The sequence below is a fragment of the Janthinobacterium sp. 1L-D-8-B-C4 genome (assembly GCF_057291295.1).
Map to the genome: position 1 here is coordinate 1 of NZ_JBXAVX010000022.1, position 57361 is coordinate 57361.

Consider the following 57361-nt stretch of genomic DNA (forward strand, 5'->3'; position numbering starts at 1 on the left):
ATATTTTAAGTTTTACAGCGATCCGAAGATCACTGCTGCACTTCATCAAATGCCCACACTTATCGACTGTTAATTGTTAAAGAACTGTATTCGGTGCTACTTTCGCGCTATCGACAAAGCGTTGTGTTTGTCAGCTGCGAAGAAGGAAGAGTATGAAGCTTTTTCAGCATTTCGTCAACCTTCTTTTCTACTCTCGCTTTACTGTGCAACACGCTGTTTTGTGTGCATCGTTTTGCGAGGAGGCGAATCATATCAAAGGCCGTCGAAGTTTGGCAAGCGCTTTTCCAAAAATGCGTGCATGCCTTCTTTCTGCGCCGGCGTGCCGAACGCTGCCTGGAACAGCCGGCGCTCATAGGCGACGCCATCGGTCAGGGTGGTTTCAAATGCGCGGTTGACGCAATCCTTGATCATCATGGCAACCGAAGTCGGCATGGCGGCGATGGTTTTGGCGGCCGCCAGGGTTTCTTCCAGCAATTTATCGGCCGGCACCACGCGCGACACCAGCCCGATGCGCTCGGCTTCCTGCGCATCAATGGTACGCGCCGTCAGCAACAAATCCATGGCCTTGGCCTTGCCGATGGCGCGCGGCAAGCGCTGCGTGCCACCCGCGCCTGGCGTGACGCCGACCTTGATTTCCGGCTGGCCGAATTTGGCGCTGTCGGCGGCAATCAGAAAGTCGCACATCATGGCCAGCTCGCAGCCGCCGCCCAGGGCGTAGCCTGCGACCGCACCGACCACCGGCTTGCGCACGCGCAGGATATGCTCCCAGTTGCGGCTGATATAGCCTTGCGTAAACGTGTCCGGATAGGTGTAGTCCGCCATGGCGGCAATATCGGCGCCGGCCGCAAACGCTTTTTCGCTGCCGGTCAGCACGATGCAGCCAATATTCTCGTCAGCATCGAACTTGAGCAATGCGTCGCCCAACTCGTTCATCATGCGTTCGTTCAAGGCATTCAGCGCCTTCGGACGGTTCAGGCGTATCAGCGCGACTTTGTCCTGGATGTCGATGATCAGGTCTTCGTATTGCATGGGTGTCTCCTCGGGTGAACGGTGCTGACGATTGTAGCGGCTAATGGCAGCGTTACCACAGCCGCGCTGCTATTATTGTCAACCTTCTCACCCACCTTCCAGCGTGCCGTATTTTCTCCACTTTCTTCCAGTCCGCCATCGGCCGCCTGCGCGGTGACGGTTCCGCCGCCACCGTCGATTTCCGCCGCCTATGGTTCAGCAACGGCCTCAATTGCTTTGGTGCTCAGATCACCTCGCTGGCCCTGCCCCTGTGCGCGGTATTGCTGCTGCATGCGACGCCGGAACAGATGGGCATCCTGGTGGCCTTGCAGGCGCTGCCGTTCGCCCTGTTCGGCTTGCCCGTCGGCGTGCTGCTGGACCGGCGCAGCAAGCATCCGATCATGTTACTGAGCGAAAGCATGTCGGGCCTGGCGCTGGCCAGCGTGGCGCTCGCCTGGTGGTGCGGCGTGCTGTCGATGCCTTGGCTCTATATAGTGGGTTTCATCATCGGTACCGGTTTCGTCGTCGGTGGCGGCGCCGAGCAGGTGTTCCTGACTTTCCTGGTCGGGCGCGACGGCCTGATCGATGCGCAATCAAAATTTGCCGCCACGGAATCGGCGTCGCGCCTGATCGGCCCGGGCATGGCGGGCGTGCTGGTGCAAACCCTGTCGGCACCGGTCGCCATCCTGTGCACTGCCTGCGGCTATGTGGTTTCCGTATTCAACCTGCGCGCCATGAGCGTGCGCGATCCAAGGCCAAAGCCGTCCCTCAACCACCCCTTGCGCGATATCGCCGACGGCTTGCTGTTTGTCTGGCGCGAACCGCTGCTGCGCGCGCTGGCCTGGGGCGCCGGTATCTGGCACTTTTTGTTTTATGCCAGCATGGCCCTGACGGTGCTGTTCGCTACACACAACCTGGGCATGAGTCCCGGCGTGCTGGGCATGGCGCAAATGCTGGGTGGCGCCGGCGTGCTGGTCAGCGCGATTGTGGTCAAGCCGCTGACGCGCCGTTATGGCGCCGGCAGGGTGATCCTGATCGGCCTGGCGTCGACCTCGCTGTGCTTCGTTCTGACGCCGGCGATACCGGCCAACCTGTTAGGCAGCGCCACCGCCAGCGCGGCGGCGTATGCCGTGCTGATGTTCTTTTTCGACTGCGGCGTGATGCTGTTCTTTATTCCCTACCTGGGCTTGCGGCAGAAAGTCACGCCTGACGCCATGCTGGGACGCATGACCTCGACCATGCGCTTTTTGACGGTGGCGACGGCGCCGCTGGGCGCGCTGGCCGCCGGCTGGGTGGCCGAGCACTTTGGCGTGCGCAGCGGCATGGCCTGCATCGCGGCAGGCAGCATCGCGCTCACCATTGCGATGGTCTGGGGCACGCCGCTACGCAAGGTGCGCGGCTGAAGCAGGAAATCGATATAGCGTGTATAAGATTGCTTTGCCGACACTATTTAACACGAAGCCGGCCAGACTTGATTTACATCAAGGATTTCCCCCGGGTAAATCCATAAGCTGCAACTATTTCCAAGGAGCACATTATGTTCAAGACGATACTCTTCCCTACCGATGGCTCGCCTCTGTCCGACCAGGCCGCCGCTACCGCCATCGCTTTTGCCCAACTGAACCAGGCCAAGCTGGTCGCCGTCAGCGTGGTGCAGCCGTTTCCGTTTTCGCCGATGGCCGACGGCGGCATCGTGCTTGACGCCAGCCTGTACGAGCAGCAGATGAATGAGTCGGCGCAGCGCGCCATTGACAAGATCAGCCTGGCTGCGCGCGCCGCCAACGTGGCGTTCGAAGGCGTGGTCGCGCTGTCGCCCAGTCCGCATGAGGAAATCGTCAATACGGCGCAAGCCTACCAGTGCGACATCATCCTGATGGCCTCGCATGGCCGCAAGGGTCTCAACAAACTGTTCGTGGGCAGCGAAACACAAAAAGTGCTGGCGCATACCCACTTGCCAGTGATGGTCTTGCGTTAATTCAGCGACCCGGCGCAGGGGCTGCCGCCAGCTTCGGCAACAACACCCATACCATGCCGGTCTGCTTCATGCGGCCGGCGTTCTCGGCCGCTTCCGCGCCAAAGCCAAAGAAATAATCGACCCGGATCGGCCCGCGGATGGCGCCGCCCGTATCCTGCGCCATCACCAGGCGCTGCATCGGGATATCGCTGTTCGCTTGCGTGGTCGACAGGAACACGGGCGCACCCAGCGGCACATAGCGCGAATCGATGGCCACCGAGCGCTGCGGCGTCAGTGGCACGCCCAGCGCCCCTTTCGGCCCGACTTTCGGATCCGGCAGGCGCTCTTCCTTGAAGAAAACATAGCTGGGGTTGGCGTTGAACAGCTCATCCTTGCGGGTCGGGTGGCCGGCGATCCAGGCCTTGATGCCCTGCGCCGACGCCTGGCTCATGGTCAGCTCGCCCTTGTCGACCAGGTAGCGCCCGATCGACTGGTAAGGGTGGCCATTTTGATCCGCATAGGCCACGCGCACGGCTTCCTGGGTATCCGTCAGCTGCACCCTGCCGCTGCCCTGCACTTGCAGGAAAAACGCTTCGACCTCGTCGTCGACCCACATCAGCTCCTTGCCGGCAACCGAGGTAGCGCGCTCGATCTCGGCGCGCGTGGCGTAAGGCACCACTTTCTTGCCCACCAGCTTGCCGCGCAGACGCATGTTTTTCAGTTCCGGATACACGCTGGACAAATCGACCGTGACCAGGTCATCGGGCACCTTGTACAGCGGCGTCTGGTACGGCCCACCGCGTTTGCGCGCGCCATGCAGCAGCGGTTCGTAATAGCCTGTCACCAGGCCGGAACTGGCGCCGTCAGCGGCGACTATCTGGTTCGGCACGAAAAACGCTTCGAAGAACTGGCGGATTGCCTTGTCGCTGTCGGCATTGACCTGGCGCGCAATCGTGCAAGGCTCTTTCCAGTCGGGCCGCTTGACCAGCACGCCGCACGAGGCCATGAAGGCGGGCCAGGCCGCGCGCACGTCGTCGCGGCCCCAGCCGGGCAAGGCGGCAAAGCCGACCGGCACAAATGTGGGCGCCTGCGCGTCCTTGGCGTCAGGCGCGGCCGGCTTGGCCGGCACGGGATTGACCACCGATGGCGTAATGGCCGGCGGCTTGGCCGGCGCGGGCGTCGGCGGCGCCGTGGCGGTACAGGCGGATAAAGCCAGCGCGACGGCGGCGCTTGAAACGAGTAGACTGAAGCGTAAAGACATGGGAGCGTGTATGTGGATCTTGGTAATGGAAGCGATGGTGGCGTTTTTCCTGCTGGCGTTTATCGTCTGGTGGACCATGTACTCGGGCAGGAAGCCCGCGCCGCCGGCGCAGAAACAGGTAGGCGTCGACAAGGACGCCACCGAAAAACTGAAGTAACGCAGTTTAGTGCAGCGTGCGCGGCAGCGACAACACGAACTCGGGAATCTTTGCTTCAAACTGATGGCCGTCCTCGGCCACGCAGAAGTATTCACCGAGCATCGAGCCTTGCGGCGTTGCCAGCACGGTGCCGCTGGTGTATTCGAACTGCTCGCCCGGCTGCAGCAGCGGCTGGTGGCCGACAGCGCCCAGGCCGCGCACTTCTTCGACCTTGTTGTTGGCGTCGGTGATCACCCAGTGGCGCGAGATCAGCTGCGCGCCGGCCGTGCCCGTATTGACCACGCGGATGGTGTAACTGAACACATGGCGGCCCTGTTCGGGCGCCGACTGCTCGGGCAAATACTGTGTCTTGACCGTTACCGTAAATTCATAAGTCGCCATCGTCGTCCTTGTCTGGTTCATGAGGTGTCGCGCCACAGCCTCGCCGGCTGCCGCGCAAGAGGGTATTCTGTGTTTCAAAAGGCATGGCAGCGGCGTCGGGCGTAAAATAGCGCAACTTTGCATCTTCTACCCTCTGGCCCTACTACCATGACTACATTTCGCATCGCTCCCAGCATCCTGTCCGCCGACTTCGCCCGCCTGGGCGAGGAAGTGCGCAACGTCGTCACCGCCGGCGCCGACATCATTCACTTCGACGTGATGGATAACCATTATGTGCCGAACCTGACGATCGGGCCATTGGTGTGCGAAGCCATCCGCCCGCATGTGCAAGTGCCCATCGACGTGCACCTGATGGTCAAGCCTGTCGATCGCATTATCCCGGATTTCGCCAAAGCCGGTGCGAACATCATCACCTTCCACCCGGAAGCGTCGGAACACCTGGACCGCTCGCTGCAGCTGATCCGCGACAACGGCTGCAAGGCCGGCCTGGTATTCAACCCCGGCACGCCCCTGCACTACCTGGAACACGTGATGGACAAGATCGACATCATCCTGATCATGTCGGTCAATCCCGGCTTCGGCGGCCAGTCCTTCATTCCACAAGCGCTGAAGAAAATCGCCGAAGCGCGCCGCATGATCGATGAATCGGGCCGCGACATCATGCTCGAAGTCGACGGCGGCATCAAGATCGACAATATCGCCGCAGCCGCAGCCGCCGGCGCCGACACCTTTGTGGCCGGCTCGGCCATCTTCGGCAAGCCTGACTATAAAGCAGTGATCGACGCCATGCGCGTGGAATTGGCCAAGACCGTGGGCAACTGATGGTGACGCATCCAGTGCTGGCCGGCGTGCGCGCCGCGATTATCGACCTCGATGGCACGATGCTCGACACCGTGCCCGATTTCCATGTCGCCATCAACGGCATGCGCGCCGAATTCAAGCTGCCACCCATCCGCGCCGAGGCGATCTCGCTGATGATCGGCAAGGGCTCGGAAAACCTGATCCGCACGGTGCTGGCGCTCGACTTCGATGCGGCCGGCGTGCAACAGCGTTTCGAGCAAGCGATGGACGGCTACCAGCGCCACTATCTGGCCATCAATGGCCAGTACAGCACCCTGTATCCGGATGTGGAAGCAGGTCTGGCGGCGATGAAGGCGGCCGGCCTGCGCCTGGCCTGCGTCACCAACAAGCCGATCGCGTTTGCCCTGCCGCTGCTGAAACTGAAAAACCTCGATGGTTATTTCGAGATCGTCTATGGCGGCGACTCGCTGGCAAGGAAAAAACCGGACCCGCTGCCCTTGCTGCAGGTGTGTGCGGATTTCGACCTGGCGCCGGCCAAAGTGGTGGCCATCGGCGACTCGTCGAATGACGCGCAAGCGGCTCGCGCTGCGGGTTGCCCGGTGCTGACGGTACCCTATGGCTACAACCACGGACACTCTATACACGAGACCGACTCCGATGGTATAGTAAATACGCTACTCGACGCGGCGCAGCTGATACGCGCGCAAAACTGACCCTACACCACACTTATCGTGAACACGTTTCTCATCAAAAAACACAACGTCACCGAAACCGGCTCGATTGAGGCCTGGCTCTGGCGACGCTGGCAATCCTGGCAGGCCTGAGGCCAAGCCGTCACTGATTGCTGCCGCATGCACCACGCATGCGGCAGGTTTTTTGATAACTCACCGCAAGCTACGGTGTGCTCAACGCACACTGCACACTGTTATGCTGGCGGCATGGAGAGAAACATGACCGAACTCGAATTTAAATCGCTGGCCCAGCAAGGCTACAACCGCATCCCCCTGATCGCCGAAGCATTCGCCGACCTGGAAACCCCGCTCACCTTGTACCTGAAACTGGCGCAAACCCAGCAGGGCGGCAAGAACACCTTTCTGCTTGAATCGGTGGTTGGCGGCGAACGCTTTGGCCGCTTTTCGTTTATCGGCCTGCCCGCCACCACCGTGCTGCGCACCTTTGGCAGCCGCACCGAAATCGTCAAGAACGGCACAGTGATCGAAGAGCACGAAGGCAATCCGCTCGACTTCATCGAACAGTACCAGTCGCGTTTCAAGGTCGCGCTGCGCCCGGGCATGCCGCGTTTCTGCGGCGGCCTGGCCGGCTACTTCGGCTACGACACGGTGCGCCATATCGAGAAAAAACTCGCTGGCGGCGCGCCCAGGGATGATCTGGGCCTGCCCGATATCCAGCTGATGGTGACCGAAGAACTGGCCGTGATCGACAACCTGTCCGGCAAACTGTACTTGATCGTGTATGCCGACACCACCGCGCCCGAGTCGTTTTCCAAGGCGCGCCAGCGCCTGAAAGACCTGCGCATGATGCTGCGCCGCGGCATCGACGCACCGGTCACCAGCAGCTCGGTGCGCACCGAAACGATCCGCGATTTTTCCAAGGAAGACTACCTGAAGGCCGTCGCCAGGGCGCATGAATACGTGATGGCCGGCGACCTGATGCAGGTGCAGATCGGCCAGCGCATCCGCAAGCCCTATGTCGATTCGCCGTTGACCCTGTACCGCGCGCTGCGTTCGCTGAACCCGTCGCCGTATATGTACTTCTATAACTTCGGCGACATGCAGATCATCGGCGCCTCGCCCGAGATCCTGGTGCGCAATGAAAACACGCCGGACGGCGGCAAGAAAGTCACCCTGCGCCCGATCGCCGGCACCCGTCCGCGCGGCGCCACGCCGGAACGCGACGCGGAACTGTCCGCCGAACTGCTGGCCGACCCGAAAGAGATCGCCGAACACGTGATGCTGATCGACCTGGCGCGCAACGACATCGGCCGCATCGCCACCACCGGCAGCGTGCAGGTCACCGACCGCATGGTGATCGAAAAATACTCGCATGTGCAGCACATCGTCTCGAACGTCGAAGGCACTCTGAAAGATGGCTTGTCGAACCTCGACGTGCTGCGCGCCACCTTCCCGGCCGGCACCCTGACCGGCGCGCCGAAAGTGCGCGCCATGGAAGTGATCGACGAACTGGAAATCACCAAGCGCGGCATCTATGGCGGCGCCTGCGGCTACCTGTCGTTTGGCGGCGAAATGGACGTGGCGATCGCAATTCGCACCGGCGTGATCAAGGACGGCATGCTGTACGTGCAGGCGGCCGCCGGCATCGTGGCCGACTCGATTCCCGAAATGGAATGGCAGGAAACCGAAAACAAGGCACGCGCCGTATTGCGCGCCGCCGAACAGGTGCAAGATGGGCTGGACGGAGAATTCTGATTCCCGTCCCGGCCCCTGAAGCGGCCCGCACCGTGGCCACGCGCGCCTGAACCGACACCGACCAGGGGATAGCACGTGGCGTTGAGCGCAATGTTGAAACGCGACCTGCTGTGGTCATGGGCCGCCATCGCGGCCATGGTCGCGCTGCTGATCTGGCTGCTGCTGCAGCTGGGACGGCAAGGCGCCGACGCGCAGATCGTTGCGGCGCGCACCCGCGCTGCCGCCATCTGCCAGATCATGCGCGCCGGCAGCGGCAAGATGACACTCAATGACACCGGCGGCGCGATGGGCGAGGCGGTCGAACGCGCCGTGGTCGACATGGCCCTGCGCGAGGACGCCGGTTTTGAAGGCGGCCTGTGGACCATGGAACGCGGCGTGTTTGCCTATGCTTTCCCCACGTATGACGGCAGCGGCGTCAAGGACGATGCGCCGGCGGCCGAACTGCCGCGCATCGCCGCCGTGGCCAGGCGCACCCTGGCGGTGGGCGCCGGCGTCGACGAAGTGCGGCCAGGCCTGCGCGAAGCGGTGGTCTATACCGCCTGCCCACTATCGAAGAACCTGGCTGGGTGGACCATGACGCGCGTGGCCACCATTGCCGACAGCGCCCTCAATCACCTGATCCTGGCCGTCAGCCTGCTGCTCGGCTCACTGGTCATGGCCGGCGCCTGGTTTGCCTTTTTGCTGATGCGCTGGGGCCGCGAGGCGCAGCGCCTGTCCGAACTGCTGGTGGCCAGCGAACGCATGGCGGCCCTGGGCGGCCTGGCCGCCGGCCTGGCCCATGAAATCCGCAATCCCCTCGGCACCATCCGCATGAAGGCCGAAAACGCCCTGGCCGCGCCGCCGGCCAAGCGCCAGGAGCGCATGGAGGCCGCCTTGCAAACCACGCTGGGCCAGGTGCAGCGCCTGGAAACGCTGGTATCGAGCCTGCTGGCGCTGACGCAGTCGTTCCATCCCCGGCGCGAACCGGTGGCGCTGGCCGGCTGGCTGGAACAGTGCCGCCTGGCGCACGCCGAAGCGGCCGATGAAATGAAGGTGACGCTGACGCTCGATGTCGAAACAGGGCTTGACGAGGCCACGCGTGACATCGCCCTGTTCGACCCGGCACACATGCAGCGCGTGATCGACAACCTGCTGCTCAACGCGCTGGCGCATGCGCACGCCGGCGGCCATATCACACTGGGCGCGGCGCGTGGCGAGACCAGCCTGCGGCTGTCGGTCAGCGACGACGGCAGCGGCGTGCCGCCACCGCTGCGCGCCACGCTGTTCGATCCGCTCGTCACCGGCCGTGTCGGCGGCACGGGGCTGGGCCTGGCCGTGGTGCGCGAAGTGGTGCAGGCGCATGGCGGCAGCGTCGCGCTGGATCCAACCCACACTCAAGGAACCCGCATCGTGCTGGAGCTGCCATGGCCATGATACTGATCGTCGACGACGACACCGCTTTTCGCGACACCCTGGCCGAGGCGCTCTGCGACCTGGGCTACCAGGTCAGCCAGGCCGCCAGCTGCGAGGCCGGACTGCGGCGGCTTGAAGCGGGCGGCATCGACCTGGCGATTGTCGACCTGCGCCTGCCCGGCGACGACGGCCTGGCCTTCCTGCGCGCGGCGCCGGGCCTGGCGCCCGGCGTGCCGTGCATCATGCTGACCGCCTATGCGGTCGGCTCGAATACCATCGAGGCGATGCGCCTGGGCGCGTTCGACCATCTGACCAAACCGATCGGCCGCGAGACCCTGGCGCAGACCCTGGTGCGCGCGCTGCGCGCCAGCGAGAATGACAATGGCGAGACCGCTACCAAGGCCGATGCCAGCCAGGCCGGCGAACAGATGCTCAGCAACAGCGAAGTGATGCGCGCCATCTTCAAGCGCATCGGCCTGGTGGCCGACAGCGACAATTCGGTGTTGGTGCTGGGCGAAACCGGCACCGGCAAGGAACTGGTGGCGCAGGCGCTGCACGCCAACAGCGCCAGGCACGCCGGCCCTTTCGTCGCCGTCAACTGCGCGGCGATTCCGGCCGACCTGCTGGAAAGCGAATTGTTCGGCCATGTCAAAGGCGCGTTTTCCGGCGCCACGGCCGACCGCGCCGGGCGTTTTCGCGAAGCCGATGGCGGCACCCTGTTTCTCGATGAGATCGGCGACATGGCGTTGCCGACCCAGGCCAAGATCCTGCGCGTGCTGCAGGAACGGGAAGTGACCCCGCTCGGTGGACGCCATGCGCTGCCGGTCGACCTGCGCATCGTCGCCGCCACCCACCGCGACCTCGAGGCCGACGTAGCGGCCGGCGCATTTCGCGCCGATCTCTGGTACCGCCTGCAGGTGATCACCATCCATCTGCCGCCGCTGCGCGAACGCCCGGAAGATATCGACCTGCTGGCGGCGCACTTTTTGCAGCAGGGCGCCAGTGGTCGCGCCAAGCGCCTGTCTGGCGCCGCGCTGGCCGCGCTGCGGGCGCATGCATGGCCGGGCAATGTGCGCGAACTGCGCAACACCATGCAGCGCGCGATGGCGCTCAGCGAAGGCGAGCTGATCGAAGTGGGACACCTGGGCCTGAACGCCGCACGCACCCCACATCAGCAGACCGCCACCACCACCGCCAAAGCCAACGATATCGACTGGGACGGCCCGCTCGACGCCGCCGTGGCGCGCCTCGAAGTGGTGATGCTGTTGCGCGCGCTGGAAGCTTGCGCCGGTAACCGCAGCCAGGCCGCACGTCGGCTCGGCCTGTCGCGCCAGCAGCTGTACCGCAAGCTGGACCAGCACGGCCTGCAATAAGCTGCATGCCAGACGGACAGCTGTCCGCCACGGTGACAGCAGACTGTCACAAAGCCGGACACCACCCCTGTCAACAAGCACATCAGGCATGCAAAATAGCGGCCTGTGGCGCTGGCACACAATCTGCATAGTCATGGCTACCACCCTTTCAATCCGAACAAAGGAGTTAGCCATGACCGTACTCAAACCTTCCATGATGGTGCTTGCATTTGCCCTGTCGACCCTGTCCGCCAGCGCCTTCTCGGCGGCCGTGCCGGTGCGTCCCGTGACCCTGGCGCAAGCCGAGCCACCACCACCACCGGCAGACCGCGCGCTGCCGCCACCACCGGCGCCCGGTGCGGACATGCCTCCGCCGCCAAAACCGCCGGCGCGCAAGCCACGGGCACCACGCCCACCGGCACCGGGCACCGATACGCCACCACCACCGCCGCCAGCCCCACCGGCAGGTGAAGCACCACCGCCACCACCTCCGCCACCTGCCGGCAGCATCCAGCTGTAAGAGCGGGCTCGATGAAACTGCATGCAGCCATGCTGGCGGCGCTCCTTGCCTTGACGGGTGTCGCCTTCGCCCAGGCACCACCTGGCGCCGAGGGCGTGGTGGCGCGCTACCTGACCACGCCCTACGGCGAGGTCAATGGCCTGCGCCTGGACAATGGCACGCTGGCCCTGTTTGCGCCGCACCTGGCCCAGCGCTATTTCGAGTCGACCACGGTCGGCGACCAGGTGCAGCTAAGCGGGCATGGCGGCGCCGATGGCGTACTGCGCGCGACGAGCCTGGTCAATCTGACGACGCGCAAAACGGTGGCCGACATGCCGCCAGTGCCGCCATCACCACCCACCAACCGTCCACTGGCGGCGCTCGAACGCATCGAGGTAGTCGGCACCGTCGACCTGGTGCTGCGCGGACCGCGCGGCGAAGCCAATGCGGTGATCCTCGACCAGGGCGCGGTGGTGTATTTCCGCCCCGACCTGATCCGGATACCGCTGGCGCGCCAGCAGCCATTCGCGGCAATCGGCATCGGCACGCGCAGCAGCTGGGGCCCGGCGCTCGAAGCGGTGGCAGTAGGCGCCGACCTGGAACAGGCCCGCGCGGCGATACATGCACCACCACCCCTACCCTGAACCAACGCCCGGAGCGTACTACGCATGTCGACTGAAATTTTATTGTGGATGATTACCGGCCTGACCATGGCCGGCATCGTGCTGCGCCCGGGCGGCCTGCCGGAAGCCCTGTGGGCCAGCCTGGCGGTGGCGGCGCTGTTGCTGCTGCGCCTGATCGTGCCACACGATGTGCTGGTGGGCGCGGCGCGCGGCGTCGATGTGTATCTGTTTTTGGGCGGCATGATGCTGCTGGCCGAAATGGGCCGGCGCCATGGCGTCTTCGACTGGCTGGCGGCGCACGCCGCGCGCGCGGCCGGCGGCTCGGGCAGCCGTCTGTTCTTGCTGATTTACCTGGCCGGCACCCTGGTCACCGTGTTCCTGTCGAATGACGCCACCGCCGTGGTGCTCACGCCCGCCGTGTATGCGGTGGCGCGCGCGGTCGATGCGCCGCCGCTGCCCTACCTGCTGGTGTGCGCGTTTGTCGCCAATGCGGCCAGCTTCGTGCTGCCGGTATCGAATCCCGCCAACCTGGTGATGTTCGGCGCGCACATGCCCAGCCTGGGCAACTGGCTGATGCTGTTCTTGCTGCCGTCCTTGGGCGCCATCGTGGCCACTTACCTGGTGCTGCACCTGCGGCTGCGCGCCACCTTTGATGTTGCCATCCGTACCGACGTCGAGGTGCCGCGCCTGGCGCCGGCCGGGCGTTTGACCATCACCGCGCTGGCCGGCACGGCACTGCTGCTGGGCTGGACCTCGGCGCGCGGCATGGAGCTGGGCGCCGTCACGCTGGCCGCCGCCGCGCTGGCGATGCTGCTGACCTGCCTGGTCGCACGCAGCTCGCCGCTGGCGCTGCTGCGCGCCGTATCGTGGGATGTGCTGCTGATGGTGGCCGGCCTGTTCGTGCTGATCCAGGCGCTGCAGCAGCATGGCGTGGTGGCCATCCTGGCCAGCCAGCTGCACATGCTGCAGGCGCAGGCGCCGGCCATGGCCGACAGCGTGATCGGCGTGGTGCTGGCCTTCGCCTGCAATCTGTTCAACAACCTGCCGGCCGGCCTGCTTGGTGCCGCGACGCTGGACCATGTGGCGGCACCCGCCCCGCTGCGCGCGGCGGCCATGATCGGCATCGACCTGGGGCCGAACCTGTCGGTCAGCGGATCGCTGGCTACCCTGCTGTGGCTGACGACCCTCAAGCGCGAAGGCGTGCAGGTCGGCGCCTGGACCTTTTTGAAACTGGGTGCGCTGGTGATGCCGGCCAGCCTGCTGGCGGCCCTGCTGCTGCTGTGGGCGCAGTCATGAACGCGCCGGGCACGCTGGACCGGGCGGCATCCGTGCCCACGCCGCTGGGCGGCAAGCTGATGGCGCTGGCGGTGCTGAATTTCTTCCTGGCCGATTCGCGCGATGGCCTGGGGCCCTTCCTCGACGCCTATCTGACCACGCAGGGCTGGCGGCCGATGGACCTGGGCCTGCTGGCCACCATCGGCGGCGTGCTGGGACTGGCCGCCGGCATGCCGGCCGGCGCGCTGGCCGACCGCAGCCGCCACAAGCGATTGATGATCATCGCGCCCGTCACATTGATCACGGTAATGAGCATGCTGTGTATCGCCTTTCCCGGGCGCGCCGTGGTGTTCTCGACGCAGACCCTGGCCGCGCTGGCCGGCGTGCTGATCATGCCGGCATTGTCCGGCATCACCCTGGGCCTGGTGGGACCAAAGCGTTTCGGCGAACAGCTGGGCAGGAACGAAGCGTACAACCATGGCGGCAATATGGTGCTGCTGGGCGCCACCTGGGGCGCCAGCGCCTGGTTCGGCCTGCCAGGCGTGGCCGCGCTGATGGTCGCCACCACCATCGCCACGGTGGCGGCCACGCTGGCCATCGATCCCCACGCCATCGACCATGTAGCGGCGCGCGGCGGCGAGCGCGGTGAACATCTCCCGGCCTCGACCTGGCGCGTGCTGGTCCACAATCGCCCGCTGCTGCTATTGAGCGTGGCCTTGCTGCTGTTTCACTTCGGCAACGCCCCGCTGGCGCGTTTGATCTCGCAGCAGTTTGCCCTGCAAATGCAGCGTCCTTTCGAGACCACGGCGATCATCACCATGGTCTCGCAGACGGCGGCACTGGCGGCGGCCGTGGCCGCGCCCTTCATCATCCGCCGCGACCGGGTACGCATGGCGGCGGTGCTGGCCATGCTGACCCTGCCCCTGCGCGGCGTGATCGCCTGGGCGTTTTCAAGCTTCGGCATGATCTATCCGGTGCAGCTGCTCGATGGCCTGGGCGTGGGCCTGCTCGGTATTCTGACGCCGTTCCTGGTCGAGCGCCTGACGCGCGGCAGCGGTCACTTCAACCTGGCGCTGGCGGCGGTAATGGTGGTGCAAGGCGTGGGCGCGGCATCGAGCAATATGGTGGCCGGCTACCTGGTCACGCACTATGGCTACAGCGTCACCTACCTGCTGCACGGCGCGATGGCGCTGGTGGCGCTGGCCGCCCTGCTGCCGGCGCTGCGCCCGGCCCGGCCAGATGCGCCCCGATAAAAATCGCTTGCGCACCCGCACTGCATGGCCGGATATTGGTGTAATATTAGGCCATGCAACAATTCTCCATCCGCTTCCTGTCCTTCCCTTGCTGGTGCTGGCGTCAAGCCTGACCACAACTCCCCCTATCGCTCGTGCAAACTGCGCGGGCAGCAAAAACAAACTGTGTCACAACGCTGCCGAACTGGAAAGTTTGCGGCCGTGCGCGGAAAACCAGTCACCAATTCAACCAGGTTAGGCACCCAACATGCTGCTGATGATCGACAACTACGACTCCTTCACCTACAACATCGTGCAGTATTTCGGCGAACTCGGCGAGGATGTGCGCGTGTATCGCAACGACGAAATCACGATCGAACAGATCGAAGCGCTGAACCCGGACCGCATCTGCATTTCGCCCGGCCCGAAAGCGCCCGCGCAGGCAGGCATTTCGGTGGCGGTGCTGAAACACTTCGCCGGCAAGAAGCCGATCCTCGGCGTGTGCCTGGGCCACCAGGCCATCGGTGAAGCGTTCGGCGGCAAAGTGATTCGCGCCAAGCAGGTCATGCATGGCAAAACTTCTGTTATCGCCCATACCGGCGTGGGCGTGTTCAAGGATATCCCCAGCCCCTTCACCGTGATCCGCTACCACTCGCTGGCAATCGAACGCGCCTCGCTGCCGGCCTGCCTGGAAGTGACGTCGTGGACGGACGATGGTGAAATCATGGGCGTGCGCCACCGGCAATTCGATATCGAGGGCGTGCAGTTCCACCCCGAATCGATCCTGTCGGAGCACGGCCACGCCCTGCTGAAGAATTTTCTCGAGCGCTGATTTGTTCTCGCACGCGCCAGCGTGCCCTCAGTGTCCTCCTGCGCCATCATTGACGAAAGAAGCATCATGCCGATCACCCCACAAGAAGCCCTGCTGCGCTGTATCGAACACCGCGAAATCTTTCACGACGAAATGCTGTACCTGTTCCGCCAGATCATGTCCGGCGAAATGTCGCCGACCATGATCGCGGCCCTGACCATGGGCCTGCGCGTGAAAAAGGAAACCATCGGTGAAATCGCCGCCGCCGCGCAAGTGATGCGCGAGTTTTCCACCAAGGTGCCGATGGCCGACACCACCAACCTGCTCGACATCGTCGGCACCGGCGGCGACGGCGCGCACACCTTCAATATTTCCACCGCCTCGATGTTCGTGGCCGCCGCCGCCGGCGCGCGCGTGGCCAAGCATGGCGGGCGCAGTGTCTCATCGTCCTCGGGCAGCGCCGACGTGCTGGACTCGCTGGGCGTCAACATCAACCTGCAGCCCGAGCAGATCGCCCAGTCGATCGCGCAAACCGGCATCGGCTTCATGTACGCACCGAACCACCACGCCGCAATGAAGCATGCGGCGCCGGTGCGCCGTGAACTCGGCGTGCGCACGATTTTCAATATCCTCGGCCCGCTGACCAATCCGGCCGGCGCGCCAAACATTTTAATGGGCGTATTCCACGCCGACCTGGTCGGCATCCAGGTACGCGTGCTGCAGCGCCTTGGCGCGCAGCACGCCATCGTCGTCTATGGCCGCGACAATATGGATGAAGTGTCGCTCGGCGCCTCTACCCTTGTCGGTGAACTGGTCAACGGCGAAATCCGCGAATACGAAATCCACCCGGAAGACTTCGGCCTGCAGATGATCGCCAGCCGCAACCTGAAGGTGGCCGATTCGATCGAGTCGAAAGCGAAGATGATGGAAGCGCTGCGCGGCGAGCCGGGCGCCGCCTCCGACATCGTGGCCCTGAATGCGGGCACGGCGCTGTACGCGGCCGGCGTGGCCAGCTCGATCGAAGACGGACTGGCGCGTGCGCGCACGGCCGTCAGCTCGGGCGCAGCGCTGGCAAAGCTCGATCAATTCGTGCAAGTGACGCAGCAGCTGGGCCAGCCGGCCCAAGCGTAGTTCCCACCGCAACCTTTTATAAAGCAGCGACCACCATGTCCGATATTCTCAATAAAATCCTGGCCGTGAAAGCCGATGAAGTGGCCACGGCCAAGGCCCACCGCAGCCTGGCCAGCCTGCGCAACGACGTGGAGAACGACCATGACCTGCGTGCGGATTTGCGTGGCTTCGAAGCGAGCCTGCGCCAGCATATCGCCGATGGCAAGCCCGGCATCATCGCCGAAGTAAAAAAAGCCTCTCCGTCGAAAGGCGTGATCCGTGCCGACTTCCGCCCGTCCGATATCGCCGCCAGCTACGCGCAACACGGCGCGGCCTGCCTGTCGGTGCTGACCGACGTGCAATTCTTCCAGGGCTCGGTCGAGTACCTGCAGCAGGCGCGCGCATCCTGTGCCATTCCTGTGCTGCGCAAGGACTTCATGGTCGACATGTACCAGATCTATGAAGCGCGCGCGATGGGCGCCGACTGCATCCTGCTGATCGTCGCCGCGCTCGATCATGGCCTGATGGCCGAGATGGAAGCGTGCGCCCACGAACTGGGCATGGGTGTGCTGATCGAAAGCCACGACGGCGCAGAACTCGATGCGGCGCTGAAACTCAAGAGCGCGCTGATCGGCATCAACAACCGCAACCTGCGTACCTTTGAAACCTCGCTCGACACCACCATCGGCCTGCTGCCGCGCATTCCTCAGGAAAAACTGATCATCACCGAGTCCGGCATCCTTGGCACTGCCGATGTGCAGCGCATGCGCGCTGCCAATGTGCACAGCTTCCTGGTGGGCGAAGCGTTCATGCGCGCGCCGGACCCTGGCGTGGAACTGGCGCGTTTGTTCAGCTAGGACTCAGGACGCTGCGGCACCGGCGACGGCCTCGGACTTCACGGCGGTGAGCCCGCCGATATCGAATTCGATGCGGTCACGGCCATTTTCCTTGGCCAGGTACAGCGCCGCGTCTGCGCGCGACAGCAACTGCTCCAGTTCTTCGTGCTCCGACGCCTGGCAGGCCACGCCGATGCTCACGGTGCAAGACGGCAGCCCCTTGCCATTCGGTTCGCACAGCAGCATGCGGAGTCGTTCGGCCGCATTGAGCGCATGATGCGGCGCCATGTCGGGCATCAGCACGACAAATTCCTCGCCACCGAAACGCGCCACGCAGTCCGATTCACGCAGCGCGCCGCTGATCACCCCGGCCACATGGGCCAGCACCTGGTCGCCCACGGCATGGCCGTGGCGGTCGTTGATCGCCTTGAAAAAATCGAGGTCGATGCTGAGCAAGGTCAGCGGACGGCGGTGGCGCCGCAGACTCACCTTGGCGCGCGCATAGCAGTCGCCAAAGCCACGCCGGTTCAGTACCTGGGTCAGCGGATCGTGGGTCGAACGGCGTTCCAGGATGGTCTGCAGGCGGCGCGTGGCCACCGTCATGAAACCCACCGTCAGCAGCAGCGCCATGAAATTGGCGGCAGCCAGGTAGATACTGGCGCGCGTGCCGGCCGCCAGCAAATCCACATGGGCGCTACCATACAGCGCGGCCGACATGCCGCGCACCAGCACCACGCAGGCCTGCACGAACATCAGGCCACCAAAGAAAAAAGTCGAGAAATGCCGTTCGCCATGCAACCAGGCCAATTGCACCTGGCGCGCATAAAACAGAAACACGGTCAGCGAAAAAATCGCCACGCGGAAGGCAAAATTGACGTCGACCAGCAACCACCATGCCAGGCCAGCGGTCGCCAGGCAGCATGCCAGCAGGTACAGACGCAGGCTGGGCTCCCGGCCATAGAATTTTTCCGTGCCCAGCATCGACAGGCCGATGCCCAGCAGCAGGCTGGCGTTGGCGCCCAGCAGCGACACCGCATCGGGAAAGGTGCCGCGCGTGCCGAACAGGATCGATGCACACACCAGCAGCAGCAGGCCGGCCGACCAGTGGCCCAGCCCATGCACTTCGCTGCGAAAGCTGCGATACACGGAAAACATGACGATACTCATGGCTCCGCACATCAGGGTAGTCATCAGCATGATGGTGCGGGGGTCGAGTGTTTCCACAGTGCGGTGAAACCTAAAAATTAATTACAATGATTTTAGTTCACTTATAGCCAGTTTCAGGAAAATATCATGCTGCGCCCTTCATCGCGCAAGCCATGGCCGGCGCCAGTGCTGCGGCTGCGCTGGCGTCACCGGCAATTTCGACCCGGTCGCGGCCCAGTTGCTTGGCACGGTACAGCGCCTGGTCTGAGCGCAGCAGCAGGCTGTCGAGTTCTTCGACATGCACGCGCTGGCAGGCTATGCCGATGCTGAGCGTATAGGCCGGCAAGCCCGGCACCGCACGCGGCTGGCGCAGCGCATGCCGGATGCGCTGCGCCACCAGTTCGGCGCGCGCCTGCCGGGTATCGGATAGCAGCACCACGAATTCCTCGCCGCCAAACCGCGCCACCGCATCGCTGCTGCGCAGCACGCCGCTGATCACGCCTGCCACATCGATCAGCACCAGGTCGCCCACGGCATGGCCATGCACATCGTTGATGGCCTTGAAAAAATCGAGGTCGATGCTCATCACGGCGATCAGCGTGCCGCTGCGCCGCATGCGCGCTGTTTCCCTGGCATGGACTTCGGCAAAGCCGCGTCGGTTCAATACCGACGTGAGCGGATCGCGGTTCGAGCGCTGCTCGAGCATCATGTGCAGATGGCGCGTGGCCACCGTCATGAAGCCGATCGGCAGCAACAAGGTCATGAACGACAGGGTCGCCAGGTACAGGCTGTGATGGGGGCCGCCATGCATGATGTCGTAGCCGGCGCCGCCGGCCTGCAATAGCGCCGTTCCCCCGCGGTGCAGCAGGGCCAGCGTCGGCAGCAGGCTCAGGATGGCAAAGAACCATGTGCTCAGATGAGGCTCGCCATGCTGCACGATGACCAGCGTCTGCCTGAACAGCAGCGCCATCATCAAAAAGGAATACATGGCCACGCGCATCGGAAAATCGGGGCGCCAGTACAGCCAGATCAGCATCACCACCAGGCCCAGCAGCCATACCGCATGGAATAATCGCCAGGATGCCCGCTTGCCGTAAAATGCCTGCGTGCCGATCATCTGCATGCCGGCGCCCCACAGAAACACCGAGTTCGCCACGGGCAACAAGATCACATCCGGCACGATGCCGGTCAGGGCGAACAAGGCGCTGGCAAGGATCAGCCCCACCAGGCCAATCAGCCATTCCCGCAGGCCGCACACGGATTGAGGAAACGTCCGCTGTGCAGAAAACATGACCACGGCCATGGCAATCGCCATCACAGTGGACATTAAAATAATGGTGGCGGGGTCGAGTTTCACAAGAAAAGATACGGTGGCGGAGAGTCGCGCCGAGCATGCCGAAAAGCACGATAAATTTCGCGAGAGAAATTGTACCTTGAAATTCCGTATTAAAACTACTGACAGGGTGGAATCTTGCCGTCAGCATGACCCCACCCCTGCCATTGACAGGCTTTTACAACAGCTGAGCGCTTGGACGTTTCCAAGCTGATAATTTTTTCGATGTCGGCAAGACAACCAGGCTGACAGCCGGTACGCGGTCGCCTTGCAGGCTGGCCTGGAATGTCATCAGCTCGTCACGGCGGAACGCGTGGATCGTCACTTCCACACCAACCGCGTAGCGCGACAGCAGGGCTTCCAGATTGCCGGACGTCACGCGCAAGCCATCCAGCGCCACCAGCACATCGCCCGCCGACAGGCCGGCCTGGTGTGCGGCGCCGCCCTGGTGCACCTGCGCCAGCCTGGCGTCGCTGGCCAGATTGATATCCAGGCTCGGTTTTTCGGCCTTGCGCGCATCGCTGTACTTCACGCCGAACGGTGCCAGCAAACGCGCCAGCGGCACGTCGTCGGTGCCGCGGATATAGCGCTCGAAGAACGGTTTCATGCGCGTGCCGCTGATTTCATCGAACAGGGCTTCGACTTCGGCCGGCGTCACGCCGCGCGCTTTGCCCTGGTAGAAATCGCGGCCATAACGCTGCCACAGCGCCAGCATCACATCGTCCAGCGATTTCTCGCCGCCGGTCTTGCTGCGGATGGTCAGGTCCAGCGCCAGCGCAATCAGCGAACCCTTGGTGTAATAGCTGACGATCGCGTTCGGCGCGTTTTCATCCTGGCGATAGTATTTGCCCCAGGCGTCAAAACTGGAATCGGCCACGCTTTGCTTGTTGCGACCACTGCCGCGCAAGACGCTGTTGACGGTCTTGCCAAGCAGCTTGAAATAGGCCGCTTCGTCAATCAGGCCGGCGCGCACCAGCATCAGGTCATCGTAATAGCTGGTGAAGCCTTCGAACAGCCACAGCAGCGGCGTATAGCTTTCCGCCTGCAGCTGGTAGGGCGCGAATGCGGCCGGCTTGATGCGCTTGACGTTCCAGGTATGGAAATACTCGTGGCTGCACAGGCCCAGGAACTTCAGGTAGCCCTCGCCGATCTCGGTGCTGTTTGACGCCGTGGTCGGCAAATCGGCGCGCGCGCAGATCAGCGCGGTCGAGGCGCGGTGCTCCAGCCCGCCGTAGCCGTCGCCGACCGCCATGGTCATGAACACATAGCGCTGCATCGGCGCTTTTTTGCTTTTTGGCTCGAAAAACGCGATCTGGGTTTCGCAGATCGCTTTCAGGTCGCGGCACAAACGGTCCAGGTCCAGGTTCGGCACCTTGCCGGTGACGACGATGTCGTGCGGCACGCCATGCGCCTTGAAGGTGGCCAGCGCAAAGTCGCCCATCTCCACCGGGTGGTCGATCAGTTCATCGTAGTTGGCGGCCTGGTAGCTGCCGAAGCCATAGCGTTTGGCCTTCAGTTCCGGCAAGGTGGTGGCCACGCGCCAGCTCTTGCAGGCGGCGTCTTTCGGCTGCACGAGATTGACTTCGTGCGCTTGCGACTCCTGCCCCAGCACGCTCAGGAACACGCTGGTGCCGTTGAAAAAGCCGTGGTTCTGGTCCAGGTGGGCGGCGCGCACCGACAGGTCCCAGGCGTAGACATCATATTCCACCACCAGGGCGCCGTCGCAGGGCGCGGCCTGCCACGAGTGTTTGTCGAGCTTGGTCAACGCCACCGCCTTGCCGCCGCACTCGGCGCGGATGCTGACGATATTGCGCGAAAACTCGCGGATCATGTAGCTGCCCGGAATCCAGGCCGGCAGCGACAGGATCTGGCCGATCGCGGCTGGCTGCTTGACCGTCAAACTGACGCGGAACAGGTGGCCGGCCAGGTCCAGCGCGGCGATGGTGTAGATGATGCCGGCGGCAGGCGCCTTGGCAACGGCTTTCTTGAGCGGTGCTTTCTTCATGTTTTCCTCGTGATTACAAATCGTCTGGCGTATCGATGTCGCGCAAGACGCCATTATCGGTCACTGCCACTTCGCGCGCCACATGGCTTTGCACGATCGCGCGTGCGCCCTGGTCGCCGTCGAGCGCCAGCAGCAGCGGCAAATGAAAAGCGCCAAACGCCACCGGATTGCCGCGCCGGCCCTGGAACACCGGCACGGCGATCTGCGCGCCGTCGCCAATCGCACGCGACAGGGCCGCGATCGTTGACGGCGCCACATACGGCATGTCGCCCAACGCGATCAGCCAGCCCGGCGCGCCGCGCGCATGATCGATGGCGCAGGTCAGCGAGGCGGCCATGCCGGTATCGGCGTCATGGCAGACGCGCACCTCGCAGCCCATGGCGCCCAGCAGGCGCGCCACTTGCGTGTCGTCCGGACGCACCACGGCAATCACGCGCGCCAGTGCGGCGAGCATGTTGCTGGCCGCTGCCGCCACCACCGCCTGACCCGCATGCGGCCCCTCGGCCAATGGCTGCAGCAGTTTGTTCTGCACGCCGGAAGGGTCGAAACGCCGGCCCCTGCCTGCGGCCAGCAGGATGCCGACCGTACTCAAAGGACCTCCTTCATGCCCTGGCCAGGTCGAACGGCAGCTTGCGCAGGCGCTTGCCGGTCAGCGCAAACAGCGCATTGGCAAACGCCGGCGCCAGTGGCGGCACGCCCGGCTCGCCCATGCCGGTAGGCGCGTCGCCAGACGGCACCAGATGCACTTCGATCACCGGCATGTCGGTCATGCGCGGCACCGGATAGTCGCCGAAGTTCTGCTGCTCGACCACGCCGTCCTTGAGCGTGATGGCGGCGCCCGGGATCGTCATGCCCAGCGCCATCAGCGCGGCGCCCTGCACCTGCGCCTCGATCGTCAGCGGATTGACGGCCAGGTTGCAGTGCACGCCGGCCCACACCTGGTGTAGCTTCGGCGCGCCCTGCACCACCGACGCCGTGACCACATAGGCGACCACGGAATTGAACGATTCATGCATGGCCACGCCCCAGGCCTGCCCTTTCGGCAGCTTCTTCCTGCCATAGCCCGATTTCGCCACCGCCAGGTCCAGCGCGGCCAGGTGGCGCGTGTGTTTGGCGTCGATCAGCTGCCTGCGGTAGGCAACCGGATCCATCTTTGCCACATGTGCCGCCTCGTCGATCAGGGTTTCCATCACAAACGCCGTATGGGTCGAGCCGACCGAGCGCCACCACAGCACCGGCACGTTCGCTTTGGCCGTGTGCACCGACAGTTTCATCGGCAGGGTGTAGGGCTCGCCCATACCTTCGACCATGGTGCCGTCGACGCCATTTTTCACCATGAACGCTTCGAACGGCGTGCCGGCCATGATCGACTGGCCGACGATGGTGTGATCCCAGGCCACGATCTTGCCCTTTGCATCGAGGCCGATCTGCGCGCGGTGCACATGCGAGGGCCGGTAGTAGCCGCCACGGATGTCATCCTCGCGGCTCCACATCAGTTTCAATGGCCCGCTTTTTCCCGCCGCCCGATACGCCTTGGCCACATTGACCGCTTCGACCACATAATCCGACGATGGCACGGCGCGCCGTCCAAAGCCGCCGCCGGCCATCATGGTGTGCAAGGTCACATGTTCGGGCTTCAGGCCCGCAGTGACGGCGATCGCCGCCTGGTCGCCGGTCTGAAACTGCGAGCCGACCCACATGGTGCACTGCTGGTCGCCCAGGTCGACCACGCAGTTGAGCGGTTCCATCGGCGCGTGCGCCAGGTAGGGAAACTCATACACGGCGTCGATCTTTTTCGGCGCCGACGCCAGTTTCGTCACGTCGGCCGGGCGCGCGACGATGCCCGGCGTTCTGGCCAGCGCCTTGAACTGGCCCAGTTGCGCCTCGCTGCTGACCTTTTCCACGGCGCTGCTGTCCCACTCGACCACCAGCGCGTCGCGGCCCTGCTTGGCCGGCCAGTAGCCGTCGGCGATTACCGCCACGCCGCTGCCGCCACGGTCGGTCTTCACTTCCAGCACGGCCACCACGCCGGCAATCGCCAGCGCTTTGGTTGCATCAAAGCTGGCGACCTTGCCGCCAAAAACCGGCGGGCGCGCCACCACGGCCACCTTGGCGCCGGGCGGCTTGAAGTCGATGCCGAACTGCTGCTTGCCGCTCGACTTGGCCGCCGCGTCGAGCCGTTTGACCGGTTTGCCGATCAGGCTGAAGTCGGCAGGATCCTTCAGCCTGACGGTGGCAGGTATTGGCTGGCGCATGGCCGCCTCGGCCAGTTCGCCATAGCTGGCCTTTTCGCCACCTGGCCCATACAGCATGCCCTTGCTGGCGCGCACTTGCTCCGGTCGCACTTTCCACTGCGCCGCCGCAGCGGCCACCAGCATGGCGCGCGCCCGGGCGCCGATCTCGCGGTACTGCGTGTACGAGTGGGCGATGCTGCCCGAGCCGCCCGTCATCTGCATGCCGTAGGCGGCGTCCTTGTACGGCTCACCGGCCGGCGCCAGCGTACCCTTCACCAGGCTCCAGTCGGCGTCGAGTTCTTCGGCGATCAGCATCGGCAAGCTGGTTTGCACGCCCTGGCCAAATTCGAGGCGGTTCACCTGCACCGTGACTGTATTGTCGGGCGCGATATGCACAAAGGCGTTCGGCGCCGAAGGGGCGGCTGCCGGCGCGCCATCGGCCGCGCCTGCCTTGCCGGCCGGCAGGAACATGCCCAGCATCAGGCCGCCGCTGCCGGCCGCGCCGATTTTCATGAAGGCGCGGCGCGATACTGCCTGCGAGCCGCCTGCCAGCGCCGCACCCAGCGTGACGCTGCCGTTTTTCAGCGCTTGCTGATTCAACCATTCGATACGCATGTCGTTCTCCTCAGGCCAGGGACTTGGCGGCGTCCTTGATGGCGGCGCGTATCCGTTGATAGGTGCCGCAGCGGCAGATATTGCCGCTCATGGCGCCGTCGATATCGGCGTCGCTGGGCGCCTTGTTGGTGCGCAGCAGCGCCGTCGCGCTCATCACCTGGCCGCTCTGGCAGTAGCCGCATTGCGGCACGTCGTGGCGCACCCAGGCCGCCTGCACCGCCTTGCCCACCTGGTCGTTTTCCATCGCTTCGATGGTGGTAATTTTTTGCTTTCCCACCGACGATATCGGCGTGATGCACGCGCGGATCGGCTGGCCGTCCAGGTGCACGGTGCAGGCGCCGCACAGCGCCGCGCCGCAACCGAACTTGGTGCCGGTCAGGTTCAGATTGTCGCGCAACGCCCACAGCACCGGCGTCGAGGGATCGGCATCGACCTGCATGTCACTGCCGTTGATATTCAAGGTAATCATGGACTGCCCCTTTGGATGACTGCCAGTTTTAGTTATGAATTTGAATAAAAAAAAGCGCGCCTTGCGAGGGCGCGCCGTCCAGCCTTCCTGGCGACAGCCCGGAATTACTTGATGGTCGACAGTTTCTGTTCCAGCGTCTTGGTATCGATCGCGCCCGGAATGCGGCTGCCGTCGGCAAAGAAGATTGCCGGCGTGCCCGAGACGCGCAATTGCTGGCCCAGCGCCAGTATCTTGTCATGCGGGTTGGCGCAGCTGGCGGCCACCGTGGCCGGCACTTTGCCGTTCAGCATCCAGTCGTCCCAGGCCTTGTTGCGGTCGGGCGCGCACCAGATATTGCGCGACTTGGTGATCGAGTCCGGCGACAGAATGTTGTACATGAAGGTGTAGACGGTGACGTTGTCGATTTCCTTCAGGGCGTTCTGGCGGAAGCGCTTGCAATAGCCGCAGTTCGGATCTTCGAACACGGCGATCACGCGCTTGCCATTGCCCTTGACGGTTTTCAGGGCCGAGCCCAGTGGCAGGTCCGAGAACTTGATGCGGTTGACTTCGTCCAGGCGTTCCTTGGTCAGGTCCTGCGAGGTCTTGGCGTCGAACACGTGGCCAACAAACAGGTATTGCGCATTCTTGTCGGTGTACAGGATGTCGCCGCCGGTGCGCACTTCATACAGGCCGCCGTACGGGGTTTCCTTGATCGAGTCGACCGTGGCGCCTTCGCCCAGGCGTGGTTCGATCAGTTTCTTGATATTGGCTTCTACCGGGGTCTCGGCGCCGGCGCACGACATCAGCAGGCCGGACGTCACCAGCAATGCCATTTTGCTTATTTTAATCACTTACTTCTCCAATTGATCACAAAACAATCGCCGCAGCCTTCCAGCTGCGGCGATCTTGTCCCGGTCCTGCCGTTATCGTTGATTGCCGAGCGCGTGCGAAATCATTTTCCGCTTCAATGCCGGCAATTTATCAAGCAAGTTTAAACCCAAATTGCGAACCACGCGCAGCGGCTCGAGATCGGCGCCGAACAAACGCGCCAGGCCATCGGTCGCCAGCAGCATCAGCGTCACGTCTTCCTTGCGCGCGCGCGCATAGCGGGCCAGCACCCTTTCGTCGCCAATGCCGCGGTGCGCTTCGCGCTCATGAATGGTTTTCACCAGTTGCGCCACATCGGCAAAGCCCAGGTTCATGCCGTGGCCGGCCATCGGATGGACCACATGGGCGGCGTCGCCGACCAGCGCCACCCTTGGCGCCACCATCGCATGCGGACGGATCAGGCGCAGCGGAAACGCGCGTATCAGTTCGGGCTGCAGCGGCGTGAGCGCGCCCAGCTTGTCGTGGCACCAGGCCGACAGGCGCGCAGCCAGCTGCCCGGCCGATTCGGCCTGCAAGGTGTCGGCCAGCGCATCGGGCGCCGACCACACCAGCGACACGCGGTCGCCCGGCAAGGGCAGCAGCGCGATAATGCCGTCGGCGCCGGTGAACCACTGGTGGGCGGCGCCATGGTGCGGCTTTTCGCAGGCGAAGTTGCTGACCACGCCGCGCTGGCCATACGGGCGGTAATCGAGGCCGATATCGCACTGGCCACGCACCCACGACTGCGCGCCGTCGGCGCCCACCACCAGCGACGCGGTGACGGTGTCGCCGCCTTCCAGGTGCACGATGGCGGCATCCTGCGTCCACTCGATGCGCGTGGCGTGGCCCTGCACCAGGTTGACGTTCTGCGCAAATCTGAGCGCCGCGTCCAGCGCCTGGCCCAGGTTGCGGTCTTCGACGATCCAGGCCAGCGTGCCGACATGGGCGCCGTAAGCGTCAAAGCCCAGCGCGCCTGCCTGCGCGCCGTCGCCATTGACCAGCATGGCGTCGACCGGCGCCACGCGCGCGGCATCGAGCGCGCCCCACACCTTCAGCGACGACAGCAGCTGATGGGCCGTGTGATTGAGCGCGAACACGCGCACGTCCCAGCTGGCATCGTCAAGCGGCGCGGACGGCTTGGCCGGGCACAGCAGGGTGACGCTCTGTCCTGCCTGGGCAAACGCCAGCGCCGTGGTTTTCGCTATGGCGCCGTCGCCGACGATGCAAACGTCGCTGTGGCCGTGGATCGAGCGCCGCATGATGGGGGAGGATGGACTGTTCATGCGGTCATTATAGCGTTTGCCACCGTGTTTTCCGCACGATAGAGGCCCGGTGTACCGGAAGCGGCATGCGCCATTTTCTCTATTCTTGATCCTGGCGCAGGAATTGGCGCGCCCGTTCCAGTACCTCGTCACGCCCGGCGCGCAAGCCGGCGACGGTGGGCGCGACCATGATATGCGGCTGCACGCCGAGCCGCTGCAGCTGGCGCCCGTCCGCATGGCGCACTTCCAGGCCTGAATACCAGACATGCACATTGCCCGGCAAGACTACCTCGCGCAGGTCGCCATTCGCGCCCGCGCTGGGCATGCCGACAAAGGTGACGGGCGTGGCCGCCTCCACCATCAGGGCCAGGTGCTCGGCCGCGCTTTGCGTGTGCTCGTCGATCAGCATCACCACCTTGCCCCGGTACAGCGGGCCGGGCGCCAGAAACAGCCGGTCGTCATACGCCAGTTGCGCGCCATGGCCCGCTTCGTACGGTAGCGCCAGTTGCTGGTACGAGGTGGCGAAGCTGGTCGCATGGTTCACATTCAGGCGCCGGGCGATGGCGCGGCCGGTACCGTTCGGATAGCCGCGCATGTCGAGGATCAGCGCGCGGCTGTCCTGGATGGTGGCAAACATGGCGTCGACCTGGTTCGCCTGCAAGCGGCCGAGATCGACATAGGCCACGCCGTCTGCCACGCTGACGGCAGGCAGCGCATGGCGCAGCGGCAGTGCGTTCCCGAGCGGCGCGGGCGGCAGGCTCACGCTGCGCTGCACGCCGTCGGCGCCGGCAAGGCGCAGCTGGACGCTGGCGCCGCCGGCAGCCAGCGTCATCTCGAACATCGCCTTGCGCCAGCGGCCCGCCTCGGTCGATGCCGCCACCTTGCCAGCCAGGCGCGCCAGGCGCGTGGCGATGTCTTCGCCATCGATGGCGGTGATCTCGTCGCCCACGCGCAGCACGCCACTATTGTCCAACGCAGGATCCGTCACGCCGGCCACATACACCCGCCCGCCGATACGCGCCAGCTGCAGGCCGATGCCGTGCGTGCGCTCATTCCAGCCCAGCGCGCGGCTGCCGGTGCCGACATGGCTGTCGTCCAGGTGAACCGCCATCGCTTCGAGCGCCTGGCCGTATTCGCGCGCATCAAGCACATCCTCCATGCGGCGCAGGCAGGCCTGCAAGGCGTCTTCCCAGGAGCCGTCCATCAGGCGCCGGGCGGGAAAATAGTTGTACATGGTGGCCCACAGCTTGATCGCGGCCAGCTGGCGCCATTCACGCGAGGGGAAACGCATGTCGCGATATGCGGCGTCATCCTGGCGCACCGCATACATGGCAGGCGTTGCCAACGATTTGTGGCGCCTGGGCTTGTTCGCCAGCAGCGCCAGCGCCGCCGTTACCGGCGCGCTGCCCTGCCCGGTAGCGCGGTCTTGCGGCAAGCGCCGGTCGGCCTGCCACAGTACAGCGCTGCCGTCGGGCCAGGCCAGCTGGCCGGCCGCAAACTCCACCGGCAGATCTTCTTCCAGCCACAGTGTCTGCAGCGGGCCGGCGCGGCTTGGGCTCGCGCCTTCCTCGGCCACGATGTAAGCGCGTTGCGTGCGCTGCAGCGCCAGCACTGCCGGCGGCACCGGCTGCGCATCGTTGACGATCACCGCCAGCGGCAAGGCGCGCGCGCCGGACGCCGGCGGCAGGGTCCGGGTTTCCACCTGCATGAAACCGGGCAGCACGCCCTCCCAGTTTTCCGGGTCCTGCGGACGCGGCCCGGTGGAAAAACGATAGCGCGGCGCCGGCGGCAGCAGCGGCTGGACGATCAACTGCGCCAGTACCGCATGCAGCAGGGCCGGCGATGCCAAGTAAGGAATCTCGGCAACCGGACGCAAATCAAGGATCACGCGCCTGGCGCGGGCCGGCAGCACGAACGGCGCCGCGCCGGCGCGCATGCCGGCATGCAGGTGCAGCAGCGCCGTGTCGCCCGGCAGCCATTCCAGCACCGCGCCATCCGCCGGCCAGCGCACGAATGCCGGCGGTGGCGGACCGATGCGCAGTGCAGCGTCGTCCAAGGGCGCCATCAGGGTGGCCGCCGCCGCGCGCAAGCTGGCCTGATTGTCTTCGCCCTTCACTTGCGGCAGGGCCGCCACCAGAGCACGGTCCCAGTCGATGCGGCCATCGGCCAGTGCCGGGTGGGTAGCGCGCACCTCGCTCCACAGGCGCGCCAGCGCCAGCACATCGTGTTCGCCGGCCAGCGCGGATCCACTCAGCCATAATCCCAGCACTGCGCACGCGCCCCTGCTCCACACTGCCATCGCATCACTCTCAAGATTGAAACGTTAATTATCCGGCAATGGCTATGTGGTCACAAGAGAAGATCCATGAAACAGCGGTAAAACATGCTCCGCGATTTCCTGCATGGTCTCGTCCAGCGGCCGGCGGTTCTGCCGCAGCTGCAGGCCGATATGGCGCACGCCGGCGTCCCGCATCGCTTCGAGCTCCGCCAGCAGGCCGTTTCGCCCTGTGCGGGCGCCAAAGCGGAAGCGCTGCAGCGACATGGCGGGGTCCTGGTCCAGGTCCAAATGGATGAAGCTAACATACGGCTTGTCGCCACCGGCAACAGCGCGCCACTGCGCCGCGCGGCGTGCATGGTCGTCGGGCGTGCCCGGATAGGCTAGCCAGCCGTCCATCTGCTCGCCGATCCAGGTCGGCGTTTGCTGCGCCAGCCCTGCCACCAGCAGCGGCAGCGTCGTGGCCGGCCTGGGCAGCAGGCGGATGCCGGCCGGCAGGTGCGCCGCACCCCAGTCGCGCAGCATGGCGACCTGCTCGCGAAAGGCCGCGCCGCGCTGGTCGAATTCGCGCCCGAACAGCGGATATTCGACGGGCCGGTCGCCGCTGGCCACACCCAGCAGCAAGCGCCCGCCACTCAGCTGGTCGACGCTGGCGGCCGCCTTCAGCGTCAGCACCGGTTCGCGCAGCGGCAGCACCACGGCGGCCGTGCCCAGCAAAATGTGCTCGGTGATGCCGGCCAGGTAGCCCAGATAGGTAAACACCTCGAACACCTGCGCCGCGTCGCCGAACGAGGGGTCGTACAAGGGCACGTCGCGCAGCCACAGCGCGCGAAAACCGAGGCGGTCGGCCAGCCTGGCCAATTCCCCATGGCGCCGCAGGTCCGGCTCGCCCGGCACGCGGCTGGACGCAGCGTTGGCCTGGCGACCCATGGCCGACCAGTCATTATCGAGTGGCAGTTCCAGGCCGATGCTGAAACCACCCTGGCCCAACTTGTTCATGGCGCCCATATCAGTCCCACTGCGGCGCCAGGCCGTCCGGATTGCCCAGGCCGATGTCGAGAATGGCAATCTGCTGTGTAGTGTGGTTCATGTGAAGATTTCCTCAAACAGGTTTCGATGGCCACACTATGCGCCCAACTTTTGTTGAGAAAAATACCGCTTTTCTCAATTCATATTTGACTCTAAAGCAATGAATGGCGCTTGATCGCAAAAAATCGCCGCCGCCTCTTGCATTCATGTTTTGGTCTGCTATAATTCGCCACCTTGGCCTGGTAGCTCAGTCGGTAGAGCAGAGGATTGAAAATCCTTGTGTCGGTGGTTCGATTCCGCCCCGGGCCACCAAGAATTGGTTTTACTTTCAAAAACGCCACCTTCGGGTGGCGTTTTTGTTTTCCACCTCGCCAGCCGCGCATCAGTTCGCTGGCAATCTGTCGGGCAGGCAACGCTGCGCCCGGTCATGGATTTTTTATCCATACTGGTGCCATGTTCGATCAGCCGCCAGCACCATGACTACTTCGAAAGGAACCCTTCCGGGCTCTCAGCTGGCGCTATGGGGCGGCGTGGAAGCGACCGTCAATCGCGTGGGTGACCGTTATTTCAGCCAGATGGCGCAAAACGGCCACGACAAACGGATCGCCGATCTCGACCGCTTTGCCGCGCTGGGCATCAGTGCCCTGCGCTATCCGGTACTGTGGGAACTGATCGCACCGGACGGCCTGCAGCGCGCCGACTGGTCCTGGCCCGACGAACGCCTGCCGGCCTTGCGCGCGCTGGGCGTCACGCCGATCGCCGGGCTGCTGCACCATGGCAGCGGCCCGCGCGACACCAGCCTGCTCGATCCTGGTTTTCCCGGCAAGCTTGCCGCCTATGCCGGCGCCGTGGCCCAGCGCTACCCCTGGATCGAGTACTACACGCCTGTCAACGAACCGTGCACCACCGCGCGCTTCAGCGCCCTGTATGGGCTGTGGTATCCGCACCGGCAAAGCGACCGCGACTTCGTGCGCGCGCTGCTCAACCAGTGCCACGCCGTGCTCTTGTCGATGCGTGCCATCCGCGCCGTCAATCCGGCGGCCAGGCTGGTACAGACGGACGACCTGGGCAAGACCTACAGCACGCCGCCACTGGCGCGGCAAGCGCGCTTTTACAACCAGCGGCGCTGGCTGACCTGGGACCTGCTGTGCGGCATGGTCGGCCCCGGCCATGCGCTGTGGGGCTACCTGACCAGGCATGGCGCCAGCGCCGAAGAGCTGGACTATTTCCGCCGGCACCCGTGCCCGCCGGACATCATCGGCATCAACTACTACATCACCAGCGAGCGCTGGCTCGATCACCGGCGCGAACATTATCCGGCCGGCGCCATCGGGCCGGAAGGCTATGCCGACATTGTTGCCGCGCGCGCGCTGGCCCTGCCCGCCCCCGGCATCGGCCCGCTGCTCGAGGAAGCCTGGCAGCGCTATGGCCTGCCGCTGGCCGTGACCGAAGCGCATATCGACGCCCGCCGCGACGACCATCTGCGCTGGCTGCTGGAGATCTGGCAGGGTGCGCAGCAAGCCCGGCGCCGTGGTATCGACGTGCGCGCAGTCACTGTATGGTCCCTGCTTGGCGCCTACGACTGGAACTGTTTGCTGCTGGAAAACAAGGGCTATTACGAAACCGGCCCCTACGACCTGCGCAGCCCGCAACCACGCCCGACGGCGGTCGCCACGCTGATGCAGGAACTGGCCAGCGGCCGTGCACCGTCGAGCCCGGTATTCCAGGGCCTGGGCTGGTGGCGGCGGCCCGAGCGCCTGCATTGTCCGCCGACCGGCGTGCAGGCCGGCACCTGGGACCAGGCCGAGGCATGCCCGGCGCCTGCGCAGCCGTTGCTTGTCAGCGGCGCCAGCGGCACGCTGGGCAGCGCCTTCGCGCGCCTGTGCGCCGAGCGCCACCTGGCCTGCCACGTGCTGACACGCCATGAAATGGATATTGCCGACCCGGCCTCGGTGGCGGCCGCCATCCGCCGCTATCGCCCCTGGGCCATCATCAACGCCGGCGGCTATGTGCGGGTGCAGCAGGCCGAACTGGACGCCGAGCGCTGCATGCGCGAAAACAGCCACGGCCCGGTGGTGCTGGCGGCAGCGTGCGCGCGCCATGTCATTGCACTGCTGAGTTTTTCAAGCGATCTGGTATTCGACGGCGCCAAGGGCAGCCCCTATGTGGAAAGCGACCCGGTGGCGCCACTCAATGTGTATGGTCACAGCAAGGCACAGGCCGAGCAACGCGTGCTGGCAATTTACCCGGCCGCGCTGATGGTACGCAGCAGCGCCTTTTTCGGCCCGTGGGACCAGCATAATTTCGTCACCTGCGCGCTGCGGGCGCTGGCGGCCGGCCAGCCGTTCAGCGCCGCCAGCGACCTGATCGTCTCGCCCACCTACATTCCCGACCTGGTCCACACCTGCCTGGATCTGCTGATCGACCGCGAGTCGGGCATCTGGCACCTGAGCAACGGCACGGCCCTGAGCTGGCTGCAACTGGCGCAACAGGCGGCGCAGCTGGCAGGCCTGGACAGCCGGCAACTGATAGCGGCGCCGGCCACAGCGCTGGCGCCCGGCGTCACGCAGCCGCGCTTCAGCGCGCTGGGCAGCGAACGCGGCACGTTGATGCCGCCGCTGGACGATGCCCTGCGTCGCTATCTGGCAGCGCTGGGCGAACTCAAGCCGTCCATGATGAGTCCTGGCCTGCCAACCGGCACATGCTGAATTACCTGGAGTTTCGATGCCGCCTCGTTCCGCGTCTTGCATGACCCGCCGTGCATTCAAGCGCCTGCGCGGCCTGCTCGCCTGCCTGGGCGCGACCAGCCTGCTGTCCGGCTGCGCCAGCATGCTGTCGGCAGGCATGACGTACGAGCATGCGGTTGCCTATCCGATGCGCAGTCCCGAATATGTGCTGCGCGACCTGGGCGGCAAGCGCTATCTGCTGGCGCAGTGGGACGTGCCCCTGAACGGCAATGCGGTGCAGCGCGTGCGCTATTACGACCGCAATACGGGTGGGCTGGCGCCGTTGCCGGAGAGCGTGACGGTATTTCGCTACGACTATCTGGGCAAGGCGATCGGCGCCGTGCGCCATGAAAGCGACAACCCGCAGGTCGTCGCCTTCTTCACACGGCGCGAACCGGGCCGCAACAGCTATTGCGAAGAGACGCCTTCGTCCGCCGCCATCGCCCCGCCGCGACAGCTGTGTGGCAAGCTGGAGCTCGTGCTGTCGCTCGATGGCGGACGCAGCTTTGGCTTGCGGGAAATCGCGATTCCAGAATCGATGGGGCGCGGCATTTCCGCGCGCCGCTACGAATTCATCATGGTGCGCAACAACACGCTGTACGTCGGCATCTTCGTCAATTCAAACAACCTGCCGCGCATCTGTTGCAGTTCCAGCAGCGGCGGCCTGGCCGACGCCAACGGTGTCATCTATGCCCGACGCTTCGATGGCCCGGCTACCACCGATGGCGACCAGGTTTTCCTGGCGGTGCTCAGCCTGCCCTTGCCTGGCGCCAAAGGCACGCCGCTGCCGGCAGCGCAGATCCCCAGGCAGCTGTCGGCCGATTTTCTCGGTGGCCCGGCGCTGGAGGCGTTCGACCTGGGCCAGCCGATGGCGCGCCTGGCCGCGCCGTCCACGCCGGAACCGGCCGCGCCGATCGCGCAATACCGGCGCGCCGACCGTGAAAACTACATCGCCTCGCTGCGCGCCGCCTACCCGCAATGGGCCGCCCACCAGCGTCTCGATACCATTCCGCTGCGCGAACAGACCATGAGCACGCAGGAACTGCAGGCCCTGCGCGCAAAACAGCTGCCGCGCGAAGACGATCCCGTCGAATGGATCAGGTTCGACCAGCCCTTGCCTTGATTACCACATCAAATCGTCAGGGATCTGGAACGCCGCATACGGATCATCCTCTTCCACTTGCGTGCTGGCCTGCTTGACGCGCACGACGATGGCCGGGTCGCGTTCGGCGATCTTGTCGGCAATAATGCGCGGCACCAGTTCCACCGCGCCCGCCAGGCAGACGATTACCAGGCGCCCTGCCACCAGATGGCCTTGCACGGCCGGCGTGACGTAGATGCGTTCGATCTTGTTGTTGAAGGTAAAGTTGTATGGCACTTCAGCATGGTTGCCCTTGCTCTGGCGGTTCTTTTGCACCATCTGCGCGATCTGCGCAACGATGGCTTTCTGGTTGGCGGCCGCGTCGCGCTGGGCGTTCAGTTCGCGCGCGCGCTCGGCGTTCTTGCGCTGGGTTTCCAGTGCCGCCAGGCGTACTTCGTCGACGCTTTGCGTGCCGCTCTTGCGCTCGTCCTTCTTTTGCTTGCTTTTGTCCTGGTTGGCCAGCTTGACCTTTTTCTTGTCGACCAGACCGGCCTTTAAAAACTGCTCTTGCAACGAGACCATGATTACTACTCCGTATTGAACATGCGCCGGCGACAGCCGGCGGAAAGACGTAAGCATAGCGCAGGACAAAATCAGCCGCTAACAAAAAGCTGGAAAATAGGCAGATTTGCACGCCAAAGTTGTTGATAAATGTCATATAGTTAGTTACGTACCGCATATTGATGCGCACGCTCAAGCTCTTGCCCCTAACCGCCTTCCTGCAAGGATCTGCCATGAAACAACTGATCGCTCTGTGTATCGCCGCCTCGTTTGCCAGCGCAGGGTTTGCCGTCGCTCAAGACGCGGCCCCGGCCGCCAAGACGGCGCAACAAAACAAGATGACCACCTGTAATGCCGATGCCACCGGCAAGAAAGGCGACGAACGCAAAGCGTTCATGAAGGAATGCCTGAGCGCCAAGCCGGCCGCGGCGCCAACCCAGCAGAATAAAATGAAAACCTGCAATGCCGATGCGAAAGACATGAAGGGCGATGAACGCAAGGCCTTCATGAAGTCGTGCCTGAGCGCGCCTAAAAAATAAGCCGCACCACCACCTTGACCGGCCAGCCCCGCGCTGGCTTTTTTCATGCGCGCCGCTCAGGAATGCATGTTTAATGATCAAGGTGACATGATGTTTGATAACGCGTACTATTTACTAAACAGCAAGCATGGCAGCGCAGTGCTCACGTAAAGAGGACGGCAGCGTGGCGGTATCGACTGATCTCGCGCATTGGCGCAGCCAGATTTTTGCACGCCTGCTGCGGGCGGTGCTGCTGCTCGGCATCGCTACCGCCATCCCCAGCGCCCTGCTGGCTGCGCGCGAAGGTATCTGGCCGATCGTCATGCTCGATACATCATCGATCGCCTGGATCGCCATCATCTGGTATCGGAGTGGCACGCCCTGGCGCTGGCGCGTATGGCAGTTTCTTGCCGTCATCTATATTGTCGGCATCGGACTGCTGCTGAAGATCGGCCCGGTCAGCCAGATCTACCTGCTGGCCATTCCCGTGCTGGCGGCACTGCTGCTGGGCTTGCGGCCGGCGCTGTGGGTGCTGGCGCTGACCTCTAGCTCGCTATTCCTGCTGGGCCTGCACCCCGACATCAGCCTGCAATTGCAGGGCGTGCCCGATTCGCCACTGCTGCGCTCGCTGATCGTCACGCTCAATTTCATGCTGATCGCTGCCGTGCTGACCTTGTCGACGGCGTTTTTGCTGCAGCACCTGGAGCGCTCGCTCGACCGGCTGCACGCCAGCATGCAGTCGCTGGAACACGAGATCGGCCAGCGCAAGCAGTCGGAACACGACATCCACCAGCTGGCCTTTTATGACGTGCTGACGGGGTTGCCGAACCGGCGCCTGCTGATGGACCGCATCGGCCAGCTGCTGGCGGCCGCGCCGCGCGAGCAGGCCATCAGCGCGCTGATGTTTGTCGACCTCGATCACTTCAAACACATCAACGACGCGCGCGGCCACGCCACCGGCGACGCGCTGCTGCGGATTGCCGGCGAGCGGCTGGCGCAGCTGATGCGCAAGGCCGACACGGTGGCGCGCCTCGGCGGTGATGAATTCGTGGTGCTGCTGGCCCACCTGGCCGACGACATGGACAGCGCAGGCCAGGCAGCAGGCCTGGTGGCGGAAAAAATCCGCGCCGCGATCGCGCGCGACTTCGAGATCGGCGCGCAGTCGTATCACTGCTCGGCCAGCATCGGCGTCACCCTGCTGCCGAAGAGCGGGCAACAGGCGCACGATTTGCTGCGCGAGGCCGACATCGCCATGTACCGCGCCAAGGCCGAAGGACGCAACGGCATCGCCTTTTTTGAAGCCGGCATGCAGGCTGGCGTGGAGCGCCGCCTGACCATGGAACGGGCGCTGGCGCGCGCGCTCGACGCTGGCGAGCTGTGCATGTACGTGCAACCTCAGCTGGACCGCCACGGCCAGGTAACGGGCGCCGAAATGCTGATGCGCTGGCCGCAGGCCGACGGCGGCATGATTGCGCCGTCGCTGTTCATCCCGATCGCCGAAGAAACCGGCCTGATCCTCAGGCTGGGCAACTGGGCGCTGCACCAGGCCAGCCAGGCCGCAGTACGGCTGGCACAGGCCGGCCACCACTTTGCGCTGTCGGTCAATGTCAGCCCGGCCCAGTTCCGCCAGCCTGATTTTGCCGCCCATGTACGCGCCGCCCTGCTCGAATCGGGTGCGCCGGCCAGTTCCCTGGTGCTGGAACTGACGGAAGGGCTGCTGGTTGACAAGCGCGACGCGGCGCTGGCGCGCATGCGCGAACTGGCGGCGCTGGGCATCCGTTTTTCAATCGACGATTTCGGTACCGGCTATTCCAGCCTGGCCTATCTGACCTCGATGCCGTTGTACGAACTCAAAATCGACAAGAGCTTTATCGACGCCACGCCGCACGAGGCCAGCGGCACGGCCATCGTGCAAGCCATCCTCGGCATGGCCGGCCATCTGGGCTTGCGGGTGGTGGCCGAAGGCGTGGAAACACAGCAGCAGGCTGACTTCCTGGTGGCGCACGACTGCGCCGGCTTGCAGGGCTATCTGTATGCACGGCCGATGCCGCTGGGCGACTTTATCGACTGGTTGGCGCGGCGCCAGACTTAATCTTCCGCTATTTCCCTGACGAAACCCTTTCGCTAGAATACCGGGCTTCCGGCCGGGCTCTTTTCCGCCTTTCTTCATGCCGCCGTTTACTTCCTGCAAAGCGATCTCCGATGCGTCTGGTACTTCCCCTGCTATTGTCGGCCCTTGCCGGCCCCCTTGCCCATGCCGCCCCTGTCACCACGCCGACACCCATTTCACTGGACCAGGCCATGGCCGACCCGGACTGGATCGGCACGCCCGTCGAAACGGCCTGGTGGGGCTGGAATGGCCAGCTCTACTACAAGCAAAAACGCATCGGCTCGCCTTTGCGCGACACCTACCAGCTGGCCAGTGCGGGCGCCGCCATCAATAGCGGCAAGCCGGTGGCCGACGCGCAACTGGCCAATCTCGATGGCGAACAGATGGTCTACCAGCGCGATGGCAAGCGCGCCATCCTGCTGCGCAATGGCGACCTGTTCGAGCGCGACCTCAAAAACGGCACGCTGACGCAGATCACGCGCGGCGTATCGGCCATCAGCGACCCGCAGTATTCCAGCGACGGCGCCGCGGTGCAGTACCGCAGCGGCGACAACTGGTACAGCTGGAACCGGCTTGACCGCCTGAGCGCGCCGGTGGCGCTGCTGCGCGCGGCCAAGGACCCGGATGCAAAACCCGAGGCAGACTCCCAGCGCGAGCTGCAGCTGCGCCTGATCGTCAACCTGGCGCGCCAGAAAGAAAACCGCGATACCAGCCTGGAACGCCGCAAGGAAGAACGCCGCCTGGACACCACGCGCGCACCCGAGCCGATCTGGCTGGGCGAAAAGGTCACCATCTCCGGCAGCGTGCTGTCGCCGGACGGCCGCTGGCTGCTGTTCGTCACGCAGGACAAGGGCGCCGAAAAAGGCAAGCTGGGCAAACTGGCCCGCTATGTAACCGAGACCGGCTACCCGGAAGCGGACGATGAACGCACGCGCGTGGGCCGCAACATGCCGATCGCGCAAACTTTGAGACTGGCCGACCTGCGCAGCGGCAGCGTGCGCGAGATCGCCTTCGATACCCTGCCCGGCATCGCCATCGATCCGCTGGCCACCCTGCGCGCCGAACAGAAACTGCCGCCGTTGAAAGGCAACCGCCCGGTGCGCGTGGACGCGCTGCGCGACGGCATCGTCTGGAGCGCCGACGGCAGCCGCGCCGCCGTGCGCGTGCGCGCCATCGACAACAAGGACCGTTGGCTGACCACCGTGGACCTCGCCAACGCCGCCCTGGTGACAGCCCACCACATCAGCGACGCGGCCTGGGTCAACCGCCGCGCCGACGAATTCGGCTGGCTGCCCGACAACGCCACCTTGTGGTACCTGTCCGAAGAAAGCGGCTACGCCCACCTGTACACGAAGACCGGCGCTGCGCCCGCACGCGCCCTCACCCATGGCAACTGGGAGGTGAGCAATGTGGAATGGTCGCGCGACGGTGCGCGTGCCTATTTCCTGTGCAACCAGCAGCAACCGGGCACCTATGAAGTGTGCGCAGCGAGCGCCAAGGACGGCGGCGCGCGTGAAGTGACGGCCTTGAAAGGCGTGGAAAGCTTCGCCCTGTCGCCCGATGCGGGCAAGCTGCTGGTGCGCTATTCGGCCAGCTACCTGCCGGCGCAGCTGGCCACGGTGCCTGCCGCAGGCGGCAAGGCCAATATCCTGACCGACACCCGCAGCGATGCCTTCAAGGCGCGCAACTGGGTCATGCCGCAACTGGTGCAAGTGCCGTCCACGCATGGCGCCGCGCCGATCTGGGCCAAGCTGTATCGCCCGGCGCAGCTGGAAGCGGGCAAGCGCTATCCGATCGTCATGTTCGCCCACGGCGCCGGCTATCTGCAAAACGTCACCGAGCGCTACCCGGTGTATTTCCGCGAACAGATGTTCCATAACCTGCTGGTCGAACAGGGTTTCATCGTGCTCGACGTCGACTACCGCGCCTCGATGGGTTATGGCAGCGCCTGGCGCACCGCCATCTACCGCCAGATGGGCCACCCGGAACTGGAAGACTTCATCGACGGCGCCCACTGGCTGGCCGCGCAGCACCAGGGCGACCTCCAGAACGTGGGCATCTACGGCGGCAGCTACGGCGGCTTCATGAGCCTGATCGCCCTGATGCGCGCACCGGACGTGTTCAAATCCGGCGCCGCCCTGCGCCCCGTGACCGACTGGACCACGTATAACCACGAGTACACGGCCAATATCCTGAACACGCCGGAGCTCGATCCGCAAGCGTATAAAATCTCGTCGCCGATCGAATACGCCGACCAGCTGAAAGGCAACCTGCTGATCGCGCACGGCATGATCGACGACAACGTGTTCTACCAGGACTCGGTACGCCTGTCGCAGCGCCTGATCGAGCTGAAAAAGGATAACTGGGAAATGGCCAGCTACCCGATGGAGCGCCACGGCTTCGTCCAGCCGGAGGCGTGGTATGACGAGTACCGCCGGATTTACCAGCTGTTCCAGCGGACGTTGAAATAAGCCTCGATGCCCGCGCAAGCGGGCATTTTCATATCGGCATTAAAGGTCTGACCCCAGCGGTCACGCCTGGGGTTAGCAAATCACGCTTGCCATGGCGGCAAGCCTGGCACATCATGCAACGATGAAAACACCTACTTTCCCCACGCTGCTGCGCGCCGCCTGCGCCAGCCTTTTCGTGCTGAGCATCACTGCCTGCGGCAGCGCGCCCACCGCCATGCCGGCACCCGCGCCTGGCAACGCCTCCCTCGCCGAACAGATCAAGAAGGAAGCAGGCGACCCCGCGTGCGACACGCCGCAGCAATGCCAGACCATCGCCATCGGCGCCAAGGCCTGCGGCGGCCCCGAGCGCTACCTGGCGTGGTCGAACAAGAGCAATGACGGCAAGCAATTGACGGCGCTGGCCCAGGCGCAAGCCGAGGCCAGCCGCAAGCTGCAGCAGTCGGATGGCATGATGTCGACCTGCGCCATCGTCACCGACCCGGGCGCCACCTGCGAGGCGGGCCGCTGCGTGCTGAACAAAGGCGACACCACCGCGATGTAAGCGCGTCAGGACTGCAGCTGCAAGGTCTTGACGAGTTTGGTTTCCACCTTTTCGCCCGCGCCCGAGATCGCATGGCGGCTTTCCTTGCGCAGCAACAGCAGGTGGTCGCCGCTGACGCCATACTGGCGCGTCTCGTCGGTTTTTTGCGCAAAGCTGACCACCACGAAAGCGCGTCCGCTGACATCGACGCGGAAACTGCTGGCCAGCGGCGTGCCGTCGGCGGCGATCCACACATCGATGCCGCCGTCGAATTTCTTCACATACTTGCGGTCTTTTTCCGGCACCTTGTCGATTGACAAGGTAAAACTCAGCCGGCGCGCCGGCTTGCCCTTGTAGCTGTCCATCTTCTCGCCGCTGAACACCGCCTCGTCCAGCTCGCGCGACAAGGCGCCCGCCGCCGACACCATCGCGCGCAACTCCGTGCCCTTGAGCTCGCCCAGCGCAAAGTCGGTCGAGGTCTTCGCCTTCGGATCTTTCACTTTCGCGCGCTGCTCGGCCTCCACCTTTGCCAGCAACTCCTTGCTGTAGAGCACCTGCAAGCCCGCCGCGCCGCTGTCGACCACCACGCTGGCCTGGCCGTTGTCCTCCTCGGCATCCTTGCCCTCGCCTTCCCTGCGCCAGGTGCTGGACTCCACCTGTGCTTTCACGGGCGACTGCCCTGCAGCTTAGCCAATACCGCTTTCAGGTCGCTCAGTCCATCGGCCCGCGCCCCTCCGCAAACTGCACTCAACAGCCCGGCCGCAGCCAGGCACCGCACGCCACAACGTAACTTCATCGCCGCATCCCTTCAGGTCGTACAAGGATGCCAAAACACCATGTTTTGGCCATCTGTTGCATTTGAACACAGGATGCACTGGTCAGGTTGAAACTCTTTCTGCTATAATTCGCCGCCTTGGCCTGGTAGCTCAGTCGGTAGAGCAGAGGATTGAAAATCCTTGTGTCGGTGGTTCGATTCCGCCCCGGGCCACCAAGAATAAAAAGAAAACGCCACCTCCGGGTGGCGTTTTCTTTTATCAGGCACCGCCGTTCACTATCTGGAAAAACCATACGCGTGACTTTTTCTGTCGCCGCTGAATCCATTGTGCGAGAATGCCCATCCCCTCCGGATGGTGCGCATGATGACCAAACTTGCCGCAATTGCAATGACACTGGCGCTGGCAGCTTGCAAGCCCGCAGCCACAGCACCTGCGCATGACATTCCTGCGGCAATGAGCCAGACCGCGACCACCCTGCTGCAGTCAAAACTTCTACACGCGACCTCGATTGCTGTGGTTTATCGCGGCAAGGAATTCATTCTGCATCAAGGCGAACTGGAGACCGGCAAAGCCAATCCGCCGAACGATACAACGCTGTATGAAATCGGCTCAGTGAGCAAAACTTTTGCTGGACTGCTACTGGCGAACGCTGTGCTTGACGGGAAGGCGACGCTCGACGATCCCATACAACAGTACCTGGCGGCCGCCTACCCGAACCTGCAGTCGCAGGGGCAGCCAGTTCGCTTGCGCCATTTGATCACGCACACCAGCAATATGCCGGGCATGTTGCCATTGCAGGTGAACACCGTATTGCAGGATTTCACCGCACACGCCACGCCGGCAAAGCTCAACGCAGCTTACGCCAACTACGGACAACAGCAATTCTGGCAGGACTTGCACACCGTCAGCATCAAAGGTCCGCTTGGCAAGGACTACGCCTATTCAAGCGCCGGTAGCGAACTCATTGCGCATACTCTCGAAAAAATCTACGCAATGCCTTATGACGTTCTGCTCACGCAATTCGTCGCGCGCGAAGCCGGCATGCAAGATACCAGGCTGAGAATCACAGCCAAGGATATAGGCCGGCTAGCGCCCGGCTACCACAGCGACAATCCCGTCACGACAACACCGATGCCACAACTACCCTGGGGGGCGGCCGGCAACCTGAAGTCGACCATGCCGGACATGGCGAAGTACCTGCGACTGCAATTGAGCGCCAATCCTGCGGTCGTCGAATCGCACAAGCCGCTGGTACGCTTTCAGGACGACTTCAGCATTGGCTATTTCTGGAACATCGGTAGCAATCGCCAGCTGGGCACGCATTATGTACACCATGGCGGCGTGCCACGTGCGCAAAGCTACGCCTGGGTCGTTCCCAAATATCAGCTTGGGGTTTTCATCATCACCAACCAGAGCGGCGACGCTACTGCCGGCGCCATGGAAAGCGCGCTGGCGCATATTTTCGACACAGTGGAAGCAATGGAAAGCGCGAAGTAGGCCGGCTCTTGTTTTGAAAATCCTTGTGCCGGTGCCTCGGTTCCGCCATGGGCCACCAAGAATTCAGCAGCACAGATCAAAAATGTCATTTTCTCTGCGCCTGGCAGAAACAACCGCAGCGTTTGTGTTGCTGCTATCCTGCAATCCCTTATAGATTGCTATTTGAAAAGTGAAAGCAAGGCGGACAAGAATGGACGTTCATGGATAAGCGCGCGCAAAAGATTCTTTTCGATACGTACTGGTCGTCAGCCGGCTGGCATCGCGCCGGCCAGGAAACGCCGTCGGAAGACGATTATGCGTACGCAAAGTCCAAAAGGATCATGTTCGATCCGCAACGGCTCGAACATGCCGATGCCGTGGAACGCCTGCTGAACGCTACAGCAAAATTGAGCAGGCGGGTCGTGGCGGATGCATTTCTCGCCAGCCTGTCAACGCGGCGCCTGGACTGGCGCTCGGCCTTGGGCAGCTACGCAGTATTCCAGCACCTCCATCTGCATGTTGCCGCAGGCCCGTTGCACGCATGCTCCAGCTGTGGCGCCGATATAAAACCTGCCGTGCAGGATCTCAACCTTCTGAATTTTCAGCGCCTGAAATGGGGAGGCGTACAGCACAGCGATGTGCTTTACGCGATGCTGGATCTGGAACTTTTTCTGGAGCAGCCGTCGCCCCTTCCGACAGCGCAAGACAAACAAATTCTTCGTAATATTGTGTCCAGCATCCACGATGCACCGGCAAAAGTGAGCAGCGCTTCATTGCACAAGGAGTTTTCCACCTGCCTGAAGTCGAACAAGGCGGAGCGCGACATGATGATCGCTATCCTGGGGTATTGCGGTATTCTCGCGACGCCAGAACATCCTGGATTTTCGGACAATTTCATACCGGTCGCATCGAGGTCGCTACCGCATCGGCACTTTGTCGATATGGCCTACCCGGCTTGCTGGTGGGGCCGCAGCACAGGACTCAATTTGCTCAAGCTGCAGGAGTATTTTGGCCATGCGCTCTAAGTGACCGCATGGGGCGGCACGGCATCCGTCCCGTGCGCGCTTTCCATGCCCACCCCCATGCCACCGCCGCCATTGCCGCTACCGCCGCCCCCACCTTTATTCCCCGACTTGTCCCCATCCGCTTTACCCCGTCCCGTACTCCCCTGCGTGCGCGTCGGCCCCTGCAGCGGAATCAGCACATCGTCCGGCATCGGCCCCAGATCGAGCGCGCTGCGGATAAAGCTGCGCAGGCTGATGACCAGTTCGGCCGTATGGATCGGACGGCCCGCCGCCAGGTCGCTGGCCGCCTGCCCGGCCAACCGGCAATGCTCTTCGGTACCGAGCAGCAGGATGTCCGCCAGGGCGGCTTCCACCGCGTCGCGGATGCGGCGGGCACGTTCGGAACTGGTGGTCGCGGCATCCGGCTGCCCTTCCCCGTCTGCTTGAGCGCGCTGGCGCAGGTCGCGCATATGGGTCGGGTCGACCGTCAGCTGCCCGGTAAACGAGCCACCCAGAGTGCGGTAGGCCGCCATCAGGGTTTTCACGCGCTCGTTGATCTGCCGGTTCATCCGTTCGCGGCGTTGCTGGATGGTCTGCATCATCAGCATGCGGATACCTACGCCCAGCAGGGTAAATACCGCCAGTCCGACGATGGTCGTCATGGCAGCTTCCCAGGAACTGAAATCGATATTGCGCATGGCGGCCTCGCTACTGATTTTCGATACGAAACAGTGTACATGGTCAAATATTGCCCGGTGCACGGCCACCACGCCGGTGCGCCAGATGTCGTCTATCGTGACTATACTGGTCTTCCGGTTATCACCGTTCCGATTGATTTTATTGATAGGAGGGAATATGGAAACCACCTGGATCATCGCCGCCAATGCAGGCAGGGTACGATTTTTTTCCGAAACCAGTCTGGCAAAGCCGCTGGCCGAACTCGAAGACATGGTCAATGCCGCCGCGCGCTTGCGCGTGGCCGAAACAGAAAGAGAGACTGACAGGATAGGCAACACCGCTGCCGGAAAAAGCAGCCACAACATCGGCGGAACCCAGGGCGTGGGCCAGGCGCACAATGCGAATGTGGGCGCGCCAAACAAGACTTACCAGCCAGCACACACACCTGAAGAGCTGGAAGCAGAACAGTTCGCGCGCGATATTGCTGCCTATCTGCTCAAGGCGCACCAGGAAGGCCGCTTCCAGCACCTGGTCATCTCCGCTACACCACAGTTCCTGGGCCTGCTGCGCGCGTCGCTTGATAGCCACTTGCAGCCGCTGATCAAGCTTGAGGTCAACAAGGACTATACACAGTGCAATGGCCAGCAGTTGCGCGAGCAGTTGCAAGCACATCAATCCCGGCAAGCATAGCCCCTGCCAAGCCGCACGCTCGCCGGTATCGGCAGCGTGCGCATGAGACCGTCTTGCGTTTATGTCCGATAACTAACAGTCACCCCAGTCGCTTTCATTTATTCTGCTCAACATTAATGCTGAGCAATTGTCAACGCCACCTTTCTGGTCACGCGGGCTACAGCCACACCACTCCAGAAGGATCGATTCATGCTTTCCACTACACAACCGTCCGCTGCGGCGACGCCGCCCGACACCAAGGAAAGCCGCTTTGTGTTCAAGGTCGCCATCGCCGCCACCATGGGCGCGCTGGCGTTCGGCTACGACACCGGCGTCATCTCGGGCGCGCTGCCCTTCATGAGCACGCCGCTGGCCGAGGGCGGCCTCGGCCTCACCCCCGTCACCGAAGGCATCGTCACGTCGGCGCTGGTATTCGGCGCCGCCATCGGTTCATTGATGGCCGGCACGCTGTCGGACAAATACGGCCGCCGCACCACCTTGCTGGGCCTGGCGCTGGTGTTCCTGATCGGCGTACTCGGCACCACCCTGGCGCCGTCGGTGGCGATCATGGTCGTCATGCGCTTCGTGCTGGGCATTGCCGTCGGCGGCGCCTCGTCCACGGTGCCGGTATTTATTGCCGAAATGGCGGGGCCGAGCCGGCGCGCCAGGCTGGTCAGCCAGAACGAATTGATGATTGTCGGTGGTCAATTGATTGCGTATATCCTCAACGCGGCGCTGGCGCACTTTTCCGGCTCGCCGCATGTCTGGCGCTATATGCTGGCGATCGCTGCCGTGCCGGCGATTTTGCTGGGACTGGGCATGCTGTTCGTGCCAGCCTCGCCACGCTGGCTGGCCAGCAAGAACCGCATGAAAGAAGCGCGCGCCGTGCTCGAACAGATCCGTTCGAGCGACAAGCAGATCGAACTGGAGCTGGACGAGATGGTCAAGCTCAACAAGATCGAGCATGAACAGACCGGCTGGTCGGCCGTGCTCGGTACGCCATGGATACGCAAACTGCTGTTGATCGGCATCGGCCTCGGTTTCGTGGCGCAATTTACGGGCGTCAATGCCTTCATGTATTTCACGCCCATCATTCTGAAGTCGACCGGCCTCGGCACCAATGCGGCGCTGACCGCCACCATCGGCAACGGCGTGGTGGCGCTGATCGCCACCTTTATCGGCATCTGGCTGATCGGCAAGCACGGACGCCGGCCGATGCTGATCACCGGCCTCGGTTTCGTGGTCGCCACCCAGGCCGCACTGGGCGCCGTGCTGCTGTTCATGCCCGAAGGCCTCATGAAAAGCTACGCCGCGCTGGCCTGCATCCTGTGCTTTTTGCTGTTCATGCAGATGCTGATTTCACCCGTGTACTGGCTGCTGATGTCGGAACTGTTCCCGATGCACTTGCGCGGCGTGCTGACCGGCACCGCCGTGGCATGCCAATGGGTATTCAACGGCCTGGTGGCGCTGCTGTTCCCGATCGCCATGGCGCAGTTCGGCAGCGCCACCTTCTTTGTGTTTGCCGGCATCAATGTACTGTCGCTGATCTTTGTCGCGACCTGCCTGCCCGAAACAAAGGGCAAATCGCTGGAAGCGCTGGAGAAATTCCTGGAGAACGAACTGGGCAAGCCGGCTTGAACGACGAAAAACATGGCTATGTCACCATCAAATGTGGGAACGTACCCAAGGTGGCCCTGAGCAAACTTTCAGGGGACAATATTCTCCTCGCGTCCAATATCCAGCGCCAGCCCAGGTAGTTGGGCAGGTAGCGCGTCGCGACGCCATGAAAGGCGCGCAGCCAGCCACGCAGCCGGCTGTGATACGCGTTGACATTCTGCACGTGCACTGCACAGCGCACACGGATGCCGCCCCGCAAGTTGACGGCTTCATGCTGGATGCCGAGGTCCCTGGCAAACACGGGATAGGCCGGATTGCCATCGCTCACCAACAAAATGTCGCGGTCAATCACCGCTGACAGGCAGGCGTGCAGCCTGGCCTTGGTCAGCTGGCCCAGAGCAGTGACGAAATCGACGGTTTGCCCGGTGCGGTCACGCGCCATCAGGACACACACCTGTTCATTGGAAATGCCACGTTTGCCTGCGTGGCCACCGCGCTTGCGTGCCGGCCGCGTCATGTGCCGAGACCCTTTCTGCGACTCCAGCACATACATCTCGTCGGCCTCGGTGATGCCGTGCAGGCAGCGTGGCCGGTCGGTCTTGGCCAGCGCCAGAAAACGATGGTGCCAGCGAAAGCTGGTGTTCCGATGGGTAGTCACCTGCAGGGCGGCCTTGCGTACCGAAAACGAATTCAGCAAACAATCCGCGTAGGCCAGCCATCGTTCCTTGTGGTGCAAATGTGTCAGCGGCGTGCCGGTCAAGGCGTTGAACGTTTTGCCACAAGGAACGCAGCGATAGCGTTGCAGGCCATGGGCCTGGCCGTGGCGGTGGAAATGGGTCGATTGGCAGGCGGGGCAATGCAGTTGCCCTTGTGCTGTCTGCTCAATCAGGGCCACGGCCGCCTCCTGCGGCGCGCTGCTGCGCAACAGGCTGCCGCTGGCAATACGCTGGCGATGCGATAGTTGTGAAAATTGTTGGACGAAAATCTGCCACCGGGCTGTGTCCATGATCGGCTCCTGGAAGGAAATACCTGATCAGTTAGACCCCAGCAACTGCTTGGCGTTCCCACAGCTTTCGATGACATAGCCAAAAACATGGCTGCAAGGGCAGGCAGTTCCCTCATCATCTCACTGAGGGGGGAAGCAAATCGTTCATCAACACTGGCATGGGGATAGGCAAATTACCACTTATCAATTTTAGTTTCTTTTGATACAATAATTGTGCAATATTTCCCTATACCCACAAGAAAAATGACGACCATGATCCGTTTTATCTGCTCCATTCTGGCTTGCTGCGCCATCACCGGGTGCGCGACCGTCAACCCCATGGCATTCGACAAGAATACCGCCAAGATCGATACAAAAGAAAAATCGATCGTGCTCGTCACTATCGACGTCTCGCGTGCGGACGATAGCCGGTATGTGCCGGAACCGCTCATCATGAAGATTGCGAAGCCCTACGCCACGACCAGGCAAGAGCGTCAAAACTTCAAGCTCGACAAAAATCTCGACACCATGAAGGAGGATGGCCATACAGTTTATCTGGCCCGTATCGCGCTGGTGGCGGGCGAATACAAGCTGTTTGAGGTCTTTGGCTTTGCCCGGGCATTTCCGTTCAACGGCGCGTTCAGCGTGCCGCTTGCCATGAACCTGAGCGTTGCGCCAAACTCGGTCGTGTATGCGGGCCGTATCAGCGCCAGGCTGCGTACGCGCCAGGGAGAAGAATTTCGCGCCGGCCCGCTGCTGCCACTGATCGACCAGTCCGTGACCGGCATGTCCGGCAGTACCTGGGAGGTGTCGGTAGACGACAAGGCGGAAAAAGATGTCGCTCAATTCCGCACGTCATTTCCAGCACTGAAAGACGTCAGTATCGAAACCCGGCTGCTGCCGGCATTTGACCGTGCCGCCGCCCAGAAATTGTGGGACAGCGGCGAGGGCGAAGCGAAAAAAGAACCTGTTACTGCGGCCCTGTCGGCGCAAGCCGCAGTCCAGTAACTCCTGAAATACTCCAGGAGCAGGGCACCGTGTCCCCGCTCCTGTCATATGGCGACGGTGACAGGATCAACGTCCTGGGCCTGCCGCCTTCGGCAACACCTTCACCACCGCCATATCCTGCGCCAGCCTGAACTCCTGCGCAAACGCGCGCATGCTCTCGGGCGTCAACGTGCCAGCCAGTTGCTTGCTGTCCGCCAGATAGCGCGCGTCGCCGTATTGCGTGTAGCTCAGCTGTAAGCGGTTGAACTGGGTGCCGCTGTCCGTCACCCGTTTCGATTCGTCGCTGCGCATCTTGGCGATCTCTTCCTTCAGCATGGCCGTATCGAGCTGCTCCGGCAGGCGTTCGAGCACGCGTTTGGCCGATGACCACAAGGCGTCCAGGCGTTCCGGCGCGGCCGTGAACGACAGTTCGCTGTTGGCACGGTGGTGCGGGTCCAGGCTCAGCTTGTAGTTGAGGCGATAGATGCCGGCCTCTTTTTCACGCAGTTCCTGGCGCAGGCTGCGGTAGATGATGCGCGACAAAATTGCCGTACGCATGGCGCGCTCCGGGGTCCAGTCCATCTGCTGGCTGCCTTCGGCGCGCACGCTGCCTTGCGGCTCGATGCTGACGGCCAAACGGCTCTCGCGGTAGCCGGTGCGCTGCGCCAGCGCGATTGGTGCTTGCGCGGCGGCCTGGCGGGCAATGCCGGCCAGGTAGCGCCCGGCCAGTTCCTGCACCTGGGCCGCATCCATCGGGCCGCTGACAAAATAGGTCACCGGCTGGCGGCGCAGTTGCAGCCATTGTCCGCGCACTGTCTGCAAGCCCTGTTCCGTCATCAATTGCTTCAGGGCGCCGGCATCGGGGTAGCCGTCCAGCGGCAGTTCGCCATAGCGCAGCAGGCTCATTTCGCGGCCCGCGCGTTCGCTGGCGCTGTCCGGACGGCGCGCAGCCTGGCGTGCCAGTTGCTGGCCGACACTGGTAAGCGCCTCAAGGCTGATCTCGCTTTGCAGCTGGCGCGCCGCATACAGGCGCAGCAGGTCTTCCAGCTGCGCCGGGGCTACTTGCGCGGTGTAGCTGAGCTGGGTCGCGCTTTGCTGCTGCGACAGTTTTACCTTGCGCTGCGCTGCCCAGCGATCAAGCTCGCCTGGCGTTTGCCCGCTCAGGTCGGCGTCGCGGCCCAGCTGCGCCGCCAGCTGCCATTGCCAGGCCGGCGCACCGGGCAAGCGGTAGCCGGCCGGGGCGTGGGCGGCAAAACGCAGCAGTTGATCCTTCTCGTCTTGCGGCGTTTGTTGCCACACCACGATATCGCCATTGTCCAGGGTCCAGCGCTGCACGCCGTTACCGAGCTCATCCTGGCGCACGATCTCGCCATTCGACGACAGCTGCGGCATGCTGGCGGCGGTGACCACTGACGCCACTTTCAGCAGCGCCGGCAACGGTGCCATGGCAATTTTTTGCTGCACCGCCAGCACCTCTTCTTGCGACGGCAAGGTCAAGGGACTCAGGCCCGGCGCCAGCATGAACAGCGCGCGGTCCGACGCGTTGATCCATCGCAGCGCGCGTGCATTGATGTCAGCGGAGCTCAGGCCTGCCAGTATGCGGCTGATCTGCGCCTGTTTTTGCAGCGGGTCCTGCAGTGCCCGCTCGGCCTGCACCGCCTCGCCCAGCATTTGCAGCCAGCCATTGAAGTCGCGCGCGCCCTGTTGCGCCGGGCCCTTGCCGTTCAGGCGGCGCACATCGGCAATTTCGCGCGCCATATCGTCCGGCTTCAGGCCATTGCGGCGCAGGCGTTCCTGCACCAGCAAAATCTGCTCCATGCCGGCCTGGTGGGCGTCGACGGCCACGCTGGAGGCAAAGCCCAGCGAAGCCGTCGATTCGCCCAGTTCGCCCTTGCTGACCGTCAGCGAAGTCACTCCGGCAGGCAGGCTATCGCTGGAGTCACGCACCAGTGCACGCAGGCTGCGTTCGGCAATGCGGTCGATGATGCGCTCGCGCAGGCCGGCCTCATCCTGGCGCTGGTCGACCGTAAAGCGCGTGACCCAGCCAACCTGGCTGGTGCCGCTTTCCGCATCCTGCAGGCGCGTGATGCGCAGCTGGTCGCGCAGCACCGGATCGGGCGAATTGCGCTGTGGCAAAGTGGCCGGCACCAGGCCGCCAAAGTGGCGTTCGATCACGGGTCTGAGCGCAGCGGCATCGACCTTGCCGACGATCAGCAAAGCCATATTGCCGGGGCGATACCAGTCACTGTAGAACTTGCGCAGGTTCTCGGCCGGTTGCTGGCGGATGCTCGCTTGCGTGCCGATGGTTGGCCGCTGCGGGTACAGCGAACCCTCGCGCAGCATGGCGCGGCGCTGGCGGTCCATGCGTTCGCGCACGCCCAGCTTGGTGCGCCATTCTTCGAGGACGATCTGGCGCTCGCGCTCCAGGCCGTCGGCGGGAATCTGCGCGCCGCCGGCGATCTCGGCCAGCACGCCCAGGCCCGCGTCGACGCGGCCTGGCGGCGCCGTCAGGAAATACAGGGTGCGCTCGAAATTGGTCTGCGCGTTGTAATGCGAGCCTATACGCCAGCCCAGGCTTTCCATATACGTCTTCAGGCCTTCGGGATGCGCCTTGGTGGTTTGAAACACCATATGCTCGACCATGTGTGCCACGCCCGACTGGTCGTCCTTTTCATCGAGCGAGCCGACGCGCACCAGCAGTTGCAGCGCCACCGGCGTAGCGGCCTGTTTGCCAGCGTCGCTGGCATCATCGACGATGTAATACGCCAGGCCGTTGGCCAGCTGGCCGCGCTGCACCTTGCTGTCCCAGCGAAATGCTTCGGCCGTGGCCGCCATGGCTGGCGCCAGTACGGCGATGCAGAGGGTAAAGAAAGCGATGCCCTGCAATTTTTTATGTGTAGTCATCATCTTAGAATCCATAGCCGATCTCCAGCGCGAAGGTACGGCCCCGTTCGTAGGTGGCATAGGTATCGCTGACCGTCATCTTGTTCTTCTCGTTGCTAATGTTTTCAATCGTCAGTTTCACGTCGAGGCGCTGGTTGCCAACCACGCGTGGATTCCAGTTCACCACGGTATCGATGGCGTTCGCCTGTGGCAGGCGGGTCTTCTCGTAGTTTTCCAGTGTCGCGCCTTCGTAGACAAAACTGCCGTTGCGCAAAATCTGCTGGTAACCACCACGCAGGCGCAAAATATTGCTGACGGTCAGGCTATGCGCAGGCCAGGTGGTCATGGCGCCGATGCGCAAGGTCCACGGGCGGTTGTAGTTGTCCGCCGGCCGATCCCCATACCGGATCACCTTGCCGTCGTAGCGGATCAGGTCGTCGCGCAGCATGGCGCTGCTGTAGTTCTCGGCGTAGGTCGCGTAATTGGATTTGATATCGCTTTTATTGAAGGCCACCCACAGGCGGTTGGCCGTGTCGCCGATCTTGAAGGCGCGCGCATTGGACCAGCTGACAGTGATGTCCTTGGTCACGCTGCCGCCGTCATTGCTGAAAATATAGCAGCTGCTGCCGTTGCAATCGGCCTGGCTCGTGCGCAACAAACGCACCACCTGGTCCTTGCCGTCACGGTGCGTGAAACGCAGGCTCAAGGGGCCGGCCAGCAGGTCCGATTCATACGTGAGGCCGGCGGTCAGCTCATCGTCATAGGGCGACTTCATGTCTTCCAGCCGGTTCAGGGGTTTGCTGGTGGTGGCCGCGCCCCACACCAGGTTGCTGGTGCGCGTTTGCGTGCTCAAGAGGGTATTGGCTTTTTCCTGCAAGGCATAGGCAAACAGATTGCGGCCGTAGTAGCGGTTGGCGCCCACATCGAGGGACAAAGCTTCGTTGACCTGCCAGCCCAGTTTCAGGCGTGGCGCGAAGTTGGTGCCGCCGGCCAGGCTGTCCCTGTCGCCGCGTACGCCGACCCTCAGGCTCAGGTTGCGCCACGTGGCTTCGTCTTCCGCATACGCTGCCAAGGAATTGCTTTTGACATCAAACTGGCCTGCGTGATACAGCATCAGACGGCCAAAATACTGGCCTGCGTTATAGCGCAGGGTTTTAGTGGCCGAGCACGCTTGCGTATCGCCCGTGCCATCGGGCAAGGTGCAGCGCGAGGCGGCGCCGGTGGTCGGCAGATTGGCTGGCGTCAGATAGTAAAAATGGTCTTTCAGGCGCTCGTAATCGGCTTCCTGGTGGCGCAGTTCGGCGCCCGCGGTTGCCCGATGCCGGGTCTGGCCCAGATTGAACGGTGCGAACGCAGCGCGCAATTTGTACTGCATGGTCTGGATTTCCTGGTCGATATCGCCGCGTGCACCCTCGCCACTGGTCGGATTGGTACCGGCAGGGTCGCCCCAGTTCTTGTCGGCCGACCAGCGCCAGGCGCGGTAATAATCGACGTCGCTGCGGCGCGACTGCTCGTTCCTGGAATACGACAGCTGGTGCGTGACCTTGGCCAGGTCGTAGCGCGATTCCCACTTGCCGCTCAGGTTCAGGCCACCGGCATCGATGGTGTAATTGCTGTCGCGGTAGTTTTCCATGAAATAGGTATTCGACGAAGGCGCATAGACCATCGTCACTTCGCCCTTGTGGCGGCTATCTGGTGGCGAGTAGTCGGCCTTGAGCAGCAAGGTATCTTGCTGGCGGGTCTGCGTGACTTCGCGGCTGGCGGTGGTGTTCGCATTGTCGGTACTGAAGCGCTTGAGCGGAATCTCGGACTTCCTGCGCACCACATTCATCAGCACGCCCCAGCTGTCGCTGGGCCGTGCCTCGACCGTGGTTTTATAGGTCCATTTCTTGAAATGCGGCTGCAGGTCGGCATTGCTTGAATCTTCAAATTCTTCCTGCCGCGCCGGATCGATAAACAGCTTGCTCCAGCTCGAAGAGCTGTAGCCCACCGACATATTGCCGCCGAACTTCTTGCGCGCCGAACAGACGGTGGCGCTGACCACGCCGCCCGTAAAACGGCCGTACTCGGCCGAGACATTGGAATCCTTGACATCGATTTCGCACAGGATGCTGCTGTCGATCGCCAGCGCCTGTGCGCCGCCCGGGATCTGGTCGACGCTGGTGGTGGTGACCTTGTTGCCCGGATCGAGATCGTTGGCAATCGAGATGCCATCGACCAGGATCTCGTTCTGGTACGGCTTGGCGCCGTGGATGCTGATCTCGGCCGGCGCGATTTCACCGCCGGTGGCCGACGCCAGCGACGCTTCGCTGTACTGGATATTCGGGTTGAGCTTCAGCTGGCTGGTCATGTCGCCGTTAATGGATGGCATGTTGCGGATCATTTCGCGGTCCAAGCGCTCGACCGTGGGCAGCGTTTTTGCTTCGACGGTAATTCCCGACAGCGTATGCGCCGGCCGCTTTTCGGCCGCCGAACGCTCGTCGCGCACAGCGGCTGCAGCCGGACGGGCGCGCAGGATATAGCCGCCCGAGGCGCCCATCACGACTTCAAATTTCGAACCGGCCAGCAGTGCCCGGAAGCCCGACGGCACATCATGTTTGCCTTGCAATCCCTGCGATTGCAGGCCTTGCAGCAAGGCCGCGTCAAACACCAGGATGACGCCGGACTCGGCAGCAAAGCGGTTCAGCACATCGGCCAGCGGCTCGGCAGCAACGCCTGGCAGGATCACGCCGGCACTGAGCAAGGCGGCCAGTAGCGGGCGCAGCTTGCGGCGCCGGGCAGGAACAAGGGGTAAGGCAGGAACAGCGCGAGCGGCAACAAGAGTCATTTTTTCGTCTACAAATAATGGGCTTATCTGTAGGCCGAAGCACAATCGAAAAAGGACAGCCGATGGTAAAAAATAGTTTAGCGTGGCCGCAATCGCCAGCCCGCCGCGCTGCGTTCGGCACGGATCGCCAGCACCTCGGCCAGCGTGTCGAGCGAACGTTCCGGCGCATCGATCTGGTAAGTACCGGAAACGCGGCGGCCAGCCAGGGCCGGCGCCACCTCGACCGCCTGCCCCGAATACAGGGCAAACTGGGCGGCAAATTCGGGCAAGGGCGTATCGAGCGCCATCAATAAACCCCTGGTCCAGGCATCGTCGGCAACCGGCGACTGCTGCAGCCGGCCACAGCCGGTACTGGCAAAGCGCACGCGCTGGCCCGCTTGCACCGTCACCACCGGCCCTTGCGGCGTTTGCACCCGGGCTGCATGCTGCTGCACCGTCAGCACGGTATGCGCGCCAAACTGGCTGATGGTCAGACGCGTGCCGAGCGGACGCACCACGCCATCGCGCGAAATGATGCGCAAGGGACGTTGCTGCGCATCGCTGCCGGTGGTCAGCTGCAGCACGCCCTGCGCCAGGTAGATATCGCGGCGGTGCGCATCATAGGCCAGGCCCACGCGCGTGTTCGAACCGAGCCAGGCGCGGCTACCGTCAGGCAAACTCACCAGGCGGCGCTCGCCGCGCGCGCTGGCCAGCCAGCGGATAGGCGCGCGCTCGGGCGCGGCCGGCAGCAAGGCCCAGCCCATGCCGACGGTAAAGGCCACGCCGATACAGGCCATCAGCTGGCGCCGTGATCTGCGTTCGGGTTTCTGCGCTTGGCGCACAGGCGCGCGCAAAACATGGGCCGCCTGCAGTGGCGCGCCGGCCAGCAGGCTTTGCAGCCGCTCGACTTTTGCCCATGCCTGCTGGTGCGCCGGCGCCGCGTCATGCCACAGCTGCCAGCGGCGCAGCGCTTCGGCGCCGCCCTCCTCCGCCAGCGAAACAAACCATTCCGCAGCCGCTTCCAGGTGCAGGTCGTCGACGTCTGCGGCGCTTACCGCCGTGCTTATAGACATTTCAGACATTGCAAGACAGCCTTACGCATATATTGTTTGACACTGCTGACGGACACGTCCAGCTCCTGCGCGATGGTTGCATAGTCAAGGCCATCGATCTGCGCCAGCAAGAAAGCCTGGCGCACTTTCGGCCCCAGCCCGGCCAGCATCTGGTCGATCGTCAGCAAGGTTTCCAGCAAGATGGCGCGCTCTTCGGGCGAAGGCTGCAGCGCTTCGGGCATCAGCGCCAGTTCGGCCAGGTAAGCCTGCTCCAGGTCGCTGCGCCGGAAATGGTCGATCATCAGGCCTCGGGCGATGGTGGCCAGGTAGGATTTCGGTCGCGTGATGTCGGCGGCGCGGGTGCCGGACTGCAAGATGCGTACAAACGTATCCTGCACGAAGTCGGCGGCACGGTGCGAACAATGCCCGAGCCGCGCCCGCAGCCAGCCATTGAGCCAGCCGCGGTGCTCACGATACAGACTCTCATGACTGACCTCCACCCGACACCCTCCATCATTAAATGAGAACTATTATCATTTAAAAACGAGGTTGTCACAAGCCTTCCTTTACCATTTGTCACTTCCAGGCCACGAATGGGACCGCAATTCTTTGACCCAGGGCAATGCGTTTGCGCCGCCACCGGCCTACAATCGCCGGCTTTGCCGATTCCGCCATGCGCCACGCTCCCGAATTACTCCTGCCTGCCGGTTCGCTGGCCAAGATGCACGCCGCCTTTGACTATGGCGCCGACGCCGTCTATGCGGGCCAGCCGCGCTACAGCCTGCGCGTGCGCAATAACGATTTTTCCACCTTGCAGGCGCTGCAGGAAGGAATAGAAGGCGCGCATGCGCGTGGCAAGCAGTTCTTTGTCGCCAGCAATATCTTCGCCCACAACGCCAAGCTGAAAACCTATCTGCGCGACATGGAGCCGGTGATCGCCATGCGTCCCGACGCGCTGATCATGGCCGACCCTGGCCTGATCATGATGGTGCGCGACAAGTGGCCGGACGTGCCCGTCCATCTGTCGGTGCAGGCAAATGCCGTCAACTGGGCCGACGTGAAGTTCTGGCACCGCATGGGCCTGACGCGCGTGATTTTGTCTCGCGAACTGTCGCTCGACGAGATCGAGGAAATCCGCCAGCGCTGCCCGGAGATGGAACTGGAAGTGTTCGTCCACGGCGCGCTGTGCATCGCCTATTCGGGCCGTTGCCTGCTGTCGGGCTACTTCAACCACCGCGACCCGAACCAGGGCACTTGCACCAATTCCTGCCGCTGGGACTACAAGGTGAAAAACGCCAGCGAGGACGCCAGCGGCGATCTTGGCGCGATGCAGGTGATACCGCTGAAATTCGAGCAGGCATTGGAACAGGCCAATTCCTTCTCGGCCCTGCACCAGCAGCCGCGCCACCCGCTGGCCGACCAGCCCTATTTGATCGAGGAAGCGCAGCGCCCGGGCCAGCTGATGCCGATCCTGGAAGACGAGCACGGCACCTACATCATGAACTCGAAGGACCTGCGCGCGGTCGAGCATATCGAGCGGCTGGTGAAAATCGGCGTGCACTCGCTGAAAGTGGAAGGACGCACCAAGTCGCTGTACTACGCGGCGCGCACGGCGCAGGTATATCGCCAGGCGATCGACGACGCGGTGGCGGGCCGCCCGTTCGACATCAGCCTGCTGGGGCAGCTGCAGGGCCTGGCCAACCGCGGCTATACCGACGGCTTCTACCAGCGCCACCACACGCAAACCCACCAGAACTACATGCGCGGCGCGTCCGAGGCGGACCGCAGCCAGTACGTGGGCGATGTGTTGAATGTGGAAAACGGCTGGGCCAGGGTCGATGTGAAAAACCGCTTTGCCGTCGGTGACCGCATCGAAGTGATGCATCCGAGCGGCAACCGCGATATCGCCATCACGCGCATGCTGAACGATGCGGGCGAGGATATTCAGGTGGCGCCGGGCAGCGGACACTTCGTGCGCATCGAACTTGATGGATCACTGGACCGGGCCTTGCTGGCGCGGTATTTGTAACCGCAGCAGCAACATTGTTATAGGATACGGCCACGCCACGCCCGGGGCCGCTATCAGCA

General features: G+C 63.6%; 49 protein-coding genes and 2 tRNA genes. 30 read left to right on the plus strand and 21 right to left on the minus strand.

What is annotated here, in order from left to right; translation table 11 throughout:
- Window positions 1–252: 252 nt before the first annotated feature.
- Window positions 253–1029, minus strand: coding sequence for an enoyl-CoA hydratase (locus AC0Z42_RS27550; RefSeq protein WP_485471257.1), 777 nt, complete (start codon window positions 1027–1029; stop codon window positions 253–255).
- Window positions 1030–1175: 146 nt separating this feature from the next.
- On the opposite strand from AC0Z42_RS27550, the gene AC0Z42_RS27555 reads away from it, so the two are divergent.
- Window positions 1176–2411 (plus strand): MFS transporter, encoded by a 1236-nt coding sequence (locus AC0Z42_RS27555; RefSeq protein WP_485471337.1) that lies wholly within the window; start codon window positions 1176–1178, stop codon window positions 2409–2411.
- A gap of 134 nt (window positions 2412–2545) precedes the next feature.
- Window positions 2546–2983 carry a universal stress protein gene (locus tag AC0Z42_RS27560; protein WP_485471258.1) on the plus strand — a complete coding sequence of 146 codons (438 nt, stop codon included), beginning with the start codon at window positions 2546–2548 and terminating at the stop codon, window positions 2981–2983.
- A gap of 1 nt (window position 2984) precedes the next feature.
- Here the strand turns inward: AC0Z42_RS27560 and mltA are convergent, their stop codons facing one another.
- On the minus strand, window positions 2985–4223 hold the full coding sequence (gene mltA / locus AC0Z42_RS27565; protein WP_485471259.1) for a murein transglycosylase A: 1239 nt from the start codon (window positions 4221–4223) through the stop codon (window positions 2985–2987).
- A 10-nt stretch (window positions 4224–4233) separates the two neighbouring features.
- Between mltA and AC0Z42_RS27570 the strand changes: the two genes are divergently transcribed.
- The gene (locus tag AC0Z42_RS27570) at window positions 4234–4380 is read left to right on the plus strand and encodes a hypothetical protein (RefSeq protein ID WP_485471260.1); all 147 of its coding nucleotides are present in this window, start codon (window positions 4234–4236) and stop codon (window positions 4378–4380) included.
- A gap of 6 nt (window positions 4381–4386) precedes the next feature.
- Here the strand turns inward: AC0Z42_RS27570 and apaG are convergent, their stop codons facing one another.
- Window positions 4387–4761: a Co2+/Mg2+ efflux protein ApaG gene (gene apaG, locus AC0Z42_RS27575; RefSeq protein WP_485471338.1), complete on the minus strand. Its 375-nt coding sequence runs from the start codon at window positions 4759–4761 to the stop codon at window positions 4387–4389.
- 147 nt (window positions 4762–4908) lie between these two features.
- Between apaG and rpe the strand changes: the two genes are divergently transcribed.
- The 12 genes from rpe to trpC all read left to right on the plus strand — a co-directional run bounded on the left by rpe (window position 4909) and on the right by trpC (window position 17160).
- Window positions 4909–5583, plus strand: coding sequence for a ribulose-phosphate 3-epimerase (rpe, locus tag AC0Z42_RS27580; RefSeq protein WP_485471261.1), 675 nt, complete (start codon window positions 4909–4911; stop codon window positions 5581–5583).
- The gene (locus tag AC0Z42_RS27585; RefSeq protein ID WP_485471262.1) at window positions 5583–6275 is read left to right on the plus strand and encodes a phosphoglycolate phosphatase; all 693 of its coding nucleotides are present in this window, start codon (window positions 5583–5585) and stop codon (window positions 6273–6275) included. The genes rpe and AC0Z42_RS27585 overlap by 1 nt, the downstream gene beginning before the upstream one ends.
- A 237-nt stretch (window positions 6276–6512) precedes the next feature.
- On the plus strand, window positions 6513–8009 hold the full coding sequence (gene trpE / locus AC0Z42_RS27590) for an anthranilate synthase component I (RefSeq protein WP_485471263.1): 1497 nt from the start codon (window positions 6513–6515) through the stop codon (window positions 8007–8009).
- Window positions 8010–8099: 90 nt separating this feature from the next.
- Window positions 8100–9422, plus strand: coding sequence for a sensor histidine kinase (locus AC0Z42_RS27595; protein WP_485471264.1), 1323 nt, complete (start codon window positions 8100–8102; stop codon window positions 9420–9422).
- A complete protein-coding gene (locus AC0Z42_RS27600) occupies window positions 9413–10774 on the plus strand; it encodes a sigma-54-dependent transcriptional regulator (RefSeq protein ID WP_485471265.1) in 1362 nt (453 codons plus the stop codon). Before AC0Z42_RS27595 ends, AC0Z42_RS27600 begins: the two co-directional genes overlap by 10 nt.
- A gap of 172 nt (window positions 10775–10946) precedes the next feature.
- Window positions 10947–11273, plus strand: a complete 327-nt coding sequence (locus AC0Z42_RS27605; RefSeq protein ID WP_485471266.1) for a hypothetical protein — start codon at window positions 10947–10949, stop codon at window positions 11271–11273.
- An 11-nt stretch (window positions 11274–11284) separates the two neighbouring features.
- Entirely contained in the window at window positions 11285–11896 is a 612-nt protein-coding gene (locus AC0Z42_RS27610) for a hypothetical protein (RefSeq protein WP_485471267.1), read from the plus strand.
- Window positions 11897–11920: 24 nt separating this feature from the next.
- Window positions 11921–13171, plus strand: a complete 1251-nt coding sequence (locus tag AC0Z42_RS27615) for an SLC13 family permease (protein WP_485471268.1) — start codon at window positions 11921–11923, stop codon at window positions 13169–13171.
- Window positions 13168–14403, plus strand: coding sequence for an MFS transporter (locus tag AC0Z42_RS27620; RefSeq protein ID WP_485471269.1), 1236 nt, complete (start codon window positions 13168–13170; stop codon window positions 14401–14403). Before AC0Z42_RS27615 ends, AC0Z42_RS27620 begins: the two co-directional genes overlap by 4 nt.
- Before the next feature lie 247 nt (window positions 14404–14650).
- Complete coding sequence (locus AC0Z42_RS27625; RefSeq protein WP_485471270.1) at window positions 14651–15214, plus strand: aminodeoxychorismate/anthranilate synthase component II; 564 nt, start codon at window positions 14651–14653, stop codon at window positions 15212–15214.
- A gap of 66 nt (window positions 15215–15280) precedes the next feature.
- On the plus strand, window positions 15281–16324 hold the full coding sequence (gene trpD, locus AC0Z42_RS27630) for an anthranilate phosphoribosyltransferase (RefSeq protein WP_485471271.1): 1044 nt from the start codon (window positions 15281–15283) through the stop codon (window positions 16322–16324).
- 35 nt (window positions 16325–16359) lie between these two features.
- Window positions 16360–17160, plus strand: a complete 801-nt coding sequence (trpC, locus tag AC0Z42_RS27635) for an indole-3-glycerol phosphate synthase TrpC (RefSeq protein ID WP_485471272.1) — start codon at window positions 16360–16362, stop codon at window positions 17158–17160.
- Between the two features lie 3 nt (window positions 17161–17163).
- On the opposite strand, the gene AC0Z42_RS27640 is transcribed toward trpC, so the two are convergent.
- Window positions 17164–18306, minus strand: a complete 1143-nt coding sequence (locus tag AC0Z42_RS27640; RefSeq protein ID WP_485471273.1) for a GGDEF domain-containing protein — start codon at window positions 18304–18306, stop codon at window positions 17164–17166.
- 124 nt (window positions 18307–18430) lie between these two features.
- Complete coding sequence (locus tag AC0Z42_RS27645; RefSeq protein WP_485471274.1) at window positions 18431–19576, minus strand: GGDEF domain-containing protein; 1146 nt, start codon at window positions 19574–19576, stop codon at window positions 18431–18433.
- Between AC0Z42_RS27645 and AC0Z42_RS27650 the strand changes: the two genes are divergently transcribed.
- The gene (locus AC0Z42_RS27650; RefSeq protein ID WP_485471275.1) at window positions 19575–19832 is read left to right on the plus strand and encodes a hypothetical protein; all 258 of its coding nucleotides are present in this window, start codon (window positions 19575–19577) and stop codon (window positions 19830–19832) included. The two genes, AC0Z42_RS27645 and AC0Z42_RS27650, sit on opposite strands and share 2 nt — an antisense overlap.
- Here AC0Z42_RS27650 and AC0Z42_RS27655 read toward each other — a convergent pair.
- The 8 genes from AC0Z42_RS27655 to AC0Z42_RS27690 all read right to left on the minus strand — a co-directional run bounded on the left by AC0Z42_RS27655 (window position 19797) and on the right by AC0Z42_RS27690 (window position 30332).
- Window positions 19797–21623, minus strand: a complete 1827-nt coding sequence (locus tag AC0Z42_RS27655; protein ID WP_485471276.1) for a M61 family metallopeptidase — start codon at window positions 21621–21623, stop codon at window positions 19797–19799. The genes AC0Z42_RS27650 and AC0Z42_RS27655 overlap by 36 nt on opposite strands.
- Window positions 21624–21636: 13 nt before the next feature.
- The gene (locus tag AC0Z42_RS27660) at window positions 21637–22215 is read right to left on the minus strand and encodes a nucleotidyltransferase family protein (protein WP_485471277.1); all 579 of its coding nucleotides are present in this window, start codon (window positions 22213–22215) and stop codon (window positions 21637–21639) included.
- A 10-nt stretch (window positions 22216–22225) separates the two neighbouring features.
- Complete coding sequence (locus AC0Z42_RS27665; RefSeq protein ID WP_485471278.1) at window positions 22226–24472, minus strand: xanthine dehydrogenase family protein molybdopterin-binding subunit; 2247 nt, start codon at window positions 24470–24472, stop codon at window positions 22226–22228.
- Window positions 24473–24482: 10 nt separating this feature from the next.
- Window positions 24483–24941 carry a (2Fe-2S)-binding protein gene (locus AC0Z42_RS27670; protein ID WP_485471279.1) on the minus strand — a complete coding sequence of 153 codons (459 nt, stop codon included), beginning with the start codon at window positions 24939–24941 and terminating at the stop codon, window positions 24483–24485.
- Between the two features lie 104 nt (window positions 24942–25045).
- Window positions 25046–25771 (minus strand): DsbC family protein, encoded by a 726-nt coding sequence (locus AC0Z42_RS27675; protein ID WP_485471280.1) that lies wholly within the window; start codon window positions 25769–25771, stop codon window positions 25046–25048.
- Between the two features lie 72 nt (window positions 25772–25843).
- Window positions 25844–27070 (minus strand): FAD-dependent monooxygenase, encoded by a 1227-nt coding sequence (locus AC0Z42_RS27680; protein WP_485471281.1) that lies wholly within the window; start codon window positions 27068–27070, stop codon window positions 25844–25846.
- Between the two features lie 79 nt (window positions 27071–27149).
- Complete coding sequence (locus AC0Z42_RS27685) at window positions 27150–29318, minus strand: S41 family peptidase (RefSeq protein WP_485471282.1); 2169 nt, start codon at window positions 29316–29318, stop codon at window positions 27150–27152.
- A gap of 72 nt (window positions 29319–29390) precedes the next feature.
- Window positions 29391–30332 carry a TIGR03571 family LLM class oxidoreductase gene (locus tag AC0Z42_RS27690; protein WP_485471283.1) on the minus strand — a complete coding sequence of 314 codons (942 nt, stop codon included), beginning with the start codon at window positions 30330–30332 and terminating at the stop codon, window positions 29391–29393.
- Between the two features lie 257 nt (window positions 30333–30589).
- On the opposite strand from AC0Z42_RS27690, the gene AC0Z42_RS27695 reads away from it, so the two are divergent.
- The 3 genes from AC0Z42_RS27695 to AC0Z42_RS27705 all read left to right on the plus strand — a co-directional run bounded on the left by AC0Z42_RS27695 (window position 30590) and on the right by AC0Z42_RS27705 (window position 34202).
- A tRNA-Phe gene (locus tag AC0Z42_RS27695) sits at window positions 30590–30665 on the plus strand.
- Window positions 30666–30829: 164 nt separating this feature from the next.
- The gene (locus tag AC0Z42_RS27700) at window positions 30830–33061 is read left to right on the plus strand and encodes a sugar nucleotide-binding protein (protein ID WP_485471284.1); all 2232 of its coding nucleotides are present in this window, start codon (window positions 30830–30832) and stop codon (window positions 33059–33061) included.
- 40 nt (window positions 33062–33101) lie between these two features.
- Complete coding sequence (locus tag AC0Z42_RS27705) at window positions 33102–34202, plus strand: hypothetical protein (protein ID WP_485471285.1); 1101 nt, start codon at window positions 33102–33104, stop codon at window positions 34200–34202.
- Here AC0Z42_RS27705 and AC0Z42_RS27710 read toward each other — a convergent pair whose 3' ends face one another.
- Window positions 34203–34742, minus strand: coding sequence for a DUF2058 domain-containing protein (locus AC0Z42_RS27710; RefSeq protein ID WP_065309982.1), 540 nt, complete (start codon window positions 34740–34742; stop codon window positions 34203–34205). It lies immediately after the preceding gene.
- A gap of 212 nt (window positions 34743–34954) precedes the next feature.
- Between AC0Z42_RS27710 and AC0Z42_RS27715 the strand changes: the two genes are divergently transcribed.
- From AC0Z42_RS27715 to AC0Z42_RS27730, 4 genes are all read left to right on the plus strand, one after another.
- On the plus strand, window positions 34955–35260 hold the full coding sequence (locus tag AC0Z42_RS27715) for a PsiF family protein (protein ID WP_485471286.1): 306 nt from the start codon (window positions 34955–34957) through the stop codon (window positions 35258–35260).
- Window positions 35261–35423: 163 nt separating this feature from the next.
- A complete protein-coding gene (locus tag AC0Z42_RS27720) occupies window positions 35424–37331 on the plus strand; it encodes a putative bifunctional diguanylate cyclase/phosphodiesterase (RefSeq protein ID WP_485471287.1) in 1908 nt (635 codons plus the stop codon).
- A 110-nt stretch (window positions 37332–37441) separates the two neighbouring features.
- Window positions 37442–39820 carry a S9 family peptidase gene (locus AC0Z42_RS27725; protein WP_485471288.1) on the plus strand — a complete coding sequence of 793 codons (2379 nt, stop codon included), beginning with the start codon at window positions 37442–37444 and terminating at the stop codon, window positions 39818–39820.
- Window positions 39821–39941: 121 nt separating this feature from the next.
- Window positions 39942–40361, plus strand: a complete 420-nt coding sequence (locus AC0Z42_RS27730) for a hypothetical protein (RefSeq protein ID WP_485471289.1) — start codon at window positions 39942–39944, stop codon at window positions 40359–40361.
- 5 nt (window positions 40362–40366) lie between these two features.
- On the opposite strand, the gene AC0Z42_RS27735 is transcribed toward AC0Z42_RS27730, so the two are convergent.
- Window positions 40367–41008 carry a hypothetical protein gene (locus AC0Z42_RS27735; RefSeq protein WP_485471290.1) on the minus strand — a complete coding sequence of 214 codons (642 nt, stop codon included), beginning with the start codon at window positions 41006–41008 and terminating at the stop codon, window positions 40367–40369.
- A 247-nt stretch (window positions 41009–41255) separates the two neighbouring features.
- Here AC0Z42_RS27735 and AC0Z42_RS27740 point away from each other — a divergent pair.
- The 3 genes from AC0Z42_RS27740 (at window position 41256) to AC0Z42_RS27750 (ending at window position 43617) form a co-directional block, all read left to right on the plus strand.
- Window positions 41256–41331, plus strand: a tRNA-Phe gene (locus tag AC0Z42_RS27740).
- A gap of 145 nt (window positions 41332–41476) precedes the next feature.
- Window positions 41477–42613: a serine hydrolase domain-containing protein gene (locus AC0Z42_RS27745; protein WP_485471291.1), complete on the plus strand. Its 1137-nt coding sequence runs from the start codon at window positions 41477–41479 to the stop codon at window positions 42611–42613.
- 200 nt (window positions 42614–42813) lie between these two features.
- Window positions 42814–43617: a hypothetical protein gene (locus AC0Z42_RS27750; protein WP_485471292.1), complete on the plus strand. Its 804-nt coding sequence runs from the start codon at window positions 42814–42816 to the stop codon at window positions 43615–43617.
- On the opposite strand, the gene AC0Z42_RS27755 is transcribed toward AC0Z42_RS27750, so the two are convergent.
- On the minus strand, window positions 43614–44294 hold the full coding sequence (locus AC0Z42_RS27755; protein ID WP_485471339.1) for a hypothetical protein: 681 nt from the start codon (window positions 44292–44294) through the stop codon (window positions 43614–43616). The two genes, AC0Z42_RS27750 and AC0Z42_RS27755, sit on opposite strands and share 4 nt — an antisense overlap.
- A gap of 85 nt (window positions 44295–44379) precedes the next feature.
- On the opposite strand from AC0Z42_RS27755, the gene AC0Z42_RS27760 reads away from it, so the two are divergent.
- Both AC0Z42_RS27760 and AC0Z42_RS27765 read left to right on the plus strand, forming a co-directional pair.
- Window positions 44380–44964: a host attachment protein gene (locus AC0Z42_RS27760; protein ID WP_485471293.1), complete on the plus strand. Its 585-nt coding sequence runs from the start codon at window positions 44380–44382 to the stop codon at window positions 44962–44964.
- A gap of 189 nt (window positions 44965–45153) precedes the next feature.
- Window positions 45154–46581 (plus strand): sugar porter family MFS transporter, encoded by a 1428-nt coding sequence (locus AC0Z42_RS27765; protein WP_485471294.1) that lies wholly within the window; start codon window positions 45154–45156, stop codon window positions 46579–46581.
- A 16-nt stretch (window positions 46582–46597) separates the two neighbouring features.
- On the opposite strand, the gene AC0Z42_RS27770 is transcribed toward AC0Z42_RS27765, so the two are convergent.
- Complete coding sequence (locus AC0Z42_RS27770; RefSeq protein ID WP_485471295.1) at window positions 46598–47566, minus strand: IS1595 family transposase; 969 nt, start codon at window positions 47564–47566, stop codon at window positions 46598–46600.
- Between the two features lie 243 nt (window positions 47567–47809).
- Between AC0Z42_RS27770 and AC0Z42_RS27775 the strand changes: the two genes are divergently transcribed.
- On the plus strand, window positions 47810–48553 hold the full coding sequence (locus AC0Z42_RS27775) for a hypothetical protein (protein ID WP_485471296.1): 744 nt from the start codon (window positions 47810–47812) through the stop codon (window positions 48551–48553).
- A 66-nt stretch (window positions 48554–48619) separates the two neighbouring features.
- On the opposite strand, the gene AC0Z42_RS27780 is transcribed toward AC0Z42_RS27775, so the two are convergent.
- The 4 genes from AC0Z42_RS27780 to AC0Z42_RS27795 all read right to left on the minus strand — a co-directional run bounded on the left by AC0Z42_RS27780 (window position 48620) and on the right by AC0Z42_RS27795 (window position 55773).
- On the minus strand, window positions 48620–51439 hold the full coding sequence (locus AC0Z42_RS27780; protein ID WP_485471297.1) for a M16 family metallopeptidase: 2820 nt from the start codon (window positions 51437–51439) through the stop codon (window positions 48620–48622).
- Window position 51440: 1 nt separating this feature from the next.
- Window positions 51441–54242, minus strand: coding sequence for a hypothetical protein (locus AC0Z42_RS27785; RefSeq protein ID WP_485471298.1), 2802 nt, complete (start codon window positions 54240–54242; stop codon window positions 51441–51443).
- Window positions 54243–54319: 77 nt separating this feature from the next.
- Window positions 54320–55294 carry a FecR domain-containing protein gene (locus AC0Z42_RS27790; protein WP_485471299.1) on the minus strand — a complete coding sequence of 325 codons (975 nt, stop codon included), beginning with the start codon at window positions 55292–55294 and terminating at the stop codon, window positions 54320–54322.
- On the minus strand, window positions 55285–55773 hold the full coding sequence (locus AC0Z42_RS27795) for a sigma-70 family RNA polymerase sigma factor (RefSeq protein WP_485471300.1): 489 nt from the start codon (window positions 55771–55773) through the stop codon (window positions 55285–55287). Before AC0Z42_RS27795 ends, AC0Z42_RS27790 begins: the two co-directional genes overlap by 10 nt.
- Window positions 55774–55946: 173 nt before the next feature.
- Here AC0Z42_RS27795 and trhP point away from each other — a divergent pair, with 173 nt between their 5' ends.
- Window positions 55947–57302: a prephenate-dependent tRNA uridine(34) hydroxylase TrhP gene (gene trhP / locus AC0Z42_RS27800; protein ID WP_485471301.1), complete on the plus strand. Its 1356-nt coding sequence runs from the start codon at window positions 55947–55949 to the stop codon at window positions 57300–57302.
- The last annotated feature ends 59 nt before the right edge of the window (window positions 57303–57361 follow it).

Excerpts from the sequence above, each read along its gene's own strand:
- AC0Z42_RS27550 (WP_485471257.1), bottom strand. The coding sequence starts at position 1,029 with ATGCAATACGAAGACCTGATCATCGACATCCAGGACAAAGTCGCGCTG.
- AC0Z42_RS27560 (WP_485471258.1), top strand. The coding sequence starts at position 2,546 with ATGTTCAAGACGATACTCTTCCCTACCGATGGCTCGCCTCTGTCCGAC.
- mltA (WP_485471259.1), bottom strand. The coding sequence starts at position 4,223 with ATGTCTTTACGCTTCAGTCTACTCGTTTCAAGCGCCGCCGTCGCGCTG.
- AC0Z42_RS27570 (WP_485471260.1), top strand. The coding sequence starts at position 4,234 with ATGTGGATCTTGGTAATGGAAGCGATGGTGGCGTTTTTCCTGCTGGCG.
- apaG (WP_485471338.1), bottom strand. The coding sequence starts at position 4,761 with ATGGCGACTTATGAATTTACGGTAACGGTCAAGACACAGTATTTGCCC.
- rpe (WP_485471261.1), top strand. The coding sequence starts at position 4,909 with ATGACTACATTTCGCATCGCTCCCAGCATCCTGTCCGCCGACTTCGCC.
- AC0Z42_RS27585 (WP_485471262.1), top strand. The coding sequence starts at position 5,583 with ATGGTGACGCATCCAGTGCTGGCCGGCGTGCGCGCCGCGATTATCGAC.
- trpE (WP_485471263.1), top strand. The coding sequence starts at position 6,513 with ATGACCGAACTCGAATTTAAATCGCTGGCCCAGCAAGGCTACAACCGC.
- AC0Z42_RS27595 (WP_485471264.1), top strand. The coding sequence starts at position 8,100 with ATGTTGAAACGCGACCTGCTGTGGTCATGGGCCGCCATCGCGGCCATG.
- AC0Z42_RS27600 (WP_485471265.1), top strand. The coding sequence starts at position 9,413 with ATGGCCATGATACTGATCGTCGACGACGACACCGCTTTTCGCGACACC.
- AC0Z42_RS27605 (WP_485471266.1), top strand. The coding sequence starts at position 10,947 with ATGACCGTACTCAAACCTTCCATGATGGTGCTTGCATTTGCCCTGTCG.
- AC0Z42_RS27610 (WP_485471267.1), top strand. The coding sequence starts at position 11,285 with ATGAAACTGCATGCAGCCATGCTGGCGGCGCTCCTTGCCTTGACGGGT.
- AC0Z42_RS27615 (WP_485471268.1), top strand. The coding sequence starts at position 11,921 with ATGTCGACTGAAATTTTATTGTGGATGATTACCGGCCTGACCATGGCC.
- AC0Z42_RS27620 (WP_485471269.1), top strand. The coding sequence starts at position 13,168 with ATGAACGCGCCGGGCACGCTGGACCGGGCGGCATCCGTGCCCACGCCG.
- AC0Z42_RS27625 (WP_485471270.1), top strand. The coding sequence starts at position 14,651 with ATGCTGCTGATGATCGACAACTACGACTCCTTCACCTACAACATCGTG.
- trpD (WP_485471271.1), top strand. The coding sequence starts at position 15,281 with ATGCCGATCACCCCACAAGAAGCCCTGCTGCGCTGTATCGAACACCGC.
- trpC (WP_485471272.1), top strand. The coding sequence starts at position 16,360 with ATGTCCGATATTCTCAATAAAATCCTGGCCGTGAAAGCCGATGAAGTG.
- AC0Z42_RS27640 (WP_485471273.1), bottom strand. The coding sequence starts at position 18,306 with ATGAGTATCGTCATGTTTTCCGTGTATCGCAGCTTTCGCAGCGAAGTG.
- AC0Z42_RS27650 (WP_485471275.1), top strand. The coding sequence starts at position 19,575 with ATGACCACGGCCATGGCAATCGCCATCACAGTGGACATTAAAATAATG.
- AC0Z42_RS27645 (WP_485471274.1), bottom strand. The coding sequence starts at position 19,576 with ATGTTTTCTGCACAGCGGACGTTTCCTCAATCCGTGTGCGGCCTGCGG.
- AC0Z42_RS27655 (WP_485471276.1), bottom strand. The coding sequence starts at position 21,623 with ATGAAGAAAGCACCGCTCAAGAAAGCCGTTGCCAAGGCGCCTGCCGCC.
- AC0Z42_RS27665 (WP_485471278.1), bottom strand. The coding sequence starts at position 24,472 with ATGCGTATCGAATGGTTGAATCAGCAAGCGCTGAAAAACGGCAGCGTC.
- AC0Z42_RS27670 (WP_485471279.1), bottom strand. The coding sequence starts at position 24,941 with ATGATTACCTTGAATATCAACGGCAGTGACATGCAGGTCGATGCCGAT.
- AC0Z42_RS27680 (WP_485471281.1), bottom strand. The coding sequence starts at position 27,070 with ATGAACAGTCCATCCTCCCCCATCATGCGGCGCTCGATCCACGGCCAC.
- AC0Z42_RS27690 (WP_485471283.1), bottom strand. The coding sequence starts at position 30,332 with ATGGGCGCCATGAACAAGTTGGGCCAGGGTGGTTTCAGCATCGGCCTG.
- AC0Z42_RS27700 (WP_485471284.1), top strand. The coding sequence starts at position 30,830 with ATGACTACTTCGAAAGGAACCCTTCCGGGCTCTCAGCTGGCGCTATGG.
- AC0Z42_RS27705 (WP_485471285.1), top strand. The coding sequence starts at position 33,102 with ATGACCCGCCGTGCATTCAAGCGCCTGCGCGGCCTGCTCGCCTGCCTG.
- AC0Z42_RS27710 (WP_065309982.1), bottom strand. The coding sequence starts at position 34,742 with ATGGTCTCGTTGCAAGAGCAGTTTTTAAAGGCCGGTCTGGTCGACAAG.
- AC0Z42_RS27715 (WP_485471286.1), top strand. The coding sequence starts at position 34,955 with ATGAAACAACTGATCGCTCTGTGTATCGCCGCCTCGTTTGCCAGCGCA.
- AC0Z42_RS27725 (WP_485471288.1), top strand. The coding sequence starts at position 37,442 with ATGCGTCTGGTACTTCCCCTGCTATTGTCGGCCCTTGCCGGCCCCCTT.
- AC0Z42_RS27730 (WP_485471289.1), top strand. The coding sequence starts at position 39,942 with ATGAAAACACCTACTTTCCCCACGCTGCTGCGCGCCGCCTGCGCCAGC.
- AC0Z42_RS27745 (WP_485471291.1), top strand. The coding sequence starts at position 41,477 with ATGATGACCAAACTTGCCGCAATTGCAATGACACTGGCGCTGGCAGCT.
- AC0Z42_RS27750 (WP_485471292.1), top strand. The coding sequence starts at position 42,814 with ATGGATAAGCGCGCGCAAAAGATTCTTTTCGATACGTACTGGTCGTCA.
- AC0Z42_RS27755 (WP_485471339.1), bottom strand. The coding sequence starts at position 44,294 with ATGCGCAATATCGATTTCAGTTCCTGGGAAGCTGCCATGACGACCATC.
- AC0Z42_RS27760 (WP_485471293.1), top strand. The coding sequence starts at position 44,380 with ATGTCGTCTATCGTGACTATACTGGTCTTCCGGTTATCACCGTTCCGA.
- AC0Z42_RS27765 (WP_485471294.1), top strand. The coding sequence starts at position 45,154 with ATGCTTTCCACTACACAACCGTCCGCTGCGGCGACGCCGCCCGACACC.
- AC0Z42_RS27770 (WP_485471295.1), bottom strand. The coding sequence starts at position 47,566 with ATGGACACAGCCCGGTGGCAGATTTTCGTCCAACAATTTTCACAACTA.
- AC0Z42_RS27775 (WP_485471296.1), top strand. The coding sequence starts at position 47,810 with ATGACGACCATGATCCGTTTTATCTGCTCCATTCTGGCTTGCTGCGCC.
- AC0Z42_RS27780 (WP_485471297.1), bottom strand. The coding sequence starts at position 51,439 with ATGATGACTACACATAAAAAATTGCAGGGCATCGCTTTCTTTACCCTC.
- AC0Z42_RS27785 (WP_485471298.1), bottom strand. The coding sequence starts at position 54,242 with ATGACTCTTGTTGCCGCTCGCGCTGTTCCTGCCTTACCCCTTGTTCCT.
- AC0Z42_RS27790 (WP_485471299.1), bottom strand. The coding sequence starts at position 55,294 with ATGTCTATAAGCACGGCGGTAAGCGCCGCAGACGTCGACGACCTGCAC.
- trhP (WP_485471301.1), top strand. The coding sequence starts at position 55,947 with ATGCGCCACGCTCCCGAATTACTCCTGCCTGCCGGTTCGCTGGCCAAG.